General features: G+C 57.2%; 53 protein-coding genes, 3 tRNA genes and 1 other RNA gene (1 of these 57 running past the window's edge). 21 read left to right on the top strand and 36 right to left on the bottom strand.

Annotated features, from left to right (window positions below; all coding sequences use genetic code 11):
- The 4 genes from H7A77_RS17985 to H7A77_RS17970 all read left to right on the top strand — a co-directional run.
- A protein-coding gene (locus tag H7A77_RS17985) for a YejL family protein (protein ID WP_004935782.1) crosses the window boundary here: on the top strand, positions 1-221 show its 3' portion. The gene continues 7 nt to the left of window position 1, outside the view; only the last 221 of its 228 coding nucleotides appear in the window; its start codon lies beyond the left edge, outside the window; it ends in the stop codon at positions 219-221.
- A gap of 9 nt (positions 222-230) precedes the next feature.
- Entirely contained in the window at positions 231-2,012 is a 1,782-nt protein-coding gene (gene yejM, locus H7A77_RS17980; protein WP_033643825.1) for an LPS biosynthesis-modulating metalloenzyme YejM, read from the top strand.
- Between the two features lie 78 nt (positions 2,013-2,090).
- Positions 2,091-2,167 (top strand) — tRNA-Pro (locus H7A77_RS17975).
- 33 nt (positions 2,168-2,200) lie between these two features.
- Positions 2,201-2,330, top strand: a non-coding RNA gene (locus tag H7A77_RS17970) — RtT sRNA.
- Between the two features lie 138 nt (positions 2,331-2,468).
- On the opposite strand, the gene maiA is transcribed toward H7A77_RS17970, so the two are convergent.
- Genes maiA through H7A77_RS17950 form a run of 4 tightly spaced genes read right to left on the bottom strand, consistent with a single transcriptional unit; the run spans position 2,469 to position 6,257 of the window.
- Complete coding sequence (maiA, locus tag H7A77_RS17965) at positions 2,469-3,113, bottom strand: maleylacetoacetate isomerase (RefSeq protein ID WP_033643826.1); 645 nt, start codon at positions 3,111-3,113, stop codon at positions 2,469-2,471.
- A gap of 20 nt (positions 3,114-3,133) precedes the next feature.
- Complete coding sequence (locus tag H7A77_RS17960) at positions 3,134-3,835, bottom strand: fumarylacetoacetate hydrolase family protein (RefSeq protein WP_033643827.1); 702 nt, start codon at positions 3,833-3,835, stop codon at positions 3,134-3,136.
- A gap of 15 nt (positions 3,836-3,850) precedes the next feature.
- Positions 3,851-4,888, bottom strand: a complete 1,038-nt coding sequence (gene gtdA / locus H7A77_RS17955; protein ID WP_033652521.1) for a gentisate 1,2-dioxygenase — start codon at positions 4,886-4,888, stop codon at positions 3,851-3,853.
- A gap of 19 nt (positions 4,889-4,907) precedes the next feature.
- Positions 4,908-6,257, bottom strand: coding sequence for an aromatic acid/H+ symport family MFS transporter (locus tag H7A77_RS17950; RefSeq protein WP_182074476.1), 1,350 nt, complete (start codon positions 6,255-6,257; stop codon positions 4,908-4,910).
- A 125-nt stretch (positions 6,258-6,382) separates the two neighbouring features.
- Between H7A77_RS17950 and H7A77_RS17945 the strand changes: the two genes are divergently transcribed.
- The 3 genes from H7A77_RS17945 to H7A77_RS17935 all read left to right on the top strand — a co-directional run bounded on the left by H7A77_RS17945 (position 6,383) and on the right by H7A77_RS17935 (position 9,096).
- A complete protein-coding gene (locus tag H7A77_RS17945) occupies positions 6,383-7,294 on the top strand; it encodes a LysR family transcriptional regulator (protein ID WP_089192038.1) in 912 nt (303 codons plus the stop codon).
- Between the two features lie 390 nt (positions 7,295-7,684).
- Complete coding sequence (locus H7A77_RS17940) at positions 7,685-8,347, top strand: VUT family protein (protein ID WP_182074475.1); 663 nt, start codon at positions 7,685-7,687, stop codon at positions 8,345-8,347.
- A 17-nt stretch (positions 8,348-8,364) separates the two neighbouring features.
- Complete coding sequence (locus H7A77_RS17935) at positions 8,365-9,096, top strand: metallophosphoesterase (protein WP_182074474.1); 732 nt, start codon at positions 8,365-8,367, stop codon at positions 9,094-9,096.
- Here H7A77_RS17935 and H7A77_RS17930 read toward each other — a convergent pair.
- Positions 9,089-9,577, bottom strand: a complete 489-nt coding sequence (locus tag H7A77_RS17930) for a hypothetical protein (protein ID WP_046896343.1) — start codon at positions 9,575-9,577, stop codon at positions 9,089-9,091. The genes H7A77_RS17935 and H7A77_RS17930 overlap by 8 nt on opposite strands.
- Positions 9,578-10,231 (bottom strand): helix-turn-helix domain-containing protein, encoded by a 654-nt coding sequence (locus H7A77_RS17925; RefSeq protein WP_182074473.1) that lies wholly within the window; start codon positions 10,229-10,231, stop codon positions 9,578-9,580. It lies immediately after the preceding gene.
- Positions 10,232-10,988: 757 nt separating this feature from the next.
- Between H7A77_RS17925 and H7A77_RS17920 the strand changes: the two genes are divergently transcribed.
- On the top strand, positions 10,989-11,231 hold the full coding sequence (locus H7A77_RS17920) for a DinI family protein (protein WP_042785072.1): 243 nt from the start codon (positions 10,989-10,991) through the stop codon (positions 11,229-11,231).
- A gap of 157 nt (positions 11,232-11,388) precedes the next feature.
- Here the strand turns inward: H7A77_RS17920 and H7A77_RS17915 are convergent, their stop codons facing one another.
- From H7A77_RS17915 to H7A77_RS17835, 17 genes are all read right to left on the bottom strand, one after another.
- Positions 11,389-12,555, bottom strand: coding sequence for a prophage tail fiber N-terminal domain-containing protein (locus H7A77_RS17915; RefSeq protein ID WP_182074472.1), 1,167 nt, complete (start codon positions 12,553-12,555; stop codon positions 11,389-11,391).
- Positions 12,552-13,769 carry a tail fiber domain-containing protein gene (locus tag H7A77_RS25615; RefSeq protein ID WP_255443881.1) on the bottom strand — a complete coding sequence of 406 codons (1,218 nt, stop codon included), beginning with the start codon at positions 13,767-13,769 and terminating at the stop codon, positions 12,552-12,554. The genes H7A77_RS17915 and H7A77_RS25615 overlap by 4 nt, the downstream gene beginning before the upstream one ends.
- Positions 13,770-13,819: 50 nt before the next feature.
- Complete coding sequence (locus H7A77_RS17905; RefSeq protein WP_182074471.1) at positions 13,820-17,407, bottom strand: DUF1983 domain-containing protein; 3,588 nt, start codon at positions 17,405-17,407, stop codon at positions 13,820-13,822.
- 53 nt (positions 17,408-17,460) lie between these two features.
- On the bottom strand, positions 17,461-17,961 hold the full coding sequence (locus H7A77_RS17900) for a tail assembly protein (protein ID WP_370528342.1): 501 nt from the start codon (positions 17,959-17,961) through the stop codon (positions 17,461-17,463).
- A 168-nt stretch (positions 17,962-18,129) separates the two neighbouring features.
- Positions 18,130-18,468 (bottom strand): hypothetical protein, encoded by a 339-nt coding sequence (locus tag H7A77_RS17895; protein WP_143557036.1) that lies wholly within the window; start codon positions 18,466-18,468, stop codon positions 18,130-18,132.
- Between the two features lie 36 nt (positions 18,469-18,504).
- Positions 18,505-19,209 (bottom strand): C40 family peptidase, encoded by a 705-nt coding sequence (locus H7A77_RS17890; protein WP_089192042.1) that lies wholly within the window; start codon positions 19,207-19,209, stop codon positions 18,505-18,507.
- Between the two features lie 9 nt (positions 19,210-19,218).
- Positions 19,219-19,971: a phage minor tail protein L gene (locus H7A77_RS17885; protein ID WP_033639816.1), complete on the bottom strand. Its 753-nt coding sequence runs from the start codon at positions 19,969-19,971 to the stop codon at positions 19,219-19,221.
- A 9-nt stretch (positions 19,972-19,980) separates the two neighbouring features.
- Complete coding sequence (locus H7A77_RS17880) at positions 19,981-20,319, bottom strand: phage tail protein (protein WP_072627296.1); 339 nt, start codon at positions 20,317-20,319, stop codon at positions 19,981-19,983.
- Positions 20,319-22,610 carry a phage tail tape measure protein gene (locus H7A77_RS17875; RefSeq protein WP_182074469.1) on the bottom strand — a complete coding sequence of 764 codons (2,292 nt, stop codon included), beginning with the start codon at positions 22,608-22,610 and terminating at the stop codon, positions 20,319-20,321. The genes H7A77_RS17880 and H7A77_RS17875 overlap by 1 nt, the downstream gene beginning before the upstream one ends.
- Entirely contained in the window at positions 22,603-22,824 is a 222-nt protein-coding gene (locus H7A77_RS17870; protein WP_004935830.1) for a hypothetical protein, read from the bottom strand. The genes H7A77_RS17875 and H7A77_RS17870 overlap by 8 nt, the downstream gene beginning before the upstream one ends.
- A gap of 17 nt (positions 22,825-22,841) precedes the next feature.
- Positions 22,842-23,207 carry a phage tail protein gene (locus H7A77_RS17865; RefSeq protein ID WP_025160180.1) on the bottom strand — a complete coding sequence of 122 codons (366 nt, stop codon included), beginning with the start codon at positions 23,205-23,207 and terminating at the stop codon, positions 22,842-22,844.
- 126 nt (positions 23,208-23,333) lie between these two features.
- Positions 23,334-23,789 (bottom strand): major tail shaft subunit, encoded by a 456-nt coding sequence (locus tag H7A77_RS17860; protein ID WP_033652513.1) that lies wholly within the window; start codon positions 23,787-23,789, stop codon positions 23,334-23,336.
- Between the two features lie 40 nt (positions 23,790-23,829).
- Positions 23,830-24,222, bottom strand: a complete 393-nt coding sequence (locus tag H7A77_RS17855; protein WP_033652512.1) for an HK97-gp10 family putative phage morphogenesis protein — start codon at positions 24,220-24,222, stop codon at positions 23,830-23,832.
- Entirely contained in the window at positions 24,219-24,608 is a 390-nt protein-coding gene (locus tag H7A77_RS17850) for a hypothetical protein (protein ID WP_042785078.1), read from the bottom strand. Before H7A77_RS17850 ends, H7A77_RS17855 begins: the two co-directional genes overlap by 4 nt.
- Positions 24,609-24,665: 57 nt before the next feature.
- A complete protein-coding gene (locus H7A77_RS17845; RefSeq protein ID WP_182074468.1) occupies positions 24,666-25,106 on the bottom strand; it encodes a lysozyme in 441 nt (146 codons plus the stop codon).
- A complete protein-coding gene (locus H7A77_RS17840) occupies positions 25,093-25,413 on the bottom strand; it encodes a phage holin family protein (RefSeq protein ID WP_033652509.1) in 321 nt (106 codons plus the stop codon). The genes H7A77_RS17845 and H7A77_RS17840 overlap by 14 nt, the downstream gene beginning before the upstream one ends.
- Before the next feature lie 901 nt (positions 25,414-26,314).
- Positions 26,315-26,677 carry an antiterminator Q family protein gene (locus H7A77_RS17835; protein WP_042785760.1) on the bottom strand — a complete coding sequence of 121 codons (363 nt, stop codon included), beginning with the start codon at positions 26,675-26,677 and terminating at the stop codon, positions 26,315-26,317.
- 242 nt (positions 26,678-26,919) lie between these two features.
- Here H7A77_RS17835 and H7A77_RS17830 point away from each other — a divergent pair, with 242 nt between their 5' ends.
- Positions 26,920-27,597, top strand: coding sequence for a LexA family transcriptional regulator (locus H7A77_RS17830; protein ID WP_072627292.1), 678 nt, complete (start codon positions 26,920-26,922; stop codon positions 27,595-27,597).
- Positions 27,598-27,688: 91 nt separating this feature from the next.
- Here the strand turns inward: H7A77_RS17830 and H7A77_RS17825 are convergent.
- The 4 genes from H7A77_RS17825 to H7A77_RS17810 form a co-directional block, all read right to left on the bottom strand.
- A tRNA-Thr gene (locus H7A77_RS17825) sits at positions 27,689-27,764 on the bottom strand.
- A 6-nt stretch (positions 27,765-27,770) separates the two neighbouring features.
- Positions 27,771-27,858, bottom strand: a tRNA-Ser gene (locus H7A77_RS17820).
- 157 nt (positions 27,859-28,015) lie between these two features.
- Complete coding sequence (gene osmE, locus H7A77_RS17815; protein ID WP_004935874.1) at positions 28,016-28,345, bottom strand: osmotically-inducible lipoprotein OsmE; 330 nt, start codon at positions 28,343-28,345, stop codon at positions 28,016-28,018.
- Between the two features lie 127 nt (positions 28,346-28,472).
- A complete protein-coding gene (locus H7A77_RS17810) occupies positions 28,473-28,940 on the bottom strand; it encodes a nuclear transport factor 2 family protein (RefSeq protein WP_033643833.1) in 468 nt (155 codons plus the stop codon).
- A 108-nt stretch (positions 28,941-29,048) separates the two neighbouring features.
- Between H7A77_RS17810 and H7A77_RS17805 the strand changes: the two genes are divergently transcribed.
- Positions 29,049-29,627, top strand: coding sequence for a TetR/AcrR family transcriptional regulator (locus H7A77_RS17805; RefSeq protein WP_033643834.1), 579 nt, complete (start codon positions 29,049-29,051; stop codon positions 29,625-29,627).
- On the opposite strand, the gene H7A77_RS17800 is transcribed toward H7A77_RS17805, so the two are convergent.
- Both H7A77_RS17800 and ompC read right to left on the bottom strand, forming a co-directional pair.
- On the bottom strand, positions 29,621-30,037 hold the full coding sequence (locus tag H7A77_RS17800) for a VOC family protein (RefSeq protein ID WP_033643835.1): 417 nt from the start codon (positions 30,035-30,037) through the stop codon (positions 29,621-29,623). The two genes, H7A77_RS17805 and H7A77_RS17800, sit on opposite strands and share 7 nt — an antisense overlap.
- 159 nt (positions 30,038-30,196) lie before the next feature.
- Positions 30,197-31,327: a porin OmpC gene (gene ompC, locus H7A77_RS17795; protein WP_033643836.1), complete on the bottom strand. Its 1,131-nt coding sequence runs from the start codon at positions 31,325-31,327 to the stop codon at positions 30,197-30,199.
- 695 nt (positions 31,328-32,022) lie between these two features.
- Here ompC and H7A77_RS17790 point away from each other — a divergent pair.
- Genes H7A77_RS17790 through rcsB form a run of 4 tightly spaced genes read left to right on the top strand, consistent with a single transcriptional unit; the run spans position 32,023 to position 37,005 of the window.
- Positions 32,023-32,430 carry a DUF4186 domain-containing protein gene (locus H7A77_RS17790; RefSeq protein ID WP_071845124.1) on the top strand — a complete coding sequence of 136 codons (408 nt, stop codon included), beginning with the start codon at positions 32,023-32,025 and terminating at the stop codon, positions 32,428-32,430.
- A 54-nt stretch (positions 32,431-32,484) separates the two neighbouring features.
- On the top strand, positions 32,485-33,639 hold the full coding sequence (locus H7A77_RS17785) for an MFS transporter (protein ID WP_047025315.1): 1,155 nt from the start codon (positions 32,485-32,487) through the stop codon (positions 33,637-33,639).
- 20 nt (positions 33,640-33,659) lie between these two features.
- On the top strand, positions 33,660-36,362 hold the full coding sequence (rcsD, locus tag H7A77_RS17780; protein ID WP_182074467.1) for a phosphotransferase RcsD: 2,703 nt from the start codon (positions 33,660-33,662) through the stop codon (positions 36,360-36,362).
- Positions 36,355-37,005: a response regulator transcription factor RcsB gene (gene rcsB, locus H7A77_RS17775; RefSeq protein ID WP_004935900.1), complete on the top strand. Its 651-nt coding sequence runs from the start codon at positions 36,355-36,357 to the stop codon at positions 37,003-37,005. The genes rcsD and rcsB overlap by 8 nt, the downstream gene beginning before the upstream one ends.
- A 61-nt stretch (positions 37,006-37,066) precedes the next feature.
- Here rcsB and rcsC read toward each other — a convergent pair whose 3' ends face one another.
- Positions 37,067-39,928, bottom strand: coding sequence for a two-component system sensor histidine kinase RcsC (gene rcsC / locus H7A77_RS17770; protein WP_042785084.1), 2,862 nt, complete (start codon positions 39,926-39,928; stop codon positions 37,067-37,069).
- Positions 39,929-40,094: 166 nt separating this feature from the next.
- The gene (gene gyrA, locus H7A77_RS17765; protein ID WP_033643840.1) at positions 40,095-42,737 is read right to left on the bottom strand and encodes a DNA topoisomerase (ATP-hydrolyzing) subunit A; all 2,643 of its coding nucleotides are present in this window, start codon (positions 42,735-42,737) and stop codon (positions 40,095-40,097) included.
- A gap of 212 nt (positions 42,738-42,949) precedes the next feature.
- Between gyrA and ubiG the strand changes: the two genes are divergently transcribed.
- The 4 genes from ubiG (at position 42,950) to yfaE (ending at position 47,864) form a co-directional block, all read left to right on the top strand.
- Positions 42,950-43,675 (top strand): bifunctional 2-polyprenyl-6-hydroxyphenol methylase/3-demethylubiquinol 3-O-methyltransferase UbiG, encoded by a 726-nt coding sequence (ubiG, locus tag H7A77_RS17760; protein ID WP_033644327.1) that lies wholly within the window; start codon positions 42,950-42,952, stop codon positions 43,673-43,675.
- A 438-nt stretch (positions 43,676-44,113) separates the two neighbouring features.
- The gene (gene nrdA, locus H7A77_RS17755) at positions 44,114-46,402 is read left to right on the top strand and encodes a class 1a ribonucleoside-diphosphate reductase subunit alpha (RefSeq protein ID WP_033632525.1); all 2,289 of its coding nucleotides are present in this window, start codon (positions 44,114-44,116) and stop codon (positions 46,400-46,402) included.
- A gap of 67 nt (positions 46,403-46,469) precedes the next feature.
- Complete coding sequence (gene nrdB / locus H7A77_RS17750; RefSeq protein ID WP_019453694.1) at positions 46,470-47,600, top strand: class Ia ribonucleoside-diphosphate reductase subunit beta; 1,131 nt, start codon at positions 46,470-46,472, stop codon at positions 47,598-47,600.
- A gap of 3 nt (positions 47,601-47,603) precedes the next feature.
- Positions 47,604-47,864, top strand: coding sequence for a class I ribonucleotide reductase maintenance protein YfaE (gene yfaE, locus H7A77_RS17745; RefSeq protein ID WP_015378558.1), 261 nt, complete (start codon positions 47,604-47,606; stop codon positions 47,862-47,864).
- A 59-nt stretch (positions 47,865-47,923) separates the two neighbouring features.
- On the opposite strand, the gene H7A77_RS17740 is transcribed toward yfaE, so the two are convergent.
- On the bottom strand, positions 47,924-48,076 hold the full coding sequence (locus H7A77_RS17740; RefSeq protein ID WP_004935921.1) for a Hok/Gef family protein: 153 nt from the start codon (positions 48,074-48,076) through the stop codon (positions 47,924-47,926).
- A gap of 230 nt (positions 48,077-48,306) precedes the next feature.
- Positions 48,307-49,128, bottom strand: a complete 822-nt coding sequence (locus tag H7A77_RS17735; protein WP_033651927.1) for a helix-turn-helix domain-containing protein — start codon at positions 49,126-49,128, stop codon at positions 48,307-48,309.
- A 116-nt stretch (positions 49,129-49,244) separates the two neighbouring features.
- Here H7A77_RS17735 and H7A77_RS17730 point away from each other — a divergent pair, with 116 nt between their 5' ends.
- Entirely contained in the window at positions 49,245-50,453 is a 1,209-nt protein-coding gene (locus H7A77_RS17730) for an NAD(P)/FAD-dependent oxidoreductase (protein WP_255443880.1), read from the top strand.
- 3 nt (positions 50,454-50,456) lie between these two features.
- Here H7A77_RS17730 and H7A77_RS17725 read toward each other — a convergent pair whose 3' ends face one another.
- A complete protein-coding gene (locus H7A77_RS17725; protein ID WP_164107147.1) occupies positions 50,457-51,653 on the bottom strand; it encodes a nicotinamide mononucleotide deamidase-related protein YfaY in 1,197 nt (398 codons plus the stop codon).
- A 245-nt stretch (positions 51,654-51,898) separates the two neighbouring features.
- Here H7A77_RS17725 and tyrP point away from each other — a divergent pair, with 245 nt between their 5' ends.
- Positions 51,899-53,107, top strand: coding sequence for a tyrosine transporter TyrP (tyrP, locus tag H7A77_RS17720; protein WP_004935940.1), 1,209 nt, complete (start codon positions 51,899-51,901; stop codon positions 53,105-53,107).
- 61 nt (positions 53,108-53,168) lie between these two features.
- Here tyrP and H7A77_RS17715 read toward each other — a convergent pair whose 3' ends face one another.
- On the bottom strand, positions 53,169-53,708 hold the full coding sequence (locus tag H7A77_RS17715) for a YfaZ family outer membrane protein (protein ID WP_033643844.1): 540 nt from the start codon (positions 53,706-53,708) through the stop codon (positions 53,169-53,171).
- Positions 53,709-54,046: 338 nt separating this feature from the next.
- Between H7A77_RS17715 and katA the strand changes: the two genes are divergently transcribed.
- The gene (gene katA, locus H7A77_RS17710; protein WP_033651930.1) at positions 54,047-55,483 is read left to right on the top strand and encodes a catalase KatA; all 1,437 of its coding nucleotides are present in this window, start codon (positions 54,047-54,049) and stop codon (positions 55,481-55,483) included.
- A gap of 44 nt (positions 55,484-55,527) precedes the next feature.
- Here the strand turns inward: katA and menE are convergent.
- Positions 55,528-56,705: o-succinylbenzoate--CoA ligase (menE, locus tag H7A77_RS17705; protein WP_182074466.1), on the bottom strand; the 1,178-nt coding region annotated here is incomplete at its 5' end.

Genomic DNA, 56,705 nt, shown 5'->3' with positions numbered 1-56,705 from the left:
AATCATCCCGTTACAGTGACGAACACGTTGAACAACTGCTCTCAGAGCTGGTCAATGTTCTGGAAAAACACCATACCCCCACCGATCTTTCCCTGATGGTGCTGGGCAATATGGTCACTAATTTGATCAACACCAGCGTTGCCCCCGCGCAGCGGAAAACCCTGGCGAGATCGTTCGCGGAAGCCCTGCAGGCTTCTGTCCGTGAAGATAAAGCGCATTAATATTTATTTATGGTGACAAACCGTCAGCGTTATCGTGAAAAAGTCTCCCAGATGATCAGCTGGGGGCACTGGTTCGCCTTATTCAACATCCTGCTCGCCCTTGGGCTGGGCAGCCGCTACCTGTTTGTCACCGACTGGCCCGCTTCCCTGCTGGGCCGGGTCTATGCCCTGGTCAGCCTGCTGGGGCATTTCAGCTTTATCGTGTTCGCCGGCTACTTGCTGGTGATCTTCCCGCTCACCTTCGTGGTGATGTCGCAGCGGCTGCTGCGATTTATTTCCGCCGCGCTGGCCACCGCCGGGCTCACGCTGTTGCTGGTCGACAGCGAGGTGTTCTCCCATTTCCACCTGCACCTCAATCCGGTGGTGTGGGATCTGGTGGTCAACCCGGATCAAAGCGAGCTGTCGCGCGACTGGCAGCTGATGTTTATCTGCGTGCCGGTGATCTTCCTGGTGGAGATGCTGTTCGGCACCTGGAGCTGGCAGAAGCTGCGCAGCCTGAACCGCCGCCGTTTCGGCAAGCCGCTGGCGGCGCTGTTCATCAGCGCCTTTTTCGCCTCGCACCTGATTTACATCTGGGCCGACGCCAACTTCTATCGCCCGATCACCATGCAGCGGGCCAACCTGCCGCTCTCGTACCCGATGACCGCGCGCAAGTTCCTCGAAAAACACGGCCTGCTCGATCAGCAGGAATATGAACGCCGCCTGGTGCAACAGGGCAATCCGGAAGCGGTGGCGGTGGAGTACCCGCTCAGCGATCTCAGCTACGGCGATAAAGGCAGCGGCTATAACCTGCTGATGATCGTGGTGGACGGCATTCGCGCCAAAGACGTGGCGCAGGACATGCCGACGCTGACGCGTTTCGCCCAGGAAAACGTGCGCTTCAGCGATCACTACAGCTCGGGCAACCACGCCGACACCGGGCTGTTCGGCCTGTTCTACGGCATTTCCCCGACCTATCTGGACAGCGTGCTCGCCGGCCGCAAGCCGTCGGCGCTGATCAACGCGCTCGGCGAGCAGGGTTACCAACTGGGGCTGTTCTCGTCCGACGGCTTCAACGCCAGCCTGTACCGTCAGGCCCTGTTGACCGACTTCTCGCTGCCGACGCCGGCGCCGCAAAGCGACGCGCAAACCACGCAGCAATGGCAACGCTGGCTGACGGATCAGGGCGACAAAGAGCCGTGGTTCTCCTATATCAACTTCAGCGGCGCCGAGCCGGCCGAAGGCGCTAAAACTCCGGCGCCGGCCGATTTTATCCAACGCTATCGCACCGGCGCTCAGGACGTGGACAGCCAGATAGCCCAGGTGCTGGACACCCTGAAACAGCGCGGCCTGCTGGATAAAACCGTGGTGGTGATCACCGCCGAGCACGGCGTCGAGTTCAACGACAGCGGCAAAGGCCAATGGGGCGCCGGCACCGCCTTCAACCAGGCGCAGCTGCAGGTGCCGCTGGTGATCCACTGGCCCGGCACGCCGGCGCAGACCATCAACAAGCTGACCGGCCATAACGACGTGATGCGTACCTTGATGCAACGGTTGCTGCACGTGAAAACCGCGCCGAAAGACTATTCGCAGGGCGAAGACCTGTTTACCGCCCAGCGCCGCAACAACTGGATCGCCACCGGCGATGGCAACCAGCTGGTGATCACCACGCCGACGCAGACGCTGATGCTGGACAACAGCGGCAACTATCGCGTCTACGATCAGAACGGCGATGAAATAAAAGACGAGAAACCGCAGCTTGCTCTGTTGTTGCAGGTGCTGACCGATGTAAAACGCTTTATCGCCAACTAACTGCTTAAAACTAAAGCAATCAAGTGGTAAGGCGCTTGCATAAACATCGAGAATCGGTAGTATGATTTTTCATAGCGTCGGCATGTAGCGCAGCCTGGTAGCGCACCGTCATGGGGTGTCGGGGGTCGGAGGTTCGAATCCTCTCATGCCGACCAAATTCAAGAAAACCTGCTGTAACAGCAGGTTTTTTTTCGTCTGTACGTGAGAGGATGAGAATCTCCGAAGGAGGTTTGAGCCGAACGTAGTGAGACCACGTTGCTTTAGCAACGGCCCGCAGGGCAAGCATCGAAGATGCGCATAATCCTCTCATGCCGACCAAATTCAAGAAAACCTGCTGTAACAGCAGGTTTTTTTCGTCTGCACGTCGAGAGGATGAGAGCGCAGCCGCTGCACCCCTGCCTCCCCCAACGATCATTGCGCGCCTCGCTTTCGCGACGGCCTTTCTCCTTATCAAGCTCAGGCTGAGATTTTGTCTTGTTGGTTTTCGGGCGCTGCGGCGATGAACGCCGGGAGCTGAGTACAGGCGTCGTAAATCGCTTTACAGCGCGGATACCCGCTCAGATCGCACCCCATCCGCAGGGCATTCGCCCACTGAGGGATCAGGCAGCAATCTGCCAACGTCGGGCTGTCGCCAACGCAGAAGGGCCCTGGCGGCCTCTGGAGCAACAGCTGTTCCACGGCGCTCAGCCCTTGCCGGATCCAGTGCGCATACCAGCGTTTTTTCTCTTCCTCACTCACCTTCAGCTCTTCACTCAGGTAGCGTAACACCCGTAGGTTATTGACCGGGTGAATATCGCAAGCGATGACATAAACGATTTCCAGTACCCGGCTGCGCGCAGGATCGGCCGTCGGCAACAGCGGCGACTGGGGGAAATGGCGATCCAGCCAGTCGGTAATCGCCAGCGACTGGCTGAGAGACTCGCCGTCGTCCGTGAGCAGCGTCGGCACCAGCCCGACCGGGTTCATACGCCGATAAGCCAGCTCATTCTGCTGCCCGATGCGAATATTGACGCCCACCGTCTGGTAATGGATACCTTTCAGCGCCAGCGCAATGCGCACGCGGTAGGACGCAGAGCTATTAAAAAAACTGTACAGCTTCATCATTCACCTCAGAATCAGCCTCAGACAATCTTCACGGCGATAGGGGTAAGCCCCTCTACATTCCCGGTAATCACATCGCCTTTCACCACCGCCCCCACACCTTCCGGCGTGCCGGTAAAAATCAGATCGCCGGGCTGCAGCTCAAAAAAGCCGGACAGATAGCTGATGGTTTCATTCACCGACCAGATCAGATGACGGATGTCGCTGCGCTGACGATCGCTGCCATTGACCTGCAGCCAGATAGGCGCATGGTTGACGTCTGCGCTGTCGCCGGCTTTATGCAGTGGCGCGATGGGCGCAGAGAGATCGAACGACTTGCCGATTTCCCATGGGCGCCCCATTTGACGCATGTCCATCTGCCGATCGCGGCGGGTCATGTCCAGGCCCGTGGCATATCCCCAGATATATTCATGCGCGTTTTCCAACGGAATATCGCTCCCCCGTTTGCCAATCGCCACCACCAGTTCGATTTCGTAGTGATAGTTGTCCGTTTGCGCCGGATACGGCAGCGCCAGCGTTTCGCCGGCCGCCACCGGCACCACCGCATCGGCAGGCTTGCAGAAGAAGAACGGCGGCTCACGATCCGGATCAAAGCCCATTTCACGAGCATGGGCGGCATAGTTGCGCCCGACGCAGTAGACACGGCGCACGGGGAACTGTTTATCACTCCCCACGACTGGAACAGTCACGGGGGCTGGCGGTGCAAATACGTATTGCGTCATTTTGTCTCTCCCAAATTAATAACGTGCTTCACGGAACAGCCCCAGGGCTTCCTGAACCGGCCGGTCCGAAAAACTGAATAACACGGTGTCTTCATGCGCCTGAAACGACACGTCGAACCAGGTCGGCGCCACAAAGATATCTTTTGCCGAAAAGTGAAGGGTTTCGTTGCCGATGCTGACCTGGCCGCGCCCTTCCACCACGTGGTAGAGGGTGCTGTCCGTGGTGCGCGCCTTTCGTGAGGAAAAGCCTTTCGGCAACAGTTGCAGGAAGGCGCCCATCGAGGGCATGGGATAGCCGCCGGTCACCGGATTGACGTAGCGCATCTTGTAGCCGTCCCACTCGTCGGCGTCCCCCATGCGGGTGAGGTCGTACAGCGTTTCGCGGCTGCGATCGTAGCGGTAGTTGAAAATGGGCGATGAGTTGCCTTTCTGATGGCGCAACGGCAGCATATTGGCCGCATAACGCGGTAAATAGTCCCCCTCCCGGCGCGTCACGGGCTGCTGTTCTTGCGGATAGTCTTCCGCGAAACCGCAGCCCAGCAGGTTCACCAGCGGCAAATCCAGCCCGTCCAGCCATACCACCGGCTCAGCGCCGGGATTGCCGTGATCGTGCCAGCGCCACTGCGGCGTCAAAATGAAGTCGCCTTCATGCATTTGCGTTCGTTCGCCGTCAACGGCGGTAAACGCCCCTTTCCCTTCGACGATAAAACGCAACGCGGACTGATTATGGCGATGGCTCGGCGCGATTTCGCCCGGCATGATCAACTGCAAGCCGGCGTACAGCGTCGGGGTGATGGCGGCTTGTCCGCGCAACATCGGGTTTTCCAGCACCAGCACGCGGCGCACCGCTTCTTTGGCGCCAATCAACTCGCCGCTGGCCAGCAGGTGCGGGCGAATCTCCTGATAGTTCCAGTAAGCCGGGGCGCAGTTCGCATTCGGCGTTGACGGTACCAGATGGTGCAGCGACTCCCACAACGGGGTCAGGTTCTGCCCGGAAATCTGCCGATAAAACTGCTGGCGGCTGGGGTTAACATCCTGATGGCGTTCAGGCATAGGGATTCTCCTTTTTCATTCACGACGCTGCGCGAGGCAACGTGTCAGGGGCTGGGGCAGACAGACGAACGACAGCCGTCAGCAGCATTAACATCACCGTACTGAGCGCCGCCGGAAGGGCAATAATGAAAAATAGCGTATCGAATGAGAAATTCATCGCCATCATCACGCCGCCGGAAAGCGAGCCGACAATCGCGCCGCAGCGGCCAATGGCATTGGACCAGCTGACGCCCGTCGCCCGGCTTTGCGTCGGATAGAGCGTGGCGGTCAAAGCATTCAGCCCGACCTGCGACCCGCTGATGCCGATGCCGGTGCCGAAGATGGCCAGCGCCATTTGCCACAGGCCGTTCTCGCTCAGGCCAATCATGACAATACACACCGCGCCCAAAGCGTAGCTCACCGCCAACACCCGGAAGGGATTGCATTTGTCCATCAACACGCCCAGCCCCAGCGCGCCCACCGTGCCGCCTATCTGGAAAGCGGTGGTCACCCAGGAGGCATGCCGCAGATCAATACCGCGGTGGTTAAGCAGCGTCGGCATCCAGCTGGAGAGCAGGTAGATGATCAGCATGCTCATGAAAAAAACCGCCCAAAGCATGAGGGTGATGCGCAACTGGCGGCCGGCGAACAGCGGGCTGATGCTGCCTTTGGCCGACGTGGCGGCTTCGTTCAGATAAAAATGGGTCTCTTCATCCCACTCGCCAGTCATGGCGCTGACCGTTTTGGCAATCACCTTTTGCGGCAGTTGGCGGCGAACCTGCCAGCGCGGGGATTCCGGCAGGGCAAACAGCAGCACCACAAAGAGCATCAACGGCAAGACGCCGCCGAGCACCAAAATGCCTGACCACCCCACCCTCGGCACCAGTTGGGCGCTGACGATCCCGCCCAGGGCCGAACCGAGCGTGAAACCGCAGAACATCAGCGTGACCAGCGCGCCACGGCGGCGAGCGGGCAGATATTCAGAGGTCATCGTGATGGTGTTCGGCATCGCTCCCCCCAGGCCCAGGCCGGTGAGAAAACGCAAAACGACCAGCGTTTGCAGATCGGGGGAGAAGGCCGAAATCAGGCTCAGCGCGCCAAACAGCGCCACGCAGAGTTCGATAACGCGCTTGCGGCCAAAGCGGTCAGAGAGCGGACCGCAAAGCAGCGCGCCCGCCGTCAATCCCAGCAACCCCGCCCCAAACAGCGGCGCCAGCTCACCGGCGGACAGCTGCCACTGGGCGCGGATGTCGGGCGCGATGAAACCAATGGCGGCGGTGTCAAAACCATCTAGCATCACCACCAAAAAGCAGCAGAGAATGACGCGCCACTGCGTCTTGCCGATAGGAGCTGCGTCGATCAGTGCTTGTAAATCACGCCGTTGAGTCATAGTGAGCGCCTCGGAGCAGGTAGGGAGATGTCTGTGTTGTTTTAGGTATGTTACGAATTTGTATCTTTAGCGATAAAATGTACAATGGCTTTTCGGGCGGAGACATAACCGGAGGGTTATAACAAATGGCTAACTGGGCGCAGAAATTGAAGCTGCACCATCTGCAAATGTTGGTGGCATTGGGTGAACAGGGAAATCTGACCCACGTTGCGCGGATGATGAACATCTCCCAACCCGCTCTGTCAAAATGGCTGTCGCAGCTCGAAGATGAGATTGGGATCACGCTCTTTGAGCGGCATAGCAAAGGGCTGCGCCCCTCCGAGGGGGGGAAATTGCTGCTTCAGCATGCGCAGCGTTTGATCAATGATCTGGAGCGTTCGCAGTCTGAAATCGCCCGCTTTAAGCAAGGCGGGCTGGTGGGAAGCCTGAAAATCGGCTGCTCGCCGGTGGCGACCGACTGCGTTTCACAGGCCATATTGAGCCTGCTGCAGGAAATGCCGACGCTGCATCTCAATATTGAGGAAAAGGTGATGACCCCCCTGCTGCACGATCTGCTCGCGGGCGCGGTGGATGTCGTCGTGGGCCGCGTCGGGGGGCGGGCGCTGCAACTGCCGCTCAACTATCAAGTGCTCTACACCGAACCGGTATGCTTCGTTGCCCGCCCTCACCATCCGCTGGCAAAATCCGCCTCCCTCACCTGGCACGATCTCACCCACTGGCGCTGGATAGTCTGGCCGACCGGCACGCCAATCCGCCTCAGCATCGATAATGCGTTGGCAGATAACGGCGTGATGCTGCCTGAAAACACGGTTGAATCGGCATCGATGAACGTCAGCACCAACCTGCTGCAAAGCAGCGACATGATCTCCATTCTTTCACTACGGCTGGCGCAGCGTTATGCCAGCCAGGGGCAACTGGCGATCCTGAACCTGCCGAAGATTGAGCAGAAAGGCAGCGTGGGCGTCTTCTGGCGCAACAGCGAGCCGCCTTTTGCTGCGCTGAGCCGCTTTTTGCAGCTGCTGACGCAGGCCAGATAAAAACCGGCCCCCGCCCCGGTTGTGGCTACCCTTAAATTCCGTAACAACCTGCGCAGCGGCTTTTCACGGCCGCGATTCGCTGTGCCCTTCGTTCTTGATTGACACTGCGTGAACCAGGCAATATATTCATTAGCAATATTAATGGATTAGGGTGGAATCCTCTCTTCCCGCCGAACAGGCCATCAGCATTCTCCGCAAAACTTGGCGTGGCTCTCTCGCCGGCCGGGCACGCAGGGGGGAAGGCGTTGTTGTCTTGCTTGAATAAAGAGGCATGATGGCCATGTGACATTATTCGCGTCTCATTACGCGACTCGCGGGTTGCGTAATTTGCGCGTTAAATAAGTATGGATAATTAATAACAGAAGAACACGGACTAAATAAGGAGTAAAAATGCAAGGAAATCTCAAGCTCTATGGCCTTTTTGTTGGCCTGACGGTGACCATTATGATCACCTGCGACACGTTGGTTTATAAGGTCTTTGATATCTATGGTTTTAAAATAACGGCAAGCGGCATTGTATTCTCCTTGTGTTTCTTGATATCAACATTGCTGACTGAGGTTTACGGCTATAAATTGTCGGTGAGAGCAATATGGATCATGGTGTTCTGCCAAAGCTTATATGTCATAATACTTAATCTCTCAGCCGTTATTCAGCCAGAAAACAATGATATCGCCACGCACTATTATTCTTTATATCATGAATTTTGGCGAGTCATGATAGGCACTTGGGTGTCCGTTCCGGTCGCTTATTTCGTCAATGGTTTTATTATTTCAAAGATGAAGATTATTTTCTCAGGAAAATACTTCTTCATCCGATATATTGTTGGCTCCATGTCTACACAGGCCGCCCTGTTGCTGACAGCCTATCCGATAAGTCTTTCAGGGAAATATACCTTTATAGAGTTGGTTAACATCATAAGCACAACGTGGTCTTATAAAGTTGTCGTCTCTATTGTATTGCTACCGCTCGCTATCGCCTTAGTCGAGTGGGTGAAGAGGATAGAAAACACCGATCACTATGATTGGGGCACTTCATACAATCCATTTAAGTAATATCAACAGGGTATAGCATGAAAGTAATTCAGATTAGTGACATACATATTATGCCTAACGCAAGCGCGCTGGCTTCGAAGCATCTTGCTAATTTCGACAGGGCGATTGACTTCATTAACGCCAATGCCGAAAAAATCAATGCCGACTTAATCATTGTGACAGGTGACATCTCTCATGATGGCGATATTCCCTCTTATGAGCGCTTCTTTAAAATAATGAATCGCACTTCATTACCTTTCTATCTGTTCCCAGGCAATCACGACAACAAAAAAAACCTGGATGATGAAGCCCGTAAACAGGGCGGCAGCTATGATATAAACTCGTTTGAAGATGACGAATGGCGCATGCTCAGCATCGACTCGGTGGTCGATAATGAAGATTTCGGCAGGGTCTCGACGCATTCGCTCGAAACGCTTGAAAAAGCCATAGTCTCGAGCGGCAATAAAAAGATCGCCGTCTTCCTACATCATCACCCTATTCCTGTAGGCACGCCCATTGTTGATAGTTGTATGTTAAGCAATGCTGAGGAGCTTTTGAGCCTCTGCCAACGATTAAACGTTAAGTTTATCGGCTCAGGCCATGCACATACGTTATTCCAAAGAAAGCTGGGGGAAACCTTAATCTCTGTTTCCCCGGCGATTTGTTCGCAATGGAAAAACGGCACAAGCGATGTCAGTACCATAGACAATTCGGCTTTCAGCGTGATTACCTTCGATGAGCATATTCACGTCGAACCCTGGTTTATTTAATCAACGTCAGTATTGTTTTTTTAGACCTGTCACTTTTCTTTGCATTTTTCAATGAGGCAGAGAGTGCTCTGCCTTCCTTTACCCCGGCATAAAAGGCTATTTTTGTCGCATCCAGGGACTCCGTTTTGTCAACAAGATCGCGATCCCTTAGAAAATCCGCCCCTGATATTGATATCGAGTCAACGTCATTTTTCAACGTCCACATACAGTTTCGTTTCTCTTCATGAATCGACAGTTTGGCCGAGGCGACTTTTATCTTGGATTCGGTCTCGGCGATAAAAGCGATGTCTTTCGGGTTAACGTGCCTGAGAAAATCGCCCTCAATGAGTTGCCCCCAGCTTTTTTTCACGAAAGTATGGGTGCCAAACTCTTTGAAAAGCCAATATCCATCCGCCGTTCGGATAACGCTACGATCTAACGTGTATAGGTAACTGGGAGAGTATATCTTTCTTAACTTTCTCATTATTTTAAATAAATCCATTTATTTCAGCCTCTTTATCGTTTTCAATAGAACACCGACGATCGCATAATCGCTATAGGACTTCACACTGCTATCTGAATCTAATGAGATGTTTGTAAACAACAAGTCGTCGTCGGAAACAAAAACTCGCCTTAAACATATTGGGTAATTTTTCAGCTTAACCAAGACGATATCGCCATCGCAAAATGGCTCCTTGAGGGAGATCACACAATACGTTCCACGGTCTAATTCAGGCGACAGTGAATTATTCGTTATCTCTACCACAAACAGCGAATCGTCCGTCATGTCATCGACTTCTGTCGTATAGGTATCTGCCGTTCTGATCGTGTTGGCCAAGAAACGCTCTACATCGCTGTAGCTAATGAGCGGAAGCGATCTCACATTGTGTTTACCCTCTCCCGTGGTGCTTAAATCCTTGTCAGTCAGCTCCCCTACTTTTACGCTGAAAAACTCACCAATTGACGCAAGCGTGGCGATCGTGGGATTCCCCACGCCTTTCCTCAGATTATTGATCGTGGCAATACCTATCCCTGTTTCGCTGCTCAACCGACTGGCGTCAATCCCGTGCATGCGCATGAGGTAAGTGAGATTTTCACCAATCATTTTCAATGACATACCATTTTCTTCTGATATTTTAATGTTGTTTGGTTGCATTATAATGTTTTAACCCTATACTTTAGCGTCATTAAAGTGAATTTAAAAATATTAAACCACTTACAGGGTGTTCATGACAATGGCTCGGGGCGTAAGGCATATGGAAAATACGTAAAAATCATTGTAATAAGATGATTTTATTGCAAATCACCGTTATTGACGCACGCGACTGGTTGCCATTGAAATAATTCAATTTACTTATAAAAACGCTATCTTAACTCCGCAGCAATTTAACGCGCAGAAGCCAACCTGGAGAGCAAGACGCATCCCGGTTCAATAATTTTAAAGAAAATGAGATGAATGTTTTATTCAGCGCTCATAGAGCGACTATTGCCTAACACTCGGGATTTTTTCTCCTTCAGAACACGAAGGAGCAGCGTCAACGCCCGTAACGTCGCGTTCCGGCACATACCTGCGTTGATCGATTTTATGCCAAGAACGGCGACCAGAAAGGTGGCGTCGGGCCCCCAACACCAGGGAGCACCCAGCCCGGCGCCACCGCCCTACATACTGAATTGTACAGGAGAAAAACACAGGCACCGGGGGGATAATCACGTCCTTTGAAGATTCAACGCGCGAAGCGAGCGGGGAAAATGCAGGCCATCGGCCAGACGTAAGAAAAGGATTCAGCGGCAGGCTTGGCCGCCCGCTGCGCAAGCAAGAATGAACGCCTCATGCAAAATTGCGCCTCCCTCTTGCCAACCCGAGCGCCTCAGGCCAGAATACTGTACATTAAATCAGTGTTTACAGGTGAGTCATGTTTGTAGAATTGGTATACGACAAACGCAACGTCGCTGGGCTGCCCAACGCCGCCGAGATTATTCGCAGCGAGCTGGAAAAACGCGTGCATGTGCTGTTCCCGGAGGCGGAAGTGCGCGTGAAACCGATGCAGGCCAACGGCCTGAACTCCGACGCCAGCAAAAGCGATCGCGAAAAGCTGAACCGGATGTTGGAAGAGATGTTCGAAGAAGCGGATCAGTGGCTGGTCACTGATATTTGACGGGAAAGAACGTTATTCGCAGGGGCGAACTCCCACTCAGCGGGAACCCTGCATAGCGGAACGGGCAGTGACTCTGCCCGAGCCTGGCGTCGATGATGCCGGCGCAGATACCTGAAACCGACTGCACCGGCATTATTTACCTGGCATCCATTCGAGTTTATGAAACCGCGTTGGTTTCCGATGGCGTGTCATCGTTTAATACCAGCGCCTCCGGCGGCAACACTTCCACCTCTTCACGCACCGGCATGGCGAGGCGCAGATCGATCCAGCGTCCCTCAGGGATATCCATCGCTTCGCCGGCCACGACCGTCGCGGTATCGATGTCAAAACGACGTTTGCTGATTTTCACCGTAATGACGCCGTCGTTATCGGTGGCGGTTTCCACAAAGCACAGGCGGTTGCCGTTCACGTCCTGCGGCACTTCGATAGTCCAGCCCTCCTTTGCCAACCCCAGCGATCCATTCAGCTGATAAAGTCCGGTAGCGATTCGTTCCGCGCTCACCCCGGCCGCTTCGCCATTAACGGCGACATAGCCGGCCAAATCAAAGCCGCCGTCCAGATAGTCCGCTTGCATATGCTGCGGCGCCGCGGACAATCTGGCGATCGGCGAGGCTTTCTTGATAAAGCCGTTGGCGTCAACGGTGGTGTTGCTCTCTCCCCATAGATACTGCCAGGTGATGGTCTTTACAGAACCCAACGAACTTCCAACCCACGCACCCCGTGTAGCATTAATCGCAAAATAAGCGCAGCTCGGTTCTCCGCTCATCGGCAAAGCCAGTACAGCGCCGATGTCTTTTATTGGTGCGTTGACTGATGCCGCATTAAACCGGTTGATGAACGACGTGTTTTCTTGCGCGTATACATCCGCACGATGAATTGGTCCGGAGCCAAAGCCCGCACTTGTTACAGGTTTCACGCTGTTTGCCGCGTTCTGCTCGCTGACTTTTGCCGCTGCTGCTGATGCTGCTGATTTGTCGGCGGACAAAGCCGCCTCTGCGCGTAGGCGATCGACGGTTTGCACAATCTCAGGCGTAACATCATTTTCTCCAGGGCGGCGCAGAAAATCATTGAGCGTGCCGGGCAAGGAATCGTTATAAACCTCGATAGCTCCCACCCGTTCCGGCTGTGCGCCGTACACAGAGATAATGACCTCATAAGCTCCCGGCTCCACGGATAGAGAGTATTTACCGCTATCATTCGTAACCGATTGTGATTTAGCCAGGCCCAATACCGTTGACGAGGTTCTGACTGCACGCATGGTAATGGTTACGCCGGAACGGGGATCGCCGTAAGGCCCTTTTAATACGCCGCTGATTAATGTCATTCGATTTCTCCATGAGAATTACTAGAGGATTTTATATTATTAACCTCAATAGACAGTTCTTTAACCGCTTCAATCAATAACGCAACAACACCATTTATATTAATATTAAGACAGTCATCAATGATCTCTCCATTTTGCTTATGAAGCGGCGATGCAGAAACAGACTCCGGGACAACCCTCTGTACCTCTTGCGCTATAACCCCAGCCTCTGGTCGCCCCTCTTTTAAATAGGTATAACCTCCTATGCTTTTGAGCTTATTTAGCGCATTAGATATGTTATTTATTTCTGTTTTTAACCTTCTATCTGAAGATACATTCCACGAACCTGGTGCATACGCATCACCGCTATTTCTAAATTCATAATAAGAATTCGCACCACCGCCATAGACATGCATCCCAAAGAGATGGTGCTGACCAACTCTTTCATAATGGTATAGATCAGCTCGCAAATCGCCGTTACCAATAAATCTAAACCCACCGACTATATTGGTTCTATCTGATTCTTTTATTACATGGGACTTCGATACATAATCCCAACCATCAATAGATAGATTTCCGGATAGAGCAACATCTGATGTTACTCTCCCTCCGCTCTTATTATTAACGGTTCCAAGTCTGCCATCATCACCAGCTGCAACGGTTCCAGTCGTCGTGCCTACATTTCTCGTCGCAGAATTGCCAAGCCCAAGGTTTGTGCGGGCTGTAGCTGCGTCTTTTGCCCCCGTCCCCCCCTGCGCAACGGTGACAGCCGTGCTCAGCGCCTTCAGTTGGGTTATATCGTTATTCACCCCTTTAGCGGCTTTATTTTCCAATGCCGTAGTAAAGCTATTCCAGGCGGGTCCGGTGTACGTGCTGCCGTCAGGCAGTGTCACCGTAATGTTTCCGGTACCGCTGAATACCTGTTGCCAGTTGGCTCTATCGAGGTTCAGCCCGCGTAGCGCTTTCGCCGTCTCGGCAGCCAGCTGGGCAGTGATGGCGTTCATCGCGTCGCGCGGTACGGCATACCATGCGGCACCTGTCTGTGTCGGGCCATCGTAGACTTTAATCAGCGTCGCCTGCGTGGCGCTATCAACGGTTTTAACCGGCAGCGTATAGGTTACGCCGCCGACGACGCTCACGATGAAATCACCGGCTTTCAGCTCGGTATTAAAGGCCGTTCCGGTACCTTTTACTATTGTGGAATTATTTGTTAGGGTGAGAGTGCCTGCTGGCATAAATATCCTACTGAATTAGCCTGATAAAAACCTCGTTACGGAGATGATGGTTACTCCAGCCCAAAGGCTGTATATTGCGGAGTGGCAAAGATGTTCACAATAAAAGTCGTTGAGTGCGATTGTCCTTGGTCAAGCTCTCCTGCGGCAAGCTGCCAAAAGGCAGTCGAAGACTTTCCAATTAATGTATCGATATAAACGATGGATACTGAAGGTTGCCCGCTACTAGAACTGGAACTAACGGAAACCTCTGGCATATAGCCTCCGCCGGTTGTGTTTTGCCTAACCCCGCCATAACCGTGAGGATAGCCTCGTCCACTTCTTTTAATTTGAATCTGTCCAAAGACACGAACGGGAATAACATTATTACCGCCAAAGCGTAATAACCGACTCGCATTAGTATGATAACCCGTCCAGCTTAACATCGAGCCATCCATGATCGCGCCTTCGATATTCGCGGCGGAAAGTTTTCCCTCAATGGAGCAATTCTCAAGAATCCGGCAATTGCCAATCACGCCATTTTTAAACTCACCAGTGTCGGCATATATCGCTCCACGGGCGCTAATGTTATTGAATTGTGCCCCGCCATCTTTATTTATCGCCCAGCCACGCTGCCCACTTACCCAATTAGAAGACTGGATATGCTGTGCGATCTTTGCGCTATCGATAGTACCATTGCGAATAAACGCGTCGCTGATAAACACCTGGCCGTTAACCACAGCGAATGGCGAATATTGCGTGTCGCCGCTGCCGCTCATCAGCACGAACTGGTTGGCGTTAAAGCCCACGCGGGTGGTAACCGGCCTGCCGTTTTCCGCCAATACCGCGATCGACATGCCGGCGTTGTAGAAGGTGCCGTTCACCCGCACGCCCGCTTTCAACGTATGGATGGCCGTGGCGCCGTCGGCATCTACCGTCGCCGTCAGTTTGTCTTCCAGCACCGCCGCCACGTCGTCAATCTGCACCTGCACCTGGGTTTTCATCTCGGCCAGCCCGCGATCGACCTCCGCGATGGTGGTTTTCACCACCATGATATCGGCGCGCACCGTACCGTACTGCGCCCATTGGTGATCCACCGTCGCGTTGTTGGCCAGCGCATTCTGCAAGATAGCGTCGATGTTGGTGTCGATATCGCCCACCAGCCGCTCGCCGTCTTTCGCGGTCAGGAGATCGTCGCCGATGTTCTCGAGATAATCGCCGGCGTCCGCGTTCGCCTGCCCAGCGGTCCAGCCTGTCCAGTCGCCCTGATTGCCGGTGCGGTCTTGCAACCGCGCGCGGAACCAGAACTCCTGCCCCGCCTTCAACCCTGTCATGGCGTGGGTGTGCAGCGGGTACGGGATATCGGCCAGCAGCATCGCGTTATTTCCGGCCGCGTTGTCCGCATACTGAATTTCGGTCTTGAGCGTATCTTCAGCGCCGCCAGGGAACGCCCAGTCGAGCTGGATGCCCCACAGCAAAGGCGATGCCTTGAAGCCAAGCGGCATCGGCGGTTTACCCTCTTTGCCCTTGAGGTAGGTTTCCATCGACGTCGCCCAAATAGACGATACGTCACTGGCGTTGATGGCTCGCACCCGCACCCGATAACGACCGGCGTAAATCCCCGGCACCTCGAAGCCGAGCGCCGAGGTGCGCGGCACCGACACCCAGTTGCCGTTATCTTTGCGCCATTCCGCCTCATAGGCGATGGCATTTTCAACCGCGCCCCAGGCGCCGCGCAGGGTGGTAATGGCGATACCCTGGCTCACCGAGGAGTAGCTGTCGATGGTGATGTTTTTCGGCGGCGCCTGCACGCCGGGCGGAATGATGGAGATCGGACGATCGTCGATACGCGCGCCGGTATCGATGCGGACGTACTTGTTCGGATCGTGTTCCGCCGCGTTGACGGTATAGGTGTTGTCGCCGTTGTCGGCGATACCCACCACGCGGTAAAGCTGCACCGCCAGGTCGTCCGCGTCGATGGACCAGGCCGCTTCCGGCGCCGGCGTCTCGCTGTAGGCCGTGGTGACGGTCACTACGCGTTCATTCACCGCCTGCACGGTGCGCGCCTGCGCCCGGCCGGAAGGCAGGTTAACGATCAGGCGATCGCCGGCTTTGGCGCCCGGCTTCCTGTCCAGCGTCAGTTTACGGCCTTCCACGCCGCTGAGTCGCCCGCCAATCACTCGTCCGGCCAGCATCTGGTCCGCCACGCCGACGATATGCCCCGGCATGGGGATCATGCCGTCCAGCCCCACGGAAAAGCTGACCGTACGATCCTTGCTGTTAGTCAACAGCGCCCAGCGGCCGCGGCGGTTCGCTTCGCTCGGCGTGGTGCAGCCGATGGCCGTCAGCTCGGTCTGGTTCACGTCGTAGCGGCGCACCAGATCGCTGTCGAATACCGCCTCTATCGCATCGGCGTAATGGTTGCCCGGATCGGACCAGCTGACCATCGCGGTGCTGTAGCGGGTACGTTCGCTGGCGGACGAGTAAGTAAACTTGCCGTCGATCACGTTGGCGCGGGTGTAGGTGAAGTCCATATCGCGCGGCATGTCAGCCAGGGCGACCATTTGGTTTTGCCCCCAATAGGTCATGCCGCGGAAGATGCCGGCCAAATCGCTCAGTACCGTCCAGGCCTCTTCCCGCGACTGCAGATAAACGTTGCAGGTAAAGCGCGGCTCCATGCCCTCGCCGCCGCGCCCGTCCGGCACCGGCTGATCGCAATACTGCGCGATGCGGTACAGTTCGGACTCGGAGACCTGGGAGGCGTCGATGCGATCGCCCAGGCCAAAGCGCTCGGCCAAAATAATGTCGTAAAACACCCACGCCGGGTTATCGCTGTAGGCCCACTTAAAGCCGCCGCTCCAGATGCCGGTATAGCTGCGCGTTTGCGGATCGTAATTGTCCGGCACGCGGATCAGGCGGCCGCGCGGTTTGCAGCTGATCTTCGGGATGTTGGGGAACTGCTTTGAATCAAACTCCACGTAAAGCAGCGCAGTGTTCGGGTAGCGCAGCTTGGCGTCGATGATTTCGGTCAGCGCCTCGATGTTCATCCGGTCGGCGATCCGGGCGCTGTTGGCGTTAGGCGTCAACCGGCGCACGCGCAGCTGCCATCCCGTGGTGGCCTTCGGTAAATTGATGCGGTGCGAGCGTTCATACAGCGAGGTGGTTTTATCGTCGATCGCCGCCGTTAACACCTCTTGGTAACTGCCGCCGTCGGTCGCCACGTCGATGGCGTACTCGATGCGATAGCCGTTGACGTCGCCGTTGTCCGCCTGCTTTTGCAGCATGGGCCAACCCAGGCGCAGGCGGACGGCGGAAAGCTGCAGGTTAGAGACGGAGCGCACCCACGGCGCGCCGCTTTTCAGTTCGCTGCCGACCGAGATCTCATTTTCAACGGCGGGAATGCCCTGGATATATTCCTGCGCCTGCGAGCCAGGGCGGAACTCCCAGCGGAAACCGGGAAAGTTTTCCGAGCCGTCGCTGCTCAGTACCGGCGTACCGTCAACAAAAATGTTTGTGCCATCCAGCCCGCCGGCAAATTCCCCTTCGCCTAATGCGAACAGCATCTTCGCTCTGGCGATCGACTGAATGCTGTCCGGCGATTCTACCGGCGTGTGGCCGCCACCGCCGCCGCCTTTTCGCCCACGGATCATGTTCTGTGCCATATTTCGCCCATAAAAAAAGCCGCTATTGCGGCTGTCTGTTCAAACGGATGTTGTTATTGCTGGTCTTCGGTATAAATACCTGCGGAGATAATCGCCCCGCCAATTTCACGCGTGCCGTACAGCACACCGACGGGGTTGCCCTGCGCCGTGGTGTTGACCGGCCCGCCAAAGGCATAGCTCGGTTTATTTTCCGGGCCTTGCCGCATGCGCAGCCCGCCCATTTGCGGGGAAAGCATTTGGACGACGCCGCCGAGGGCAAGGGAAGCACCCATCAGGCCAACGGAAGTGGCTGTGGTTGCCGACATTATTGCCGCTCCACCTATAACTGGGTTCCAAGCAGCCAGAGCAATTAATGCTATTCCTGCAATAGTTTGAAAAAGCCCTGCACGTTTACTTCCAATAACCACTGGCACCAGGTGAATGTCTTCCGTGCCTTTCGTCAGCTCCATCTCGTCTTGACCAACGTTACGTTTCCCCACAAATACAGCGAAGGTCAGTCCGCGCTTATGTGCTTCCAACATATATCGTTCAAATCCGTCTATTAGATTTTTCATAGCATCGATAGCTTTTGGAACATTGTGAGCACGATATTTAAAGTTTTTACCAAACAACCTAACCATCGGGCCGTGGAAGTGAACTACTCTTAATGGTACCTCGATAAAGCTCATATGACCCCCAATAAAAAACCCGCCTAGGCGGGTATATAGCGTGTAACCAAGATACTATTTACATGCATTAACTGCCGCCTCATAGAAGTCCATATCTCGTTTTTTATAAAATAAGAAATCGCTACCAGAGTCAGTCTTTTTCACGTCAATTAACATTACAACACCTCTAGACATATCATTTATCTGAGCTGTATAACCGCGCTCCGCAGGCTGTGGGCTAATTGGTGAGATGGTGTTTTTTTCATTCCAAACATTAAGAACACATCCAATATATACATCCGCTGCTTTAATTGTATGGCCTTGGATAGCCGGTGTTGTCAATCGAAGTTCGTTAGCCGTAGTTGAACAGCCAGACAAAATTACTGTGGCAATTGCAGCGATAATTTTCTTCATTACCTTTTCCTTAAGCTGAAAAGTGGAATGATAGCATCACATCAGGGCTTTGTAGCGCAACACCTTCACCGTTCGCTCTTTCCAATACCCACCGTAAGGCACCCGCTGGCTAAGCATGCCGTACATATGGTGCAGCAACAGGCCATCTGCCAGCAGAATGCCGGCGTGGTTGGCCACCGGCGCAGAAACCTGCATGATCGCCATGTCCCCCGGCTGCGGCGGGCCATCGAACTCGCGAAAGCCGCAGGCATGCCAGTTTTCCAGATAGCGGTTTTCACCTTGCTCCCACCACGGGTAATCAACGCGGTAATCCTGGAGCGTTATGCCGTGCTCCTGGCGGAAATAGCTCATGATCAGTCCCCAACAGTCGGTATGCCCCAGCACGAACTGGCGGCCCACCAGCGGCAGTTCGCCGCGCGGCAAAATGGTGCGCAAATCCCCCTCCGGCCAGCTGGCTATCGCCCAGGGCAACTCCATCGCGTCGCACTGCGCCTTGTCCAGTTCACTCGGCTGCGTGGTGGCGTCCGGGTGGCTGTGCACTATGAGGGTGATGGTGCCCCATTCGGCGGCGGCCACGTAGTCTTCCGGCGCCAGATGAAACTGCTCGGTGGGGTTGTCCGCCAGGTTACGACACGGGAAATAGCGCTCCACGCGGGACTTTTGCGCCACCACACCGCAACATTCGCGCGGATACTCGGCCCTGGCGTGCGCCATAATGGCTGCCGCGGTTTTTTCTTTCATGCTCGCCCCCTACTGCCGGATCAACGCCGCGCCGGGGAAGCCGCCGAACGGCAGCGGCTCGTGCTCGCCAAAGCGTTTTTGGCAGTCGCTCAACAGCCCGCCGCAGCGATCCTGGCTCGGGTCATCCACCGGGTTGCCCTTGTCGTCAAAGTAACGGCTACCGGCGTAATCGCAGCCCTTGCCGGTGCGATAGCCGCCGCGCGAGCACCAGGTGCACAGGCTGTGGATTTGCCGGGTCGGGATGCGCAATCCCCGCAGGTCCGCCGGACTGGAGAGTTCGAACTCCACCGCTTCGTCGCTTTCCGTCGCCTTGCGATCGATGTAGAACACCTGCAGCTTTTCCTGCAGCGGATCGGCCGAAGAGTTCCCTTGCGGGAAATTGCGGGCATCAAGGTAGTGCACCAGCGTGTCGTGGATCCGCACCTTGGCCTGCGCCATGTCCTCAAACTGCAGGCAGAGCGCGCTGATCAGGCCGTTGATATTGGCGACCGACAGCTTGGGCGCGTTGCCCTGGCTGTCGGCGGAAATCTCCAGCCCTTCAACGCTAAACGGCCACGGGCCGTACTCCAGCCCCTGCCACCAGACCGATTTCGCCGGCAGTTTGCTTTCATCACCGCCGGCGGCGGCCAGCTCTTGCGGCGTAAACGGCAGGGTATCGCAATGAAAGCGCAGAATATCGGCGCCAAACCGGGTGCCGTCCACCTCAATCAGGCGGATGCGGTTGCCCGGCTCCAGCTTTTGCAAATCTGAATTCAGCATCATCTCCCCCGGTTAAACGTGAAAAGCCTCGGTAAACGTGGCCGTCAGTGAATAGTTGTCCCCGCCCATCGCGACCGGCTTATAACCCTCGCAGCGGTAAAGGCCGGGAACCTGCGTCGGTGGCGTCCATTGGAAAGATTTCACCCCATGATGATTTTCCAGAAAGACGATGATCGGCGTGATGTAGTCATACTTGCCGACAAAGGTCAGCTCCCAGGAGCGCACGATCGGATTAATGCCGTCGCCGGAGACCTGCGCATAGCCGTCGCCGAACTGCGCCTTTCTGACGCGAAAGCGCATATCGCCGGCGGCATTGACGCGCGCCGGAAATTCAAATGTCTGAATGCCCATTACATCCCCTTGATTGCTTTCCAAATCGGCTGGCCCGGCATCAGGTTACGGTTGATTACCTTTTGGCTTTCCTGCGCGGCGATATTGCCCATCCGTTTACCGAACTCGCCCCATCCCGGATCGGCCTGCGAACTGACGTTGCCGCCGTTCTCGATGGTGATGTAGACATTCGGCGCCGCCGCAGACTGCTGGCCGCCGCCGATCGCCCGCACGCCGAGCGAACCGTCCGCGCCGCGTTTGAGCGGCATAATGGCCTCCGGCCCGGCTTCGCCCATCAAGCCGGCGCCTCTGGCGAACGCGAACAACGTGGGATTACTGACGATCTGGCCGCTGAATGCGCTCAGCGAAGGCGAGGCGTATACGCCACCTTTGGCGTTGGGGACATAGCCTTGCCAACCGGTCGGCATGCCCATCGCACCTGAACCGGCCGCGCCCGCGCCGGCGCTTGCAGCCCCGCCCAGCAAGCCGCTGCCGATATTCATAAAGGTGGAAAGAATGGTTCTGGTCAACAGCGCCTGCATCGCCAGATCGATCAGTTGCTGAATGATGGACTGCGTCATGGAGGTCATCAAACCGAGCATGCTTTGCTTAAAGTTTTGCGTCCCGGTCAGCAGATCGAACATCATGCCGGAGGTCCGTTCCCGCGTCATGTCCACCAGCCCCAGCGCCATCTTGTGCACGCGGCTCTGCCCGCCGAACAGGCTCAGCGCCTGCTGATACTGAGCGTCCGACGATTCTTGCGTCGCCGCCTGCATCAGCTGTTCATAGCGCTGTTTATCCAGAAAGCCTTGCTGGTAGTAAGCCTGGTATTGCGCCTGCTGCTGCACCAGCTGGTTGTTAAGGCGAGCGACCGGATCCACATCACCGGCAATGTTCATACGCGGCGCGGCAAGCGCATCGGTTTCAGCCTTCAACCGCTGGCGCGTCGTTTCTTGCTGCTGCATCCGGCTGGCGGTGTGGTACTCGCGTTCGGTCAACAGCCGCCCGTCATACAACGCCTTCAGCTCCTTACCAACCTCCTGCTCTTTGCGCACCGCCGCCTGCCCTGGCGCGTATTGTTCAGCGAGCTGTTGCCGCTGCCGCTGATACTTCTCGGCGTTCAGCGCCATCGCACGCTGCACATCGGCCTGCCCGGCACCGGCCGCCTTGGCCGTTGACGCCAGCCTGGCCTGCGCACTTTGTTCATCCTGGGTGATTTTTTCGAGGCTGCTCAGATGCGCCTGCTCGATTTCCTGACGCAGCTGTTGGTACTGATCAAGAGCCTGCTGCTTGCCATTATCGTTAAAAGTACGGCTAACAGGAGCGACACTTGCTTGAAGGCCCTTAGGCTTATCAGCTTTGGTCTCAACATGGCTGTCATTGCCATTTTGTGCATTAACGGCATTGCTTCGCTGAAGCCGGATCGCTTTCTCGCCCTCAATGATATCTTCCAACTGCGCTTGCAAGGCGTTCCGTTCTTTCCTCACCTCTTTTGGATCAGAGTAGAGGAATCCCAATATCCCTTTGCTTCGGCGCTCTAAGAGAGCAAGTCGGATATCGCTCCGATTCGCCAGTTGGTTCTCGATCTTGGCTTTTTCCTCACTGAGCGTCTTTAGCTGATCGTCGAAGGTATCAATTTTGACGGCGAGCTTTGCCTTGGAGAGCTTGCTGAGATCTTCGGCCGTCTCGACCGCCGCATCTTTCAATGCCAAAGCCGACTTACGGGCCAATTGGTTTTGCTCATGGAAGTACAGCATCGCCAATCCCGCCTGGATGGCGACACCGATTGGGCCGCCAAGCATCCCCAGCGCGACGTTGGCGACGCGAGACGCCGCGCCGACGCCTGATGTCGCCTGAGCCGCCCCGCGCGCCGCCGCCGCCTGATCGCGCCAGGCCGCCGCGCTGTCATTCAGGCCGCCGGCCAGTTTCAGCATCTCCTCCGCCCGGCTGCCGCCGTCGCCGGAGGCGCTGCTCGCCTGGCGAGCCGCGTCGTCCAACTGCTTCATCTGCGCCGTCGCGGCGACGGTGATGGACGCAAGTTCGGTGAGCGCCTGTCCATACTGGCGCGAGGTGGCGGCGAGGCCCTGCAGCGACAATTCAACGCCGGCCAGCCCCGCCAGTTTCCCCGCCAGGCCGCCAAGCGTGCCGCCGATGCGTTGATAGGACTCGTCGGTCTTTTTCGCGTCCTGCTGAGCCTGGCGGTTAAATTTGGCGGATTGTTCCCCGGCGGTACGGTAAGCCGCCGTCAGTTTGTTTTTAAAGTTGGTGTCATTCAGTTGCAACCCGACGACCAACTGTGCGGTATCAGCCATTTCCCAGCACTCGCATAACGTCAGCACACTGCATATCAATACTGCTTTGCGCGGGCTGACCGGATTGATGAACGGGGGCACTCTCCGCCGCATCGGCCGTCATGCCTTGCAGTTTGAAGTATGCCCGCCAGTGATTCAGGATGTGCGCCGGCATCGCGGCGATCTTGCGAGGATCCGACTCACCCCAGCGATCGGCCAGTTGGAACACCAACATCAGCCAGGGCGAGTCAGTCAGTTTTTTTCCGCTTCCTCCAGGCTGCCGACCGCATGGCGCTTGACGGCGCCGATGGCTTCGACCAGCGTTGGGTTATCGTGCGCCGCCAGCAGATCGTCAACGCTCGGCAAGGCGCCGGCCGGAATGCGTTTGCCGTCCGGCGTCATCAGGCATGACAGCAGCAGCTGCACGTTAAGCTGCGCGGCTTTGTTCATGTCACCGCTGTCGATGGCGGCCTTCATGCCGTCTTCATTTTCCTGCAGCTCCGCCGCTTTCAAGCGGCGGATAAAGGCTTTGGCGCCAAAGATCTGCGTTTCAATCACGTGGTCGTCGGATTTCAGCAGCGCCGCTTTCAGCGCTTTCAGATCGTATTTCTCTGTCATCAGTTTTTCCTTGTTCAATTCGGTTTACTCTGTACATAAGCGGGTTGCCGCAGGCCACATGGCCCGCGGCTGAAGCGTTCGCGCCGAACGCCCTCAGACGTTAAGCCAGCGCGAACCGTCGGTTTGTCACACTTTCGGGGTGACCGTGCCCCAGGTGTTGCTGTTTTGCTTGCCCTGGACGGTAATCTGAATGACTTCGCTCGCCGGGGCGGTGATCTCATTCATTTTCCAGCCGGACAGCGACAGGATGGAGGTGGAGGTGCGGCCGTTCGGCAACTCGACGTAGAACTGCACCGTTTCGCGCTTGTCCGCCGCATTCAGCAGCGCCGCAAAATCGGCGTTGGACGGATCGTCGATGAAACCGATGGATTTCTCCGCGCCTTCCGGCAGGTCGGAAATAAACTGCTTGGCGGTATCCAGCAGCGTGGTGCAATCGACAAAACCGCCGGTTTGCCCCATTTCACCTACCGCTTTACAGTTGGTCAGCGCCTTCATGGCCGTGGTTGCAGCCCCGACGGTGCCCCATTTGACGATAGTGCCGGCAGGCAGCATGGCGTATTCTGGCGAAGTTTTATCAGCCATAGTTTTTCTCTCTCTTTTTGATGAAGGATGGTAGCGGTCGCTACCGGTTTTCGATGCCATAGCGGACGTGAGCCGCCAGGATGCGTAACACTTGGTGCTTGTGGTGATCCAGCGCAGGGCGAATAAACGGGGCGGCGGCTTGCGTTGCCGTGCCGTACTCCTGTTCCAGGGCTCTGCGGTAATGCTGTTTACTGGGGCCGACGCGCAACGTCACCGCGTTCCATCCGGTAACGGCCGGGCGTATCGCGATACCGGCGCTCAGCGAGGGTTCGCTGTTTGGCGCCCCTCGTTCGGCGCACTGCCGCATGGTGCCAAGAACCGGGGCCAATGCGGCGTGGCCGGCCTCCGGCAGAATGTGACTGGCGACCTCGCGCCGAATCGCTTCCAAACGGCGAGTCAATTCCGCCATGCCGGTAACGTTTATGGCGATCACGCCGCCACCTCGGAATGGGTGATGAGGTAATCGCGGGCCATCCGATACTGGACGCGGTTATCCGCCAGGGGCGTGGCGCTCTGCAAAAGGGTGCTGCGCGTGACCGCTTGTACCGGCCATTCGCCGATATGACCATGTTGAACCCCTTCCCAGGCATTCAAAACCGCTTTGTCCAGAGCGATCAGCCGGGAGTAATCGTCGATCACGTACAACACGACCTGAAAACGGCTCTGCACCAGCGAGCTGTCAACCAGACCGGTGTTCACTTTCAGATCGCTGATCTTCTGATAGGTCACGCCTTCTTGCTGCGGATCCGGCAGGATCAGCGGATGAACCGCCAGATGGGTTAGCGCAGTCAGCGAGCGTTGGATTTCATCTTCAATCATTTGGACAAGGTCTCCGTCGTTTCGAGAGTTGAATCGTTCTGCAGATGCATTTGGGCATCAGGAAAGGAATAGCGCGCGTTCCGCCGCGCGCCGGGCAACCAGCCCATCGAGCCGCACACCGCCCGCATTCACCCATCGGCCGAACTGGTCGGCCGCCCCCTGCCGATCGCCGGCGTTCAGCCTGCGCAACAGCGTCGAGTTTTCCAACGCGCGCAGGCCCAGGTTATAGGCGAAGCTCACCAGCGCATCGAACTGCTCCTGCGTGACTGTCACCGCCACCAGCCGTTCGACGCCCTGTTCGAATTGAGCGACACCGCACACCAGCAAACGCTCGGCCGTTGCGGCGTTGATCGCCATGCCGGCCCCAACTTTTCGTCCCGCTACCGGTTGAGTCCACCCGTAGCCGATCGTCCAAACGCCGACCGAGTCCTGATAAGCCTGCAACCGCAGGCCTTCGAAACGCTTAATCAGCGCCATGCCGTCGTCACTTATCTTCATGGTTTCCTCCTGACGCTTTATTGAGAAATCGGCGTTCCAATGCCTTGATCAGCGATGCTCCCGACCATCCCGCCATACCGCATACGCCGCCCATCACCTCCGAAGGCCAGTCGTAATGCAGCGCAATCATCACCATGGTCAAACCAGCGAAAATAGAAACGAACAGCTGCAAAAACAGCGTCCTCCAGCTAAAGGTTTCGCCGTTCAAGACCTTGAAGGAATAGCTGGCGATCGCCCCCAGCAGCGTCATACCGAAAGCAAGCAGCATTGAAAGGATGTTTGGTTCATTTTTCCAAGGCATAGTCATCACCCTCCCCTTACCGGGGCATAGCCCGATCGTCGGGAGTCATGGAAAAGAGCGGCGAAATGCAGCCCCTAACCGTCATTCCTGTTCCATTTAAAAAACGGCCATTTACGCTGTCGAAAATGGCTTGTCCGTTCTGCCCAACCTGAGCAGATAAATAAGGATTGCGCCGTTTTATAAAGGAGAAGGATTAGCCTCCCGTCGTGGCCATTCAACGACAGTCATTATTCAGTGAGTGATTGACCGTTTTGACAAGGAGGCTAAAAATGAAAAACCCCGCCGAAGCGAGGTTTATTTGTCGTGCGGCGGCGCCGGCAATAATTCAGCTTTATCAGATTACACGCTTATTTGCGTACGCGTGAGTCTTTTATCATAAAAAATAAAACCCCGCCGGAGCGAGGTTTAGCTATCGTGCGGCGGCGCCGGCAACAATTCAGTTTTATCAGATTACACGCTTATTTACGTACGCGTGAGTCTTTTATTATAAAAAATAAAACCCCGCCGAAGCGAGGTTTAGCTATCGTACGGCGGCGCCGGCAATAATTCAGTTTTATCAGATTGCACGCTTATTTGCGTACGCGTGAGTCTTTTATTATAAAAAATAAAACCCCGCCGAAGCGAGGTTTAGCTATCGTGCGGCGGCGCCGACAACAATTCAGTTTTATCAGATTACACGCTTATTTGCGTACGCGCGAGCCTTTTATTATAAAAAATAAAACCCCGCCGAAGCGAGGTTTAGCTATCGTGCGGCGGCGCCGGCAACAATTCAGTTTTATCAGATTACACGCTTATTTGCGTACGCGTGAGCCTTTTATTAATTATTGCAACGCGCATGCGCTATTGTTATTCCTGACGCAATAGGGAAACAAGAAATAAACCCTCATCAACGTCAACGACAGGCGTTTCAGCGATCCATACTCAACTTTATATCCAACATCGCCAGGCATCCCCCGATAAATCCCTCCGCCGTTTGCATCTCTTTGCGTATCGTACCGTCTGAACATTTCCTTTTCAGGGCGATCTTACGCAGAGATATGCCATAAACATGGTGGGCAATGATGAGATCGAACTCTTCGGGTTTGTATTTCTTCAATCTGCCCACGCAACCGTCGATCACCAGGCCGTCATCATCGCAGCAGGAACGCTCGCCATTCGACTTATAGGACAACAGCCCTTTGAACCCGGCAGCAATGGGGGAATAGTCGATGCCGCTGTTATCCCTGGCCCATACGCCCCACCGCTCCAAAACTTCATTCATATCTCTCATGCTTCCACCTCCTTTGGGCGTTTGCCATATCGCCAGGGCTCCATGTTGTTGACCGACGTCGTTCGAGCCGTTCTTCTGCTCGGCGTGCGCCAAGACGCAACAACCGATCCGCCCGACGGGCTCACCGAGGGATATCGCACAAAATACTGTACAAATAACCAGTACCAAGTATACCCAGAGGTATCTTTTTTTCAATAGCGAAAATCCATTTACCTGCAGGTAAATTTAGGTACGATGGCCTCATGAAAAACGAGCAAAAAATGCACCTGCAGGAGATGCGGCGAGAGCGCCTGATCATCCTGATCGATAACCTCGGCGTCGGGGGGCAAAAGCGCCTTGCCGAGGCGCTCGGCATTGCCGCAGACTATGTTTCTCGTCTGCTCTACCCGCCGGGCAAGAAGGGTAAAAAGGGCATCAGTGGGGACATGGCGCGAAGGATTGAACAGTACTTCGCCGTGCAAATCGGCTGGCTGGATGGCCTGGAACAGACCGGGCAACGCCCCGTCAGGCAGAAGGCCGCACAGGCCTTGGCTAAAACGCTGCCGCTGCTGGCGTGGACATTGCCGTTGTCTCATGAACAGTTGCGCAAAGGAACGACCGTCCACTACCCGGCGATGGTGCAATGCAGCGCTCTGGCCTACTGGTTGCCGGTGCGGGATGACACGATGAGCGGCTCTGCCGGCACCAATTACCCAAAGGGAGCATTGATTCTTGTCGAACCCATGACTGCCGGTATAACCGAGCTCGTGCCCGGCGATAAGGTGATAGCGAAACGCTGCGACAGCGCAGAACTTATCTTTAGAAGGTATGTTGAGGAAGCCGGTCATCAGTGGCTTAAGGGGAACATGCCGGGTTGTCCGACTTTGAATGCCGATGAGTACATGATTCTCGGGGTGGTGCTCGGTGCCTGGCTGCCCTGACCTGCCCGTTTGAGACGACATAATGCAAAAAACCGCCAACCTTGCGGCTGACGGTTTTTTTGGCACTCAGGGCGCCGGTACTGCTTTATCATGGTGCCGGCTACCGGAATCGAACTGGTGACCTACTGATTACAAGTCAGTTGCTCTACCTACTGAGCTAAGCCGGCTGAATTTGGCGGAAGGACAGAGATTCGAACTCTGGGAGCTGTTACACTCGACGGTTTTCAAGACCGTTGCCTTAAACCACTCGGCCATCCTTCCAATGGGCGCTGATATTAGCGATACCGTTATGAAATGTCTATCGTTTTGATGCAAAAAAATCGCATCGGCGGCGCAGTTGCCTAAACTTCAGGCCTTAAACGCTTAAAAAATGAAAAGCCCCGCAAAAGCGAGGCTTTTATGTTCGGCTGAAACGCGATTACTTCGGCTGCGAATCGTAGTCTGAACAGGTTTGATAGCCCTTGTTCATGACATGGCCCGTGTCGTTGTAGCTGACAAAATACGTTTGCACTTTGCCATCGCGCGGCGCGACCGCATAGGTGTCGCAAGTGCCCTGCGCATGGATCAGCGTGGCGGACGTCGACGGCGGACCGGCAATCGCCCGCACCTGCTGCTTGGTCATCCCTACTTTGACATCGCTGACCACCGGCTCATTGACATAACTGGTTGCACGGTCATAGGCGGTGCAGCCGGCAAGAATGGAAAATACCGCCGCAGTGCCGACGGCCAAAACCAACTTCTTCGTCATAGCTTGTCCTCTTGGAGTACGTTTGTTGTCCCCTAAGTCTAGAAGTGGAAAGGCTTTTCTACAAACTCCCCTTTGTCGATCGGTGCGCTTTTTCTCACGTTCGGCCGGCGCGGGCGCGACATCGGATTCAAAAGCCGAAATCGCTCAGCGCCGGGACATCGTCCGGGCGCCGACCGAGCGGCCAATGAAAACGCCGATCCTGTTCGCGAATCGGCATGTCGTTGATGCAGGCATGGCGGTTGATCATCAACCCTTCCTGATTGAACTCCCAGTTTTCGTTGCCGAAGCTGCGATACCAGTTGCCGGAATCGTCGCGCCACTCATAGGCGAAACGCACCGCGATGCGCGCGCCGTCAAACGCCCACAGTTCCTTAATCAGCCGATACTCCAGCTCTTTCGCCCACTTGCGTTGCAAAAATGCGACCACCGCCGCGCGGCCGTCGACAAACTCCGCGCGATTACGCCAATGGGTATCGAGGGAATAGACCTGCGAAACCCGCTCAGGATCGCGGCTGTTCCAGGCATCTTCCGCCAACCGTACTTTTTCGATGGCGGATTCACGGGTAAAAGGCGGCAATGGGGGTTTAATGCTCATGATCATCTCCTGCGTATAGGCAAGTAGACAACTCTGTCTACATCATTACGCTAGCGCATGTAGACAGAGTTGTCTACAATCACTCGAAAATAGCTTGGGAGAAAAATGATGACCGTTGATCGCAACACCTTGCCCGCCCGTCAGCGCATCCTGCTGACGGCCCACGATCTGTTCTATCAGGAAGGGATCCGCGCCACCGGCATCGATCGCATCATCAAGGAATCAGGCGTCACTAAGGTGACGTTTTATCGCCACTTTCCCAGCAAGAACGATTTGATTACGGCGTTTTTGGCCTATCGCCACCAGCAGTGGCTAACCTGGTTCAGTACAGCGTTGGATCGACATGTGGCGCAGAGCGGCGGGTTACTGCCGGCGCTGGCGCCCTGCCTGGCGGAATGGTTCGACGATCCGCGTTTTCGCGGCTGCGCGTTTATCAATACGGCCGTGGAGATCGCCGATCTGCTGCCGGAAAGCCTGCACCTCGCCGGCCGGCATAAGCAACAGATGACGGATGAACTGGCGCGCCACCTGCCCGCAGGCCCGCAGCGGGAACAGCACGCCGCGATATTGGCGATGCTGATCGACGGCGCCATCGTCAGGGTGCAGATTGAGCGCCAGCCGCAGCCGGCGTTGCAGGTGCTGAATGCCGCGCTGGCGTTGTTGGCGCAAGGCGGGTTCGATCAGTAATTGGCCCAGATGCCCGGCGTCACCAGTTCCAACAGGTGGGCGTCGGGATCGCGAAAGTAGATGCTCTCGCCACCGTGATCCCAACGCATGCGCCCCTCAATTTCCACGCCGTTGGCCGTCAGATGCCGTTCCCAGTGCGGCAGTTGGTCTTTTGCCACCGCCAGCCCGATATGCGCCGGCCCCACGCCATCGTGCGCGGGAATAAAGCCGGTCGGATAATGCGCCCCACGCAGCGAATCGCCCTCGACAAACAGCAACAATACGCTCCGATCGCCAACGTTATAGGCGCGGAACCGCTCGTTGGCGACCATCGCCGGCAGCTTCAGCACTTCTCGGTAGAAGGCGTCCGCTCGCTCAATATCGCTGACGTACAGCACCGTTTCGATCACCTTATCGATCTTGAGTTCCATATCATCCCCCCTCTTTTTTGTACTGACAGCGTAGGCTTAGAGGAGGAAAACCACGGTGCTTCCCGTGCCGATAGCGGATCAATCCGTGCTTTTTTACCGGTTTACAGGCAAAAAAAAACGCGGCCCGAAGGCCGCGCGATGACGTTCACACCGAGGTGCTTAGAACTGGTAAACCAGGCCCACGGCAACCACGTTGTCGGTGTTGATCCCGGCAGCGTCGGTGAAGTCGTTGTTGTCCACCAGGTTGATTTTGTAATCAACATAGGTAGACATGTTTTTGTTGAAGAAGTAGGTCGCACCCAGGTCGACGAATTTGACCAGGTCTTGATCGCCGTAGTCCTTGCCGTTACCGGCGCGGCCCAAGTCTTTACCTTTGGTCTGGTTATAGCCGACGAACGGACGCAGACCGAAATCGAACTGGTAGTGCGCGTAGGCTTCGAAGCTCTGCGCCTTGTTGGCGTAGCCGTAAACGCTGCTGTCGGAGCTGCCGAAACGCGCCGCGTTGTAGGACTGGGTGAACATCACCGCCAGGTAGACGTCGTTGGCGTCATATTTCAGACCGCCGGAGTAACCTTCGGCCTTGTCGCCGCGGCCCATGATGTTCTGGTGACCGTTAGCGCCGTTCTGCTCGCTGGTGCGGCGAGAGTTAAAGAAGGCGCCCGCCGCGCTGATGCCGTAGCCCATGTCATAGCTCATGGACATACCGTAGCCTTCGCCGTTCTGGCCAAGGACGTCGCGACCGTTGTTGGTCTCTTCGCCATTGCCGTTTTTACCCTGGTACTGCAGGGCGAAGTTCAGGCCGTCAACCAGACCGAAGAAGTCGTTGTTACGGTAGGTCGCCAGGCCGCTGGAACGCTGGAACATGAACTGGTCGGCGCCGTAGGTCATACCGTCGAACTCAGGCTGCAAGTCGGTATACGCCGCGACGTCGTACAGCACGCCGGTATTACGGCCGTAGTCGAAGGAACCGTAGTCGCCGAATTTCAGACCGGCGAAGCCGTAACGGGTGAAGTTCTTGTTGTCCTGGTTTTCAGCGTGGTTCAGGTTAGCCTGATATTCCCACTGGCCGTAGCCGGTCAGCTGATCGCTGATTTGCGTTTCGCCGCGCAGGCCAAAACGCATATAAGACTGGTCACCGTCCACGCCGTTGTTGCTGGAGAAATAGTGAAGACCGTCGACTTTACCGTACAAATCCAGTTTATTACCGTCTTTGTTGTAGATTTCCGCCGCGCCTGCTGTGCCTGCAACCAGCAGTGCGGGTACCATCAGAGAGAGTACTCGAAGTTTCATCGTTATTATCCTCGTTAATTATGTCGAGCTACGGCCACTGCCCTTTTCGAGCATTATTAGCACGACTGTGCATTACCATTCTGGTAACAAGGGTTATATTAATCCAGAAAGAAAATGATACCAAGTATCCGATAGTGTTTCAGCGTGATTAATAAAGGTTTCAAAATGTAAATGTGCGCGAACTTTCACAAAACATTACCGACAAACAAAATAAAGCACTTAAAGACAAAGAATAGATTAATTGATAAAAAATCATGTAGTTATACAAATCTTTAAGAAAAAAAAGCCAACCATACAATTGTGCTGGACAATAAGCACATTGTGCCAAAACGCCGCCTGCACGCAGCCGCTATAATCACCTCGCTATCATCATTATTTTCATTATTACCTTCATTATCCGAAGATAATTTCTGCATACCTTTAACCGGCTTCTGGCCGGTTTTTTATTTTCCTCCACACTGTCCTCACAATTTCAATCCGCACAAATAGCACGCAAATAAATAACCTCGCGATATAGTTTCGCCAATTTACATCCGCACTAATTGCTAATCTTTTCTCTTATTTTGGTCTACAAATTGAATTTGTTTTTCATTTCGTGCTTTATCTCGCCGAATATTGTGCGTCACAGGCAAAATTGGCCGCAGAGTTTCACTTCTGGTAGCCTGAAAAAAAGCTCACCCTCAGCGAGTAAAGTCATGATGCCATTTCACCCAGAGGCGCTATGGCGGCGGCTGCAAGGCTCCCCCTTCCGCGCCCGTTTCCGTTTGAATCCCAAAGACCAGAGCTATCTTGACGACAAAGGCTTGCCGCTGATCCTCAGCCATGCCCGCGACTTTATCGATCGCCGTCTGGCCGCCGCCCACCCCAAAAACGATGGCAAGCAGACGCCGATGCGCGGCCACCCGGTGTTCGTCGCCCAACACGCCACCGCCACCTGCTGCCGAAGCTGCCTGGAAAAATGGCACGGCATACCGCAGGGCATCGCGCTGGGCGAGCAGCAAAAAGACTATATTGTCCAGGCGATCGCCCTGTGGCTGGTGCGCCGAGGCGGCGCCAGAGAGGAATCAGGCGCGAATCTTTTCGACCCGGATCGCGGATTGTGATAAAAACTGTCAGTAACTTTCGCCACTCTTTTGACCCAAGATCCTGACGCTTACATGACAGCCACCTTGTGCAATGAACAGCAAACGCCCGGCGTTCCTCAACAGATCGCCACCCGCCTGGCCTTTTTCGTCGCCGGCCTCGGCATGGCCGCCTGGGCGCCGCTGGTGCCCTTCGCCAAAACGCGCATCGGCCTCGATGACGGCTCGCTCGGCCTGCTGTTGTTATGTATCGGCGCCGGCTCCATGTTGGCGATGCCGCTGACCGGCTTCCTGACCGGCAAACTGGGCTGCCGCGCGGTGATCCTGATGGCGGGGCTGGGGCTGTGCATCGATTTGCCGTTGCTGGCGCTGATGGACTCCCTCGGCGGCATGGCCGTGGCGCTGCTGTTGTTCGGCGCGGCGATCGGCATGATAGACGTGGCGATGAACGTGCAGGCAGTGATCGTCGAGCGCAACAGCGGCAAGGCGATGATGTCCGGCTTTCACGGCTTTTTCAGTATCGGCGGCATCGCCGGCGCAGGCGGCGTCAGCGCGCTGCTGTGGCTGGGGCTGACGCCGCTGCAATCCACCCTGATCACCGTGCTGGCGGTGATCGTGCTGCTGGCGTTCGCCAGCCGCCATCTGCTGCGTGACAGCGGCGCCGACGACGGCGGACCGATGTTCGTCTTGCCGCGCGGTTGGGTGATGTTTATCGGCATTCTGTGCTTTATCATGTTCCTGGCGGAAGGCTCGATGCTCGACTGGAGCGCGCTGTTCCTCACCACGCTGCGCGGCGTCGAACACAGCCAGGCCGGGCTGGGCTATGCGCTGTTTTCCATCACCATGACGCTCGGCCGCCTCAATGGCGATCGGGTGGTGAACTCGCTGGGCCGCTACCGGGTGCTGCTGCTGGGCAGCCTGTGCGCCGCTGTCGGTCTCAGCCTGGCTATCGCCTTCAATCACGCCACCGTTTCGCTGGTCGGTTTCATGCTGGTTGGCCTGGGCGCTTCCAACGTCGTGCCGATTCTGTTCAGCGCCGCGGGCAACCAACGCGATATGCCGGCCAATTTGGCGATCGCGTCCGTTACCACCGTCGGCTATGCCGGTATTCTGGCCGGCCCGGCGCTGATCGGCTTTATCGCTCAGTTTTCCAGCCTGACGGTGGCCTTCGCCTGCGTAGCCGCTCTGCTGTTGGCGGTGACCGCCAGCGCCAGGGCCGTCACTCGCTGATTCAGGAATGCGCAGCCACTATGCAAAATAAACAACTGACCATTAGCTCCAGCAATATCACTCGCTGCTTCCTGCTGTTTATCGTGCTGCTGACGATCGGCATCGGCCTGTATGGCTACAACTACACCAACGCCTGGCTGGCGGAAAAGAAGTACACGCTGAACAGCATCGCCGGTTCGCTGCAAAAGCGCATCGATACCTATCGCTACATGACCTATCAGGTCTATGACAAATTCGGCAACGCGCCGGCGCAGAATGTCGATCCCGGTTTGCAGGAAACCCGCCTGCGCCCCGACGTCTACTATGTCGAGAAGCCGCACAAGAAAACCGACGCGGTGATCTTCGGCAGCCATGACGAGAACACGCTGGCGATGATCGCCAACATCTCGGACTACCTGGACAACCGTTGGGGCGCCAAGACCGAGAGCTACGCCATGTATTACCTCAATGGTCAGGACAACAGCCTCAGTCTGATCACCACTCAGCCGCTCAAAGAGCTGGCTTCGCGCTTTAGGGAAAGCTACCTGACCACTTCGGCGGACGAACGCCGCGCCGAGATGCTGCAACAGGCCAATATGCTCGACGAACGCGAGAGCTTTTCCGATCTGCGCAAACAGCGCTTCCAGAACGCCTATTCGTTCTCGATTCGCACCACCTTTAATCAACCGGGGCATCTGGCGACGGTTATCGCCTTCGACTTGCCGATCAACGACATCATTCCGGCCAACCTGGCCCGCGCCAATTTCCTGCTGCAGCCGGACGATGTCGAGCTCGACGACAGCGCCATCCCGGCGGAAACCGCCCTCGGCGCCCAGGCGGCGATGAGCGGCGGCTGGGTGGAGTTCAGCGCCGCCCTGCCCAATGCGCCGCTGAAGGTGGTGTATCGCGTTTCGGCCATTAATCTGGCCATCGATCTGCTGCGCAACAACATCTGGCTGATCGCGGTCAACCTGCTGCTGTTGGCGCTCTCGATGCTGAGCATCTACTTTATCCGCCGCCAGTACATCCGCCCGAGCGAAAACATGGCGGTTGAGCTGGAGGCCGAGCGCGCGCTGAATCAGGAAATCGTCTCCAGCCTGCCCTCCGGCCTGCTGGTTTACAGCTTCGCCAACAATGCGGTGATCGCCAGCAACAAAATCGCCGAGCACCTGCTGCCGCACCTCAGCCTGCAAAAAATCGCCCATATGGCCGAACAGCATCACGGCGTCATTCAGGCAACGGTCAACAACGAGGTGTATGAAATCCGCATTTTCCGCAGCCAGCTGTCGCCGGATACCTACCTGTTCCTGATGCACGATCAGGATAAAGAGGTCATGGTGAACAAGCGGCTGCAGCAGGCACGGCGTGAATACGACAAGAACGTGCAGGCGCGCAAACTGATGTTGCACAACCTGGGCATCGAACTGAATCAGCCGGTGCGCCAGATGCACGATCTGGTCGACAGCCTGCGCAACCAGCCGGATCAGGAACAACAGCAGGCGCTGCTGGGCCAACTGACGGCGGCGTCGTCATCGGTGCTGGGATTGATCGATAACATCACTCTGCTGACGCGGCTGGAAACCCAGGACTGGCAACCGACGCGCGAGCCGTTCAACCCGGCGGCAATGATCGACGAGTTGCTGCTGGAAGCCCTGCCCGCCCTCAATCAAAAGGGGCTGGCGCTGTTCAAGCATTTCCAGCTGGACGTCGAACAGAACTACATCGGCGACGCCAACGCGCTGCGCAAAGTGATCTCACTGCTGGTGCATTACGCCATTATCACCACCGCCTGCGGTAAGATTTCTCTGGTCATCGACCATGAGCCCGAACACCCGGATCGCCTGATTTTCCAAATCAACGACACCGGCTCCGGCATCTCCAACGAAGAGATCAGCAATCTCAATTACCCGTTCCTCAGCCAGACGCTGGTGGACCGCTTCAACCACGGTTCCGGCCTCACTTTCTTCCTGTGCAATCAGCTGTGCAAAAAGCTTAACGGCCAGTTGGACATTCGCAGCAAAGTGGATATCGGCACTCGCTATACCATTCGCGTCGCCATAGAGATGGAGAGAAAAGAGCCGCAGGAACAGGAAAAGCTGCTCGACGGCGTCACCGCCCTGCTGGACATCACGTCAGATGAAGTGCGCGGCATCGTGACTCGCCTGTTGCAGGCTTACGGCGCCGACTGCCTCGTCGCCGAAGATCGCGCGGTCAACCGCGATTATGACGTGCTGCTGACCGATAATCCGCAGCGAGCCGATGATTACACGCTGTTGCTGGCGACCGATGAACCGGGTTGGCAAGCGCTGGATAAACGCTACATTCGGGTGAACTATAACCTGAACGGCGCATTAATCGACGCCGTGCTGATGCTGATCGAACAGCAAATGGCCGCGCTGGAGCAGGAAGAAAGTCCGCTTTCATTGAGCTCAGAAGATATCCAACTCTATGAAAAACAATTGAAATCAAGTGATTACTATGGGCTGTTTGTCGATACAGTACCCGATGATGTCAAAAAACTGTATACTGAGGCGGGCAGCAGTGATTTCAATGCGCTGTCACAAACCGCACACCGCCTGAAAGGCGTGTTTGCCATGTTAAATCTGCTTCCCGGCAAGCAGCTGTGCGAATCGTTAGAACAGCGCATCGCAGAAGGTGATGCGCCCGAGATCGAGAATAACATCAGTCAGATTGATTTTTTCGTCAGCAGACTGCTGAAGCAAGGTAGCCAACAACATGAATAACCTGAACGTAATTATTGCTGATGACCATCCTATCGTACTGTTTGGCATCCGGAAGTCACTTGAGCAAATTGAATGGGTGAATGTCGTTGGGGAGTTCGAAGACTCAACCGCACTGATCAACAATCTGTCCAAGCTGGATGCCAACGTGCTGATCACCGATCTGTCGATGCCGGGTGACAAGTATGGCGACGGCATCACGCTGATTAAGTACATCAAGCGTCATTATCCGCAGTTGTCGATCATCGTGCTGACCATGAACAACAACCCGGCGATCCTCAGCGCGGTATTGGATCTGGATATCGAAGGCATCGTGCTGAAACAAGGCGCGCCGACCGATCTGCCGAAGGCGCTGGCCGCCCTGCAGAAAGGCAAGAAGTTCACGCCGGAAAGCGTCTCCAAACTGCTGGAGAAAATCAGCGCCAGCGGCTATGGCGACAAACGCCTGTCGCCGAAAGAGAGCGAAGTGCTGCGTCTGTTCGCCGAAGGTTTCCTGGTGACCGAAATCGCCAAGAAACTCAACCGCAGCATCAAAACCATCAGCAGCCAGAAGAAATCGGCGATGATGAAGCTGGGCGTAGAAAACGACATCGCCCTGCTCAACTACCTCTCGTCCGTCAGCATGACGCCGTTGGACAAAGACTAAAGCCCGCCTCACGGCAGGTTAACGCCAAACAGGCACGGCATCCGCCGTGCCTGTTTGCTTTTCAGGCCTCGCTGCGGTTGTAGCGTACCTGCTGGCTGTAATAAGCCAATGTCTGCTCCAGCGTCTCCAGCGTAACCGGTTTCGACAGGCAATTATCCATGCCCGCCTCGAGACAGCGCTGCTTCTCCTCCGCCAACGCGTTCGCCGTCACGCCGATCACCGGCGCGCTGAACTGCATCTCCCGCAGCGCCTGCGTCAGGCGATAGCCGTCCATGTTCGGCATATTGACGTCGGTCAACACAATATCGACGTGGTGCTGTTTCAGTACGGCGAGCGCGTCTACGCCGTCGTTGGCGGTCACCACCTGATACCCCAGCGACCCCAGCTGATCGGAAAGCAGACGACGGTTGATCGGATGATCGTCGACCACCAGCAGATGAATATCGCCGTTGTCCGTCGCGCTGGCCTTGGCGGGCACCGGCAGCTGCACCAGCGCCTCTGCCGCGCCGTTGCCGACGCCGAACAATCGGTTGATCAAGGTCAGCGTTTCACGCGGCGTAGAGGTGCTGTGCATCCAATAGCCTGGCCGGGTTTCCAGCGACGGGCCGATATGTTCGGTCGAGAACTGGATCTGAGCCAACAGCGGCGTGTTCAGCATCAGCGGATAATCGCTGAGCATCACCTCGTCGGCGGCGGTCTCCTGCCCGTCATAGCGCTGGATATCGGCGCCGTAGCCGCCCAGAATCGCCATCAGGTAGCTTTCCAGCCGCTGATTGCGGATATCCAGCCACAGCCGCCGGCCCTGCCAGGTATCGCTGGCCTGCGGGATCGGGAACTGGGCGTTAAACAATGGAATGCGAATGCTGAACAAGCTGCCCAGCCCCGGTTCGGACTCGACGGAGACGTCGCCGTCCATCAAGTTGACCAATTTCTCGCAGATCGCCAGCCCCAAACCGGTGCCCTGGAAGTGGCGCTGCACGCCGGTGCCCACCTGGAAGAACGGATCGAACAGGCGTGAGATCTCCTTCTCCGGAATACCGACGCCGGTATCGCGCACGCTGAATTCCAGGTAGCTGCCGCGGGTGCAGACCTGCAGCACGATGCAGCCGGTATCGGTGAACTTGATGGCGTTGTTCACCAGGTTGGACAGCACCTGCTGCAGCCGCACCGGATCGCCGAAGATACGCTCCGGCACGTTTTGCTCGATAAAGCAGTACAGCCCCAAACGTTTCTTCACCACCAACGGCAAATAGTTGCCGGCGATATGGGTGATCACCTCCAGGCAGGAGAACTCACGCGGTTCAATCTTCAGCTGCTCGGACTCGATTTTGGAGAAGTCGAGAATATCGCTGATGATTTTCAGCAGCAGCCCGGAAGAGTTGTTCATCGCATTGACCAGCCGATCGACCCCTGGCGGTAACGCCTTGGTCTGCAGCAGATCGAGGTTGCCGATAATGCCGTACAGCGGCGTGCGCAGCTCATGGCTGACGGTGGCCAGGAACATCGATTTAGACTGGCTGGCCTGCTCCGCCGCCGCCGCCATCTCCTGCAGCGACTCTTCCATTTTCACGCGCGCGCTGACGTCCACCAGCACGCAGATCGCCACCTCTTCGTTGCGGTAACGCGAATGGACAAAGCTGATCTGCAGATTATTGTTGTTGCTGGTCATCACATCGACGAAGTTCGCCTGCTGTTCGCAGATGATGCGCGTAATGCGATCGCGATCTTCGTGGGTCAACAGGTTGATGTAGTTGTGCGCCAGTTCGTTACTCAGAATATTGGTGCCGTCGCTGATGCGCAGGATACAGATGCCCACCGGCGCCGAGGCGACGATCTTGCGGTTGAACTGTTCGTGTTCTTCCAGCCGGAAGGCATTGTCCTCCGCCGGCAGGAACATCTTGCGCTCAAACAGCCAAGCCAGCGTGAACAGCACGATGGCCGACAACAGGTTCAGCAACAGCGCATTGAGGATCAGCATCTTGAAGCGTTCCACCACGCTTTTCACCGGCAGCGCATAAACGATGCTCAGCGATGAAGGCGGCAGCGCTTTTTTCAGGATCAGATCGCGGTAGTTGTCGACATAACCGAAGTAAGCATGCTCTTCGGGGTAGCTGTTGAGCGCAGCGGCATAGCGATCGCCATCCGCCAGGCGCAGTATCGGATCGTTGTTTTCATCCAGCAGCGTGACGCCGATCGGCAGGTTGCCGGCGGTGACGAAATCTTCCAGCCGGACGGTTTGCTCGATGCCCAGCAGCGCCTCCAGCTTGTTGCCGATATAGAGAGGCGTCAGCACATACAGATAACCGATGTCAGGCCGCTGCGCGCTGGGGCTAATCCAATACAGGTTGTTGTCTTTGTCCAGATTCTTGGCGTTGCGGTATTTCAGAATGCGCTCGTGCAGCAGCTTCAGCATGTTTTCCCGGTTGGCGACCGCGTTGCCGCCGCCGAATTCCGCCAGACACAGGCTGTCGCCGCCGATAAAGAACACCCGGTTAAGATCGTAGGCCGCCACGAAGTTCTCTTTCCAATACTGGATCAGGCCGCTCAGCGAATCGAGTGAACTGCGGTAAGTGGCGCTCAGGGCGCAGTTAGACTCTGGATACAGCGGATAGAATTGCGGTGGGCTGCCCTTGCCGGGGATCACACCGCTGAACATGTCCAGGCCGCTGACCGAACCGTTGAGGCGGTTTTCCGCCATGTACTTGATGTCGCGTATGATGTCGGCGGAATGGCGAATATAGCCCTGCGCCTGATCGAAATTGAGGTTGTACTCCTGGCGGATGTCCGATTCTTTCTGATGCAGGATATTCAGAATATAAAAGGTGGTGAGCAGCGCTCCCAACGACCACAGCAAAATCGCCAGCACCCGGAACAGATAGCGGGATATCTTCAGCGTAGTTCGAAAAGAGGCTAAATATTTCAATCGGATACCATACGAAAGTCAGTGGCGGCGCGCGTTGTCGCCGGCGCAGCGGCCGGCGGCTCGGTGCGCCAATTAAACCATATAACTGAAAAAGGGCCTAGCATCGCTGCCAGGCCCTTTTGTCTCAGTGCATTACGGTGTCGGCATGCCGACGCCCTCACCTTGCTTAAACGTTGTCGTCGTCCATCGGCTCAGCCGCGTCGTCGCCATCGTCCAGCGGCGTAGTGTCTTCTTCCACCGCTTCCGCGCCCGGTTCCAGGCTGTCCAGCTCTTCGTCTTCCACCGGCTCGGCCACGCGCTGCAGACCGACGACGTTTTCGTCTTCCGCCGTACGGATCAGCGTCACGCCCTGGGTGTTACGACCGACCACGCTGACTTCCGAAACGCGGGTACGCACCAGCGTGCCGGCATCGGTGATCATCATGATCTGGTCGCTGGTTTCCACCTGCACAGCGCCGACCACCTGGCCATTACGCTCGCTCACCTTGATGGAGATAACCCCCTGGGTGGCGCGTGACTTGGTCGGGTACTCGGTGACTGCAGTACGTTTACCGAAGCCGTTTTGCGTGACGGTCAGAATGTCGCCCTCGCCGCGCGGCACGATCAGCGAAATCACGCTGTCGCCTTCGCCGAGGTTGATGCCGCGCACGCCGGTCGCGGTGCGGCCCATCGAACGCACCTGCGTTTCCGGGAAGCGCACCACTTTACCGTTGGCGGAGAACAGCATCACTTCGTTGGTGCCATCGGTCAGATCGACGCCGATCAGCTCGTCGCCCTCGTTGAGGTTGACGGCGATAATGCCGGCGCTGCGCGGACGGCTGAACTCGGTCAGCGCGGTTTTCTTCACGGTACCGCTGGCGGTGGCCATGAACACGTGACGCCCTTCTTCATACTCGCGCACCGGCAGAATGGCGGTGATACGCTCATCGGCTTCCAGCGGCAACAGGTTGACGATTGGGCGGCCGCGCGCGCCACGGCTGGCTTCAGGCAGTTGATACACCTTCATCCAGTACAGGCGGCCACGGCTGGAGAAGCACAGGATCGTATCGTGGGTGTTGGCCACCAGCAGGCGATCGATAAAGTCTTCTTCTTTAATGCGCGCGGCGGATTTGCCTTTGCCGCCGCGGCGCTGAGCTTCATAGTCGGACAGCGGCTGATACTTCACGTAGCCCTGGTGAGACAGGGTCACCACAACATCTTCCTGGTTGATCAGGTCTTCGATGTTGATGTCGGAAGTATTGGCGGTGATCTCGGTGCGACGGCCGTCGTTGTACAGCTCTTTGACCGCCACCAGCTCTTCGCGGATCACTTCCATCAGGCGCTCTGGGCTTTCCAGAATAAAGATCAGCTCGGCGATGAAGTTGAGCAGCTCTTTATATTCGTCCAGCAGCTTTTCGTGCTCCAGGCCGGTCAGTTTCTGCAGACGCAGATCCAGAATCGCCTGAGCCTGCTGCTCGGTCAGGTAGTACTTGCCGTCGCGGATGCCGAACTCCGGCTCCAGCCACTCAGGGCGAGCGGCGTCGTCACCGGCGCGTTCCAGCATGGCGCTGACGTTGCCCAGATCCCACGGCTGAGCCACCAGCGCGACTTTCGCTTCCGCCGGCGTCGGCGCACGGCGAATCAGCTCGATGATCGGATCGATGTTAGCCAACGCGATAGCCAGCGCTTCCAGGATATGGGCGCGGTCACGGGCCTTGCGCAGTTCGAAGATGGTGCGGCGGGTAACCACTTCGCGGCGGTGGCGCACGAAGGCTTCGAGGATATCTTTCAGGTTCAGCAGTTTAGGCTGCCCCTGATGCAGCGCGACCATGTTGATGCCGAAGGTAACCTGCAGCTGCGTCAGCGCATACAGGTTGTTCAGCACCACTTCGCCGACCGCGTCGCGTTTGACTTCGATCACGATGCGCATGCCGTCTTTATCGGACTCGTCACGCAGCGCGCTGATGCCTTCTACGCGTTTTTCTTTCACCAGCTCGGCGATCTTTTCGATCAGACGCGCCTTGTTCACCTGATACGGGATCTCGTGAACGATGATGGTTTCGCGGCCGGTTTTGGCGTCGGCTTCCACTTCCGCGCGCGCGCGCAGGTAGACTTTGCCGCGCCCGGTGCGGTAGGCCTCTTCAATGCCGCGACGGCCGTTGATGATCGCCGCCGTCGGGAAGTCCGGCCCCGGGATGTGTTCCATCAGCCCTTCGATGCTGATGTTTTCATCATCGATATAGGCCAGGCAGCCGTTGACGACTTCAGCCAGGTTGTGCGGCGGAATATTGGTGGCCATGCCCACGGCGATGCCCGACGAGCCGTTTACCAGCAGGTTCGGGATCTTGGTCGGCATAACGGCCGGGATCTGCTCGGTGCCATCATAGTTAGGCACGAAGTCGACGGTTTCTTTTTCCAGATCCGCCAACAGTTCGTGAGCAATCTTGGACATGCGCACTTCGGTATAACGCATCGCCGCGGCGGAGTCGCCGTCGACGGAACCGAAGTTACCCTGACCGTCCACCAGCATGTAGCGCAGTGAAAACGGCTGAGCCATACGCACGATAGTGTCGTAAACCGCGCTGTCACCGTGCGGGTGATATTTACCGATCACGTCCCCGACGACACGGGCCGATTTCTTGTATGGTTTATTCCAGTCGTTACCCAATACACTCATCGCGTAAAGAACGCGGCGGTGAACCGGCTTCAGTCCATCACGAACATCTGGCAGCGCACGTCCGACAATAACGGACATCGCGTAGTCCAGATACGAGTTTTTCAACTCGTCTTCGATGTTTACCGGTGTGATTTCTCTGGCAAGGTCGCTCATGGAGCTGCTATCCCTCTACTAATGATTCATCTGCCCGCTGCCATAGTGGCAAAGGTGTAAAACTATATCACAAAGCACGCTTTACGGGAAAATAACCGCCGCTGTTTCACGGAAATTGTACAGATTAGTGCGCTAAAAACGCATCGACGCAGACGATGCCGCGCCGGAACATGTATAATCCGCGCAACGAGAACAAGGAGCCAGACAAGCCCATGAACGCAGAATCATCCAGCCGAGTGCAAAACGTTGACCACCAGGAAATCGCCAAGTTCGAGGCCGTCGCCTCCCGCTGGTGGGATCTGGAAGGCGAGTTCAAACCGCTGCACCGCATCAACCCGCTGCGCCTGAACTACATCATGCAGCGCGCCGGCGGCATTTTTGACAAGCAGGTGCTCGACGTGGGCTGCGGCGGCGGCATTCTGGCGGAAAGCATGGCGCGCGAAGGCGCCGAAGTGACCGGCCTGGACATGGGCGGGGAGCCGCTGCAGGTCGCCCGGCTGCACGCGCTGGAAAGCGGCGTGAACGTGACTTACGTGCAGGAGACGGTGGAAAGCCACGCTCAGGCCAACCCGCAGCGCTACGACGTGGTCACCTGCATGGAAATGCTGGAGCACGTGCCCGATCCGGCCTCGGTGGTGCGCGCCTGCGCCCAACTGGTGAAACCGGGCGGCCACGTGTTCTTTTCCACCATCAACCGCAACACCAAAGCCTGGCTGATGGCGGTGATCGGCGCGGAGTACGTGCTGAAGATGGTCCCGCAGGGCACCCACGATCATAAGAAGTTTATTCGCCCTTCCGAACTGATCGGCTGGGTCGACGGCACGCCGCTGCGCGAAAAGCACATGATCGGCCTGCATTACAACCCGATCACCGATCATTTCAAGCTTGGGCGCAACGTTGACGTGAACTACATGGTGCACACCCAGCACGAAGGCTGAGCGCTGTAAACCGCGCCGGCCCTGCGTTATCGGGGTTCGGCGCCAACGCGCTGTTAGGAAAAATACCTAATTTCCGCGACTTCGATCAAAATAGCGGTTGTAGACAGTTTTTTAGAATATTAAATCAGATCAATATGCCGTTTTTTTCTAACGTTTAATAAAGCGCCAAACGATCGGTTTTTTCAGTTTTTCAGTAAAATCTGATCTCGCTTATTGACAAGCTTGTCGCGCCAGTCACGGCGCGCACTGCGAACGGCAAGTTACATTTCACCCCCAAGTTATCCACAAATTAGGCCGGTTTTGTTCACTTGCAAACGCCGTTTTTTCTCACTATCTTGTTACCTCACCGACATACAACCCCTATATATAGTGTTTACATACTGAGCAGAGCGACTACACTTCTGCTTAGGGGCACCATACGGACAGGTAAAACACCACATGAACCAAAGTCTGCTTGTAACTAAACGCGATGGCCGTAAAGAGCGCATCAACCTCGACAAAATCCACCGGGTCATCGATTGGGCCGCAGAAGGATTGCACAACGTCTCGGTTTCTCAAGTAGAGTTGCGTTCCCACATTCAGTTTTATGACGGCATCAAAACCGCCGACATTCACGAAACCATCATCAAAGCCGCTGCCGATCTGATCTCCCGCGATGCGCCGGACTATCAGTACCTGGCCGCTCGCCTGGCGATCTTCCACCTGCGTAAAAAGGCTTACGGCCAGTTCGAACCGCCGAAGCTGCACGCTCACGTGACCCGCATGGTCGAGATGGGCAAATACGATAAACATCTGCTGGAAGACTACAGCGCTGAAGAGTTCGAGCAGATGGACTCCTTTATCGATCACTGGCGCGACATGAACTTCTCTTATGCCGCCGTCAAGCAGCTGGAAGGCAAGTATCTGGTGCAGAACCGCGTCAGCGGCGAGATCTACGAAAGCGCCCAGTTCCTGTACATGCTGGTGTCCGCTTGCCTGTTCTCCAACTACCCGCGTGAAACTCGTCTGGATTACGTCAAACGTTTCTACGACGCGATTTCCACCTTCAAGATTTCGCTGCCTACGCCGATCATGTCCGGCGTGCGCACCCCAACCCGCCAGTTCAGCTCCTGCGTGCTGATCGAGTGCGGCGACAGCCTGGACTCCATCAACGCCACCTCCAGCGCCATTGTGAAATACGTTTCGCAACGCGCCGGCATCGGCATCAACGCCGGCCGCATCCGCGCGCTGGGCAGCCCGATCCGTGGCGGTGAAGCCTTCCATACCGGCTGCATCCCGTTCTACAAACACTTCCAGACCGCCGTCAAATCCTGCTCGCAGGGCGGCGTGCGCGGTGGCGCGGCAACGCTGTTCTACCCGATGTGGCACCTGGAAGTGGAAAGCCTGCTGGTGCTGAAAAACAACCGCGGCGTTGAAGGCAACCGCGTGCGCCACATGGACTACGGCGTGCAGTTGAACCGCCTGATGTACCAGCGCCTGATCAAGGGCGAAGACATCACTCTGTTCAGCCCGTCCGACGTGCCGGGGCTGTATGACGCGTTCTTCGCCGATCAGGACGAATTCGAGCGCCTGTACACCCAGTACGAGAAAGACGACAGCATTCGCCAGAAGCGCGTGAAAGCGGTTGAGCTGTTCTCGCTGATGATGCAAGAACGCGCCTCTACCGGCCGTATCTATATCCAGAACGTCGACCACTGCAACACCCACAGCCCGTTCGATCCGCAGATCGCGCCGGTGCGCCAGTCCAACCTGTGTCTGGAAATCGCACTGCCGACCAAGCCGCTGGAAGACGTCAACGACGAAAACGGCGAGATCGCGCTGTGCACCCTGTCCGCCTTCAACCTGGGCGCGATCGACAGCCTGGACGATCTGGAAGAACTGGCGACCCTGGCGGTACGTTCGCTGGACGCCCTGCTGGATTATCAGGATTATCCGATCAAGGCCGCGCACCGTGGCGCAATGGGTCGCCGCACCCTGGGCATCGGCGTCATCAACTTCGCCTATTATCTGGCGAAGAACGGCGTGCGCTACTCCGACGGCAGCGCCAACAACCTGACCCACAAGACGTTCGAAGCCATTCAGTACTACCTGCTGAAAGCCTCCAACCGTCTGGCGCAGGAACAAGGCGCTTGCCCGTGGTTCAACGAAACCACCTATTCGCAGGGCATCCTGCCGATCGACACCTACAAGAAAGACCTGGATGCGATCTGCAGCGAGCCGCTGCACTACGACTGGGAAACCCTGCGTAAAGAGATCCAGGAAACCGGTCTGCGCAACTCGACGCTGTCCGCCCTGATGCCGTCGGAAACCTCTTCGCAGATTTCCAACGCCACCAACGGCATCGAGCCGCCGCGCGGCCACATCAGCATCAAGGCGTCGAAAGACGGCATCCTGCGCCAGGTGGTGCCGGAGTATGAGCGTCTGAAAGACAACTACGAGCTGCTGTGGGAAATGCCGAGCAACGACGGCTATCTGCAGCTGGTGGGGCTGATGCAGAAATTCATCGACCAGTCGATTTCGGCCAACACCAACTACGATCCGACCCGCTTCCCGGGCGGCAAGGTGCCGATGAAGCAGCTGTTGAAAGACCTGCTCACCACCTACAAGTTCGGCGTGAAAACGCTGTACTACCAAAACACCCGCGACGGTGCGGAAGACGCCCAGGAAGATTTGCAGCCTGCCAAGGCCGGCGATGACGACTGCGAAAGCGGCGCCTGCAAGATCTAAAGTTTGACCTAGCGGGCCGGAATTTTCCGGCCCCTTCATTTAGCCACGTTACGATGGATTCAGGCTTATGGCTTACACCACTTTTTCTCAGACCAAAAACGACCAGCTGCAAGAGCCGATGTTCTTCGGCCAGTCGGTAAACGTTGCGCGTTTCGACCAGCAAAAGCATGAAATCTTCGAAAAACTGATCGAAAAACAGCTCTCCTTCTTCTGGCGCCCGGAAGAGGTTGACGTTTCCCGCGATCGCATCGATTACCAGGCGCTGCCGGAGCACGAGAAGCACATCTTCATCAGCAACCTGAAGTATCAGACCCTGCTGGACTCCATCCAGGGCCGCAGCCCGAACGTCGCCCTGCTGCCGCTGATCTCGATCCCTGAGCTGGAAACCTGGGTGGAAACCTGGTCGTTCTCCGAGACTATCCACTCCCGTTCCTACACCCACATCATCCGCAACATCGTCAACGATCCGGCGCTGGTGTTCGACGACATCGTCACCAACGAAGAGATCAAGAAGCGCGCGAAAGACATTTCCGGCTACTACGACGATCTGATCGAGATGACCAGCTACTATCACCTGCTGGGTGAAGGCACCCACCAGGTGAACGGTAAAACCGTCACCGTCAATCTGCGTGCGCTGAAGAAGCAGCTGTACCTGTGCCTGATGAGCGTGAATGCGCTGGAAGCGATCCGCTTCTACGTCAGCTTTGCCTGCTCCTTCGCTTTCGCCGAGCGCGAATTGATGGAAGGCAACGCCAAAATCATCAAACTGATCGCCCGCGACGAAGCGCTGCACCTGACCGGCACCCAGCACATGCTGAACCTGATGCGTTCCGGCGCCGACGATCCTGAAATGGCGGAGATCGCCGAGGAATGTCAGCAGCAGTGCTACGATCTGTTCGTGCTGGCCGCCCAGCAGGAGAAAGAGTGGGCGGAATACCTGTTCCGCGACGGCTCGATGATTGGCCTGAACAAAGACATCCTGTGCCAGTATGTGGAGTACATCACCAATATCCGCATGCAGGCGGTCGGCCTCGGTCTGCCGTTCGAAACCCGCTCCAACCCGATCCCGTGGATCAATGCCTGGTTGGTGTCCGACAACGTGCAGGTAGCGCCGCAGGAAGTGGAAGTGAGCTCTTACCTGGTTGGCCAGATCGACTCGGAGATCAACGCCGACGACCTGAGCGACTTCGAACTGTAAGCGATGGCGACGCCTACCGTAACGCTGCGCGCCGCCGGCACGCAGCTCTCTTGCCCTAACAGTGAAAACTGCCTGCTCGACGTGCTGGAACTGCACGACGTGCAGGTGGAGTACCAATGCCGCTCCGGCTATTGCGGCGCCTGCCGCCTGAAGCTGGTGAAAGGCGAAGTGGCCTACCGCCAACAGCCGCTGGCGTTTATCAACGCCGGCGAGATCCTGCCCTGCTGCTGCATGCCGCTGACGGATATCGAGCTGGAAATGTAAAGTCGGGTGCCGGAAACCGCGCCTGGAGACCAGAAGGCGGGGTTGCCCCCGCCCTAGGATTACCGCTTCACCTCACACGCCAACCTGATCAGGATAGTGATATTTTCCTGGTAGATTTTCAGCTCGCACAGCGAGTCTCTTATCATCCAGATAAATAACAAAACCGTAATACATACAACGGTTAGCGAGTGAAACACATGCCTTAAGCGCATGCTTGCCTCCTTGCTGTGAAGGGGCTACCATAACGGTGTCTAGGCGTTAGGGCAGCCCCACTCTGATTGAGAGTCAGTCTGGGGCTTTCATCTATCCGCCTTGTCACACAATGCCCAAGACGAACAGTCTCAAGCACCCGTCAAGAGAGTAACAGCATTCCCTCACCGCGAATATCCCCTATAAGATTATGATTAATCAGGGATATATAACTATCCTCAAAGTATTTCGCTTAGCGCCCCTTTCCCGCCGATGTGGAAAAATAACGCGCCGGGGAATCGCCGAAGGCTTTACGAAACATGGCGATAAAATTGCTCGGCGAGGCATACCCCAGCGCCTCCGCAATCTGCAGCACCGTTTCACCTTCGGCCAGCTTCGCCAACGCATATGACAACCGAGCCTGCTGACGCCACTGGGCAAAACTCAACCCCGTCTCGCCGATCATCAGCCGCCGCAGGGTACGCGGCGACATCGCCCCCCATTCAGCCCACGCCTCCAGTGAACGTTCGCTCCCCGGTTGCGCCAGCAAGGCCTGCAGAACGCCGGCCAGGCGCGGATGGGACGACATCGGTAAATACAGCGGCTCCGTCGGCGCCAGCCGTATCTCGTCACGCATCACCTGCGCCATACGCTCCTGCTCCAGGGTAAGCGCGCTGCGTTTGTCCCAACCTTCCGCACGCTGAGCCAGCGCCTGTAGCACTGCGCTGATGCCGATAACGCAAGGTGTATTCGACAGATCGTGGCAGGCCTCCGGCGCCAGCAGTAAACTCCAGCCGCTCAGCGCGCCGCAAACCTGCACCCGGTGCTCCGTCGCCGGCGGGATCCAACCCGCCCGCTGAGGCGGCAGCACCCAATCGCCCTGCGCCGTGCTTACATGCAGCAAACCGCTTTCAACGCACAGCAACTGCCCGCGCACATGCTGATGCCAGTCGTATTCGCGCGTGCCCAACCGATACTCCCGGCCTGCCGCGTCGCGGCCGCCGAGGGCGATCAGCCAGGGGCCCGTCGACCATTCGCTGCAGTCAGCGTCGAGGGCGTGAAGGTTCGCATTCATATTGGCCACTAATCACTATTTTTAGTCCAGATACCGTTATACCAACCTTTTCCTGCACCGACATAATGAAATGCTTCCGGCCGCGACCGTCTGCGGCCACTGACTCACGAGGGAACATGATGACAACACTCAGCATTGGCATTATCGGCGCCGGGCCCGGCGGCCTGTGTCTGGCTCAGGGACTGCGCCGCTTTGGCATCCACGCCACGGTGTTTGAACGCGACACCACACCGCAAGCACGCGATCAGGGCTACCGGCTACGCATCGATCCGTCGGGCCAGCAGGCGCTGGCCGCCTGCCTGCCGCCGACGCACTACCGCTTGCTCTGCGCCGGCAGCGCGCAAAACAGCGGCGAGAGCAATCTATGGGATCCGCAGCTTGCCCCGCTCATCGGCCGGCGCCCCGAGCACTGGTTGCCCTCCAGCCAGCACCAAACACAAGAACCGGGCGGCGATCTCGGCATTCATCGCCAAACGCTGCGCGAGATCCTGCTTGCCGGCCTGCAAGACCGGGTGCGTTTCGGCCATACCTTGCGTGAATTTGCACAAACGCCGCAGGGTGTGGAACTTCAGTTCGCCAACGGCGAACACGTGCGGGTCGATGTGCTGATCGCCGCCGACGGCGTCAACTCGCTGGTGCGGCGGCGCTGCCTGCCCGAGGCGGGGCCAGAAGACAGCGGTGCGGTCACCCTCTACGGCAAAACGCCGCTCGATGCGGCGACCCGGGCCCAATTGGCCCCTGAGCTGCTGAACGGCGTATCGGTGATCTTCGCCGACGGCGTGTCGCTGGTGGTTGAACCGATGCGCTTTCAGGCCCCCATGGCGCAACTGGCGGCCGACTACGCGCCCGATTGCCGCCTCTCGCCGGTCGACGACTATCTCTATTGGGCCTGTATCGGTTCGGCTGAACGTCTCGGCGGAGCCCCGGGACTGGAGGAGAACACCACGTTGCAGGCGCGCGTACGGCATATCTCGCAAGGATGGGCGCCCGCCTTGCAAACGGCGTTAGCGCTGGCGGATCCCCTGTCGCTCAGGGTGCGGACGGTGCAGGTTACGGCGGCGATGCCGGAATGGCACAGCGAACGCATCGCCTTTCTCGGCGACGCCGTGCACGCCATGAGCCCGGCAGGTGGGCTCGGCGCCAACACCGCGCTGGTAGACGCCGCCAGCCTGGCGGCGCATCTGGCGCACTCAGACAGCGCCGCGCAGGCGCTCAGGAACTACGGTACAGAGCTGCAAACGCGAGGCGCGGCGGCAATACGTCTTTCACGCCTGGCGTCCGAACGGCTACAACAAAACAGTGAGGCAGACAACTCAGCGCCATGAGCGTCACTCGATAATTTCCACCACCTCCAGCCAGGCGTTTTTACCGCACGCCTGGCCCCCATTCAGCCAACGACGCAGCATATCCAGCGCCAGCATCGCCACCGACTCCTGCCGCAGCCGCAGCCCGTGGCGCGACGCGCGATAACGCACGGTCTGGCCAATCCCGCCGCGCGGCGTGTGTAGCGCAATGCTCACCTGCTCATCGTGCATGGCGCTGACCGCCAACGCCAACGGCGCGCCGGTCAATTCCGCCAGCGAGCGGGCGCGCGCCAGCGTCGTTTCCAGCGTTTCGATGCAGTGGGCCGGCAGCAGCTCTCCCCCCGCCAGCGGCGCGCCTTCGCTCTGCAGCTGCAGGTTGATCAAGCCGCCGCTGAATTGCTCGCTCAACGCCAGCTTCAGCCCTTGCTGATTCAGGCGCTGCGTCAGCGTCGCCGGCAACCCGACGGTGCCTTCGAAGATGCAGTTGTCCCCCGCTACCTCGCGCACGCGTCGCCAGGCCAGCTCCATCTCCGCGCGCCGGCTTTCCGGCCCGGTCAGCTTCAGCTCAATGATCGGGCTGGACGAGCGGTAACCCAGCACCACGTCCGGCGGCAGCGGCAGGCTGTCCAGTTCAGCGGCCAGATCGCTCTCGGAGGTACCGAACGTCGTCAGACGCAGGCACAGCGGCGGCGCCGGCAAAGTGAAGCGCTGGCGCAGACGCGGCACGATCTGCTGTTCGACCATCACTTTGAATTCCGAAGGCACGCCGGGGGTGAAGAACATCAGGCATTGGTTCAGCTGCAACGCGAAACCGCAGGCGGTGCCCACCGGGTTATCCAACATTTCCGCATTGGCCGGGATCTGCGCCTGCTTGCGGTTGGAAGGGGCCATCGGCCGCCCGCGCTCGGCGAAATAGGCTTCCATGCGCGCCAGCCAGTCAGCCCGTTCAATCAGCTCTACGCCGCAGGCTTTCGCGGCGGCCAGCGCGCTCAAATCGTCGCTGGTCGGCCCCAGGCCGCCGTTGACAATCAGCACATCGGCGATATGGCTGCGTTCCTGCAGGATCTCGATCAAAGCAGAGAGGCTGTCCCCTACCGTTTCCCGCCCGCTCATCGGCACGCCCTGCTGGAACAGGTAGTCCGCCAGCCAGGCGGCGTTGGTATCAATAATTTGCCCGTGCAGCACCTCATCGCCGGTGCTGAGCATCTCCACCCTTAACATTGATCTCTCCCACATTTTTTGGTCATTCCACTATAGAAGCCCGTAAATAACTTTTCACTAGCCGCCGTCGGATTATTTCCGCCATCGCGTCGTTCATCATGCGCCATGCCGCCCGCAAGGTCGTAAACTTTAATTTACAATGCGCGTAACGCCGGTTTGACACAAATTAGGGCTTCCACTATCCTGCCATCCTCATAAATCGTTACCTATAATTTTCAAAATCTTTCGGCTGGTAGAGAAAAAACGTGAAGAATCGCACTCTTGGCAGTGTTTTTATCGTGGCGGGCACCACCATTGGCGCCGGGATGCTGGCGATGCCGCTGGCGGCGGCCGGCGTCGGTTTCGGCGTCACGCTGGCCTTACTGGTCGGGCTGTGGCTGTTGATGTGTTACACCGCGCTGTTACTGGTGGAGGTTTACCAGCATGAGCAGGCGGATACCGGTCTGGGCACGCTCGCCAAACGTTATCTCGGCGGCGGCGGCCAGTGGCTGACCAGCTTTAGCATGATGTTCCTGATGTACGCCCTCACCGCCGCCTACATTAGCGGCGCCGGCGAACTGCTCGCCACCAGCATCAGCCAATGGACATCGCAGGACTTCCCTGTGTCGCTCGGCGTCCTGCTGTTCACCCTGGTGGCCGGCGGCGTGGTGTGCATCGGCACCCACTCGGTCGACTTGTTCAACCGCATCCTGTTCAGCGCGAAAGTGGTGTTTCTGGTGGTGATGCTCGGCCTGATGTTGCCGAATATCCACCAGACCAATCTGATGACATTGCCGCTGGAGCAAGGCCTGGCGTTATCGGCCATTCCGGTGATCTTCACCTCATTCGGCTTCCACGGCAGCGTGCCGAGCATCGTCAACTACATGGGCGGCAACATTCGCAAACTGCGTTGGGTGTTCATCATCGGCAGCGCCATCCCGCTGATCGCCTATATCTTCTGGCAGCTGGCAACGCTGGGCAGTATCAGCTCCGACACCTTCGTCGGCATTCTGGCGCAGCAGGCCGGGCTGAATGGCCTGTTGCAGGCGGTGCGTGATGCAGTAGCTTCGCCGCACGTTGAACTGGCGGTGCACCTGTTCGCCGATCTGGCGCTGGCGACCTCGTTCCTCGGCGTTGCGCTTGGGCTGTTCGATTTCCTGGCTGACCTGTTCAAGCGGCAAGATAACGTGCGTGGCCGCCTGCAAACCGGCGCCATCACCTTCCTGCCGCCGCTGGCCTTCGCGCTGTTCTATCCGCGCGGTTTCGTGCTGGCGCTGGGTTTCGCCGCCATCGCCCTGTCGGTGCTGGCGCTGCTGCTGCCTTCGCTGCTGGTGTGGAAAACTCGCCAAAAGCATCAGGCGCAGTACCGCGTCTGGGGCGGCACCCCTGCGCTGGCGCTGGTGTTTGTCTGTGGGGTAACGGTGATCGCCATCCAACTGGGCATCGCCAGCGGCATGCTGCCGGCGGTCGGGTAAGCGACGAAAGACAAGGAATGATAAAGAGAAAGGGGCCGCAATGGCCCCTTTTTGCTGAGCGTCAGAAGCTCAGACCGACACCGACATAAGGGCCATCGGCCAGGGTGTTGTCGCGACGCCCGTCTTTGCCTTCCATCTGCATGTAACGGTAGCCCACGTCCACGCTCAGCGGACGGAACTTCCAGCGCAGGCCGCCGCTGGCTTCGTTATAGGCCTTCACGCCGCTGGTGAAAGACTCAGGGGCAAAGTAACCTTCGCCGTGCAGGCTGAAGTAACGGTTAATTTCCCACTCCAGGCCGCCGCCCAGCGCCACCGCCCCGCCGCTTTTCCCGTCTTTCGGGCTGAGGTACAGCGCTTTGGCGCCCACGGTCGCCGTCAACGGCCCCAGCGGCACGCCGAAGTTCAACCCCACGCTGCCGACGTTGCCGTCGTGGTCGCTGCGCGCCCAGTTGCCGGTCAGGCCCAGACCTGAAGAGCCGGTGCTCATACCAACGCCCAGGTTGGTGTAGTGTTGCCCGGCTTCGCCCGACACGCTGATGGCGTTCGCCGCGCCGGTCACAAACAGCAATCCTGCCGCGCACGCGACCCAAGTCTTTTTCATCATCTTTCCCTCTGGTTTGTCATCCGTACCGAATGATCGAATCAACGCAAAATAATAACGTCATGAGTCTATACCAAAGCGCAATGAGTATTTAAGGGATAAAAGCGAAAAAATTCTTCAATAATCAAATAAATGTAAAAATTTGCAAACAAAAATCCATATTCGTCAAGGCGATGCCAACGATAACCGAGACCTATTTGCCGTCGCTCGGCAATAGGGCTACAACTAGTAGTGGCTTTGACCAAGGTCAGGGGAAGAAGCCCCGCCAAAGGACTATGCTGATGAACGCTTAAACCGCCCGAGTCTTTACTTAACTGCACTACGATAAGGAGCAAGTGATGAGCAAGAAAGGACTGACCACCGCAGCCGGCGCCCCGGTTGTCGATAACAATAACGTGATCACCGCGGGCAAACGCGGCCCGATGCTGTTGCAGGACGTGTGGTTCCTGGAAAAACTGGCCCACTTCGACCGCGAGGTCATCCCCGAGCGCCGCATGCACGCCAAAGGATCTGGCGCCTACGGCACCTTTACCGTCACCCATGACATCACCCGCTACACGCGCGCCAAGATCTTCTCCGAAATCGGTAAGCAGACCGACATGTTTATCCGCTTCTCCACCGTCGCCGGTGAGCGCGGCGCGGCCGACGCCGAACGCGACATTCGCGGTTTCGCCATGAAGTTCTATACCGAAGAAGGCAACTGGGATTTGGTGGGCAACGATACGCCGGTGTTCTATCTGCGAGATCCGCTGAAATTCCCCGATCTTAATCACGTGGTGAAACGCGATCCGCATACCAACCTGCGTAATCCGGTGTACAAGTGGGATTTCTTCTCTCACCTGCCGGAATCGCTGCACCAGCTGACCATCGACTTCAGCGATCGCGGCATTCCCAAGTCCTACCGCCACATGCACGGTTTCGGCAGCCACACCTTCAGCTTTATCAATGCCGCCAACGAGCGCTTCTGGGTGAAATTCCACTTCCGCTGCGAACAGGGCATTGAAAACCTGATGGATGAAGAAGCGGAAGCGATCATCGCCAAGGATCGCGAAAGCTCACAGCGCGATTTGTTCGATGCGATCAAACGCGGCGACTTCCCGCGCTGGAAACTGCAAATTCAGATCATGCCGGAACACGAAGCCTCGCAGACGCCGTATAACCCGTTCGATCTGACCAAGGTCTGGCCGCACGGCGACTACCCGCTGATCGACGTCGGCTTTTTCGAGCTGAACCGCAACCCCGATAACTACTTCTCCGAGGTTGAGCAGGTGGCGATGAACCCCGCTAACGTGGTGCCGGGCATCAGTTTCTCGCCGGATAAAATGCTGCAGGGCCGCCTGTTCTCCTATGGCGATGCGCACCGCTACCGCCTGGGCGTCAACCACCACCAGATCCCGGTGAACGGCGCCAAATGCCCGTTCCACAACTATCATCGCGACGGCGCGATGCGCGTGGACGGCAACAGCGGCAACGGCGCAACCTACGAACCGAACAGCTTTGGCCTGTTCCAAGAGCAGCCGGACTTCAGCGAACCGCCGCTGAGCATTGAAGGCGCGGCCGACCACTGGAATCATCGTGAAGACGACGATTACTACAGCCAGCCGCGCGCGCTGTTCAACCTGCTGAGCGCCGAAGAGCACCAGCGCATGTTCACCCGCATCGCCGGCGAACTGTCGCAGGTGCCGGAACACATCCAGCGCCGTCAGGTCGAGCTGTTCACCAAGGTGCACCCGGACTACGGCGCCGGCGTCGCCAAGGCGTTGGGACTGAAATAACCCGCCGTCATCATTCGCTCAGCCGCCCTTTCGGGCGGCTTTTTTTATGCCTGACGCAGGCGCTCCGCCACCCACGCCTGCAACCGGCGGCGCGAAATCTTGATGCCGCCGTTTTTCAGCTCGTCAGGCAGCGGAAGCAATGCCGTCGGGCGTTGGAAATTGGCGAGCTTATCCTGCGACCAGGCGAGCAGCGTCGCCAGCGACAGCGACGGATCGCCGTCGATCACCGCCACCGGCCGCTGGCCGAATTCGGCGTCCGCCACCGGCACCACAAACGCCTGCGTGATCTGCGGATGCGCCGCCAGCACGCGTTCGATATCTTCCGGCTGCACCCCTTCGCCGCCGCTGAAAAACAGGTTGTCCAGCCGGCCGAGAATTCGCAGTTCCCCCTCGATCATCGCGCCGCGATCGCGGGTCGGGAACCAGCCCTGCTCATCGGCCAACGGCTGCAGATGCCCATGGCGCCAGTAGCCGAGCGCCAGGCTGTCGGCGCGGATCCAGACCTCTTCATCCACCAGTTTTACTTCGCGGCCATCGAGCGGCAGGCCGACGCCCGGCCGCGCATCGGCGCGCTTGGCGCACACCGTGGAGGCCAGTTCGGTCAGCCCGTAGCCGCACCAGCAGCGGATCCCCGCCGCCTCCGCCCGCTCGGTCAGTTCCACCGGGATCATCGCGCCGCCGAGCAGCACCGCCTTCAGCGTCATGCCCGCCAGCGGTTGCGCCAGCAGCCGCCACAGCTGGGTCGGCACCAACGAGGCATGCGTGCATCCCGCCAACGCCTCGTTCAGCGGGTGCATCTCGCGCACCGCCAACCGGGCGCCCGCAGCCAGCCAGCGCCAGACAATGCCCTGTCCGGAGACGTGAAACAGCGGCAATGACAGCAGCCAGCAATCCTCGCGCTGAAACGCCATCAGCCCCAACACCCCGGCGGCGCTGGCCAGATGGTTGGCATAGCTGTGCGCGGCCGCTTTCGGCATGCCGCTGGAACCGGAAGTCAACGTCAGCGTCGCCAGACGCTGCGCATCCCACGTCGGCAGGTTTGGCCAACGCGGCTCGGTCGACGGCGGGGTCAATCGAATCACGTCTTCCGGCAGCGCCGGCAACGAGTCCGGGCCGAAGACAAAGGTCATATCCAATTCCGGCAACAGCTGCGCCAGCAGCGGCGTCGGCAAGGCGGGATTGAGCGGCAACAGGCGTGCGCCGCACTGCAACAGCGCCAGAT

This window comes from Serratia sp. ME47 (assembly GCF_903970925.1).
Taxonomy (GTDB): Bacteria; Pseudomonadota; Gammaproteobacteria; order Enterobacterales; family Enterobacteriaceae; genus Serratia; species Serratia ureilytica.
Note: the sequence above shows the minus strand (reverse complement) of the source record. Positions and strands in the feature narration are given on the sequence as shown.

Excerpts from the sequence above, each read along its gene's own strand:
- yejM (WP_033643825.1), top strand. The coding sequence starts at position 231 with ATGGTGACAAACCGTCAGCGTTATCGTGAAAAAGTCTCCCAGATGATC.
- maiA (WP_033643826.1), bottom strand. The coding sequence starts at position 3,113 with ATGAAGCTGTACAGTTTTTTTAATAGCTCTGCGTCCTACCGCGTGCGC.
- H7A77_RS17960 (WP_033643827.1), bottom strand. The coding sequence starts at position 3,835 with ATGACGCAATACGTATTTGCACCGCCAGCCCCCGTGACTGTTCCAGTC.
- gtdA (WP_033652521.1), bottom strand. The coding sequence starts at position 4,888 with ATGCCTGAACGCCATCAGGATGTTAACCCCAGCCGCCAGCAGTTTTAT.
- H7A77_RS17950 (WP_182074476.1), bottom strand. The coding sequence starts at position 6,257 with ATGACTCAACGGCGTGATTTACAAGCACTGATCGACGCAGCTCCTATC.
- H7A77_RS17945 (WP_089192038.1), top strand. The coding sequence starts at position 6,383 with ATGGCTAACTGGGCGCAGAAATTGAAGCTGCACCATCTGCAAATGTTG.
- H7A77_RS17940 (WP_182074475.1), top strand. The coding sequence starts at position 7,685 with ATGCAAGGAAATCTCAAGCTCTATGGCCTTTTTGTTGGCCTGACGGTG.
- H7A77_RS17935 (WP_182074474.1), top strand. The coding sequence starts at position 8,365 with ATGAAAGTAATTCAGATTAGTGACATACATATTATGCCTAACGCAAGC.
- H7A77_RS17930 (WP_046896343.1), bottom strand. The coding sequence starts at position 9,577 with ATGGATTTATTTAAAATAATGAGAAAGTTAAGAAAGATATACTCTCCC.
- H7A77_RS17925 (WP_182074473.1), bottom strand. The coding sequence starts at position 10,231 with ATGCAACCAAACAACATTAAAATATCAGAAGAAAATGGTATGTCATTG.
- H7A77_RS17920 (WP_042785072.1), top strand. The coding sequence starts at position 10,989 with ATGTTTGTAGAATTGGTATACGACAAACGCAACGTCGCTGGGCTGCCC.
- H7A77_RS17915 (WP_182074472.1), bottom strand. The coding sequence starts at position 12,555 with ATGACATTAATCAGCGGCGTATTAAAAGGGCCTTACGGCGATCCCCGT.
- H7A77_RS25615 (WP_255443881.1), bottom strand. The coding sequence starts at position 13,769 with ATGCCAGCAGGCACTCTCACCCTAACAAATAATTCCACAATAGTAAAA.
- H7A77_RS17905 (WP_182074471.1), bottom strand. The coding sequence starts at position 17,407 with ATGGCACAGAACATGATCCGTGGGCGAAAAGGCGGCGGCGGTGGCGGC.
- H7A77_RS17900 (WP_370528342.1), bottom strand. The coding sequence starts at position 17,961 with ATGAAAAATCTAATAGACGGATTTGAACGATATATGTTGGAAGCACAT.
- H7A77_RS17895 (WP_143557036.1), bottom strand. The coding sequence starts at position 18,468 with ATGAAGAAAATTATCGCTGCAATTGCCACAGTAATTTTGTCTGGCTGT.
- H7A77_RS17890 (WP_089192042.1), bottom strand. The coding sequence starts at position 19,209 with ATGAAAGAAAAAACCGCGGCAGCCATTATGGCGCACGCCAGGGCCGAG.
- H7A77_RS17885 (WP_033639816.1), bottom strand. The coding sequence starts at position 19,971 with ATGATGCTGAATTCAGATTTGCAAAAGCTGGAGCCGGGCAACCGCATC.
- H7A77_RS17880 (WP_072627296.1), bottom strand. The coding sequence starts at position 20,319 with ATGGGCATTCAGACATTTGAATTTCCGGCGCGCGTCAATGCCGCCGGC.
- H7A77_RS17875 (WP_182074469.1), bottom strand. The coding sequence starts at position 22,610 with ATGGCTGATACCGCACAGTTGGTCGTCGGGTTGCAACTGAATGACACC.
- H7A77_RS17870 (WP_004935830.1), bottom strand. The coding sequence starts at position 22,824 with ATGTTGGTGTTCCAACTGGCCGATCGCTGGGGTGAGTCGGATCCTCGC.
- H7A77_RS17865 (WP_025160180.1), bottom strand. The coding sequence starts at position 23,207 with ATGACAGAGAAATACGATCTGAAAGCGCTGAAAGCGGCGCTGCTGAAA.
- H7A77_RS17860 (WP_033652513.1), bottom strand. The coding sequence starts at position 23,789 with ATGGCTGATAAAACTTCGCCAGAATACGCCATGCTGCCTGCCGGCACT.
- H7A77_RS17850 (WP_042785078.1), bottom strand. The coding sequence starts at position 24,608 with ATGATTGAAGATGAAATCCAACGCTCGCTGACTGCGCTAACCCATCTG.
- H7A77_RS17845 (WP_182074468.1), bottom strand. The coding sequence starts at position 25,106 with ATGAAGATAAGTGACGACGGCATGGCGCTGATTAAGCGTTTCGAAGGC.
- H7A77_RS17840 (WP_033652509.1), bottom strand. The coding sequence starts at position 25,413 with ATGACTATGCCTTGGAAAAATGAACCAAACATCCTTTCAATGCTGCTT.
- H7A77_RS17835 (WP_042785760.1), bottom strand. The coding sequence starts at position 26,677 with ATGAGAGATATGAATGAAGTTTTGGAGCGGTGGGGCGTATGGGCCAGG.
- H7A77_RS17830 (WP_072627292.1), top strand. The coding sequence starts at position 26,920 with ATGAAAAACGAGCAAAAAATGCACCTGCAGGAGATGCGGCGAGAGCGC.
- osmE (WP_004935874.1), bottom strand. The coding sequence starts at position 28,345 with ATGACGAAGAAGTTGGTTTTGGCCGTCGGCACTGCGGCGGTATTTTCC.
- H7A77_RS17810 (WP_033643833.1), bottom strand. The coding sequence starts at position 28,940 with ATGAGCATTAAACCCCCATTGCCGCCTTTTACCCGTGAATCCGCCATC.
- H7A77_RS17805 (WP_033643834.1), top strand. The coding sequence starts at position 29,049 with ATGACCGTTGATCGCAACACCTTGCCCGCCCGTCAGCGCATCCTGCTG.
- H7A77_RS17800 (WP_033643835.1), bottom strand. The coding sequence starts at position 30,037 with ATGGAACTCAAGATCGATAAGGTGATCGAAACGGTGCTGTACGTCAGC.
- ompC (WP_033643836.1), bottom strand. The coding sequence starts at position 31,327 with ATGAAACTTCGAGTACTCTCTCTGATGGTACCCGCACTGCTGGTTGCA.
- H7A77_RS17790 (WP_071845124.1), top strand. The coding sequence starts at position 32,023 with ATGATGCCATTTCACCCAGAGGCGCTATGGCGGCGGCTGCAAGGCTCC.
- H7A77_RS17785 (WP_047025315.1), top strand. The coding sequence starts at position 32,485 with ATGACAGCCACCTTGTGCAATGAACAGCAAACGCCCGGCGTTCCTCAA.
- rcsD (WP_182074467.1), top strand. The coding sequence starts at position 33,660 with ATGCAAAATAAACAACTGACCATTAGCTCCAGCAATATCACTCGCTGC.
- rcsB (WP_004935900.1), top strand. The coding sequence starts at position 36,355 with ATGAATAACCTGAACGTAATTATTGCTGATGACCATCCTATCGTACTG.
- gyrA (WP_033643840.1), bottom strand. The coding sequence starts at position 42,737 with ATGAGCGACCTTGCCAGAGAAATCACACCGGTAAACATCGAAGACGAG.
- ubiG (WP_033644327.1), top strand. The coding sequence starts at position 42,950 with ATGAACGCAGAATCATCCAGCCGAGTGCAAAACGTTGACCACCAGGAA.
- nrdA (WP_033632525.1), top strand. The coding sequence starts at position 44,114 with ATGAACCAAAGTCTGCTTGTAACTAAACGCGATGGCCGTAAAGAGCGC.
- nrdB (WP_019453694.1), top strand. The coding sequence starts at position 46,470 with ATGGCTTACACCACTTTTTCTCAGACCAAAAACGACCAGCTGCAAGAG.
- yfaE (WP_015378558.1), top strand. The coding sequence starts at position 47,604 with ATGGCGACGCCTACCGTAACGCTGCGCGCCGCCGGCACGCAGCTCTCT.
- H7A77_RS17740 (WP_004935921.1), bottom strand. The coding sequence starts at position 48,076 with ATGCGCTTAAGGCATGTGTTTCACTCGCTAACCGTTGTATGTATTACG.
- H7A77_RS17735 (WP_033651927.1), bottom strand. The coding sequence starts at position 49,128 with ATGAATGCGAACCTTCACGCCCTCGACGCTGACTGCAGCGAATGGTCG.
- H7A77_RS17730 (WP_255443880.1), top strand. The coding sequence starts at position 49,245 with ATGATGACAACACTCAGCATTGGCATTATCGGCGCCGGGCCCGGCGGC.
- H7A77_RS17725 (WP_164107147.1), bottom strand. The coding sequence starts at position 51,653 with ATGTTAAGGGTGGAGATGCTCAGCACCGGCGATGAGGTGCTGCACGGG.
- H7A77_RS17715 (WP_033643844.1), bottom strand. The coding sequence starts at position 53,708 with ATGAAAAAGACTTGGGTCGCGTGCGCGGCAGGATTGCTGTTTGTGACC.
- katA (WP_033651930.1), top strand. The coding sequence starts at position 54,047 with ATGAGCAAGAAAGGACTGACCACCGCAGCCGGCGCCCCGGTTGTCGAT.